This window comes from Thermodesulfobacteriota bacterium (assembly GCA_035325995.1).
Lineage (GTDB): Bacteria > Desulfobacterota_D > UBA1144 > Nemesobacterales > UBA2774 > JADLGH01.
The window spans coordinates 403,078-460,748 of record DAOKYU010000001.1 but is presented as its reverse complement, the minus strand read 5'-3'; the positions used below and the strand labels follow the sequence as shown (position 1 = coordinate 460,748).

General features: G+C 56.9%; 52 protein-coding genes and 1 tRNA gene (2 of these 53 only partly in view). 21 read left to right on the top strand and 32 right to left on the bottom strand.

The window, feature by feature from the left end; all coding sequences use genetic code 11:
• The 21 genes from PKC29_02135 to PKC29_02035 form a co-directional block, all read right to left on the bottom strand.
• On the bottom strand, positions 1-1,736 hold the 5' portion of the coding sequence (locus PKC29_02135; protein ID HML94208.1) for a nitrite/sulfite reductase. 436 nt of this gene lie to the left of the window's left edge; only the first 1,736 of its 2,172 coding nucleotides appear in the window; the start codon lies at positions 1,734-1,736; the stop codon falls past the left edge of the window.
• Positions 1,737-2,150: 414 nt separating this feature from the next.
• Positions 2,151-2,978 carry an ion transporter gene (locus tag PKC29_02130; protein HML94207.1) on the bottom strand — a complete coding sequence of 276 codons (828 nt, stop codon included), beginning with the start codon at positions 2,976-2,978 and terminating at the stop codon, positions 2,151-2,153.
• Between the two features lie 351 nt (positions 2,979-3,329).
• Positions 3,330-3,572: a hypothetical protein gene (locus tag PKC29_02125; protein HML94206.1), complete on the bottom strand. Its 243-nt coding sequence runs from the start codon at positions 3,570-3,572 to the stop codon at positions 3,330-3,332.
• An 80-nt stretch (positions 3,573-3,652) separates the two neighbouring features.
• Positions 3,653-4,888 carry an alanine racemase gene (locus PKC29_02120; GenBank protein HML94205.1) on the bottom strand — a complete coding sequence of 412 codons (1,236 nt, stop codon included), beginning with the start codon at positions 4,886-4,888 and terminating at the stop codon, positions 3,653-3,655.
• A gap of 22 nt (positions 4,889-4,910) precedes the next feature.
• Complete coding sequence (locus PKC29_02115) at positions 4,911-5,855, bottom strand: cysteine synthase family protein (protein ID HML94204.1); 945 nt, start codon at positions 5,853-5,855, stop codon at positions 4,911-4,913.
• Positions 5,852-7,240, bottom strand: coding sequence for a pyridoxal phosphate-dependent aminotransferase (locus tag PKC29_02110; GenBank protein HML94203.1), 1,389 nt, complete (start codon positions 7,238-7,240; stop codon positions 5,852-5,854). Before PKC29_02110 ends, PKC29_02115 begins: the two co-directional genes overlap by 4 nt.
• Before the next feature lie 34 nt (positions 7,241-7,274).
• The gene (locus PKC29_02105) at positions 7,275-8,123 is read right to left on the bottom strand and encodes a class I SAM-dependent methyltransferase family protein (GenBank protein HML94202.1); all 849 of its coding nucleotides are present in this window, start codon (positions 8,121-8,123) and stop codon (positions 7,275-7,277) included.
• Positions 8,113-8,679 (bottom strand): ferritin-like domain-containing protein, encoded by a 567-nt coding sequence (locus PKC29_02100; protein HML94201.1) that lies wholly within the window; start codon positions 8,677-8,679, stop codon positions 8,113-8,115. The genes PKC29_02105 and PKC29_02100 overlap by 11 nt, the downstream gene beginning before the upstream one ends.
• A gap of 19 nt (positions 8,680-8,698) precedes the next feature.
• Positions 8,699-9,148 (bottom strand): hypothetical protein, encoded by a 450-nt coding sequence (locus tag PKC29_02095; GenBank protein HML94200.1) that lies wholly within the window; start codon positions 9,146-9,148, stop codon positions 8,699-8,701.
• Positions 9,149-9,184: 36 nt separating this feature from the next.
• Complete coding sequence (locus PKC29_02090) at positions 9,185-9,586, bottom strand: OsmC family protein (protein HML94199.1); 402 nt, start codon at positions 9,584-9,586, stop codon at positions 9,185-9,187.
• A complete protein-coding gene (locus PKC29_02085) occupies positions 9,579-10,781 on the bottom strand; it encodes an MSMEG_0565 family glycosyltransferase (GenBank protein ID HML94198.1) in 1,203 nt (400 codons plus the stop codon). Before PKC29_02085 ends, PKC29_02090 begins: the two co-directional genes overlap by 8 nt.
• The gene (locus PKC29_02080; protein HML94197.1) at positions 10,768-11,718 is read right to left on the bottom strand and encodes a DUF2877 domain-containing protein; all 951 of its coding nucleotides are present in this window, start codon (positions 11,716-11,718) and stop codon (positions 10,768-10,770) included. Before PKC29_02080 ends, PKC29_02085 begins: the two co-directional genes overlap by 14 nt.
• A gap of 395 nt (positions 11,719-12,113) precedes the next feature.
• Positions 12,114-13,463 (bottom strand): FAD-dependent oxidoreductase, encoded by a 1,350-nt coding sequence (locus tag PKC29_02075; GenBank protein HML94196.1) that lies wholly within the window; start codon positions 13,461-13,463, stop codon positions 12,114-12,116.
• Positions 13,464-13,548: 85 nt separating this feature from the next.
• Entirely contained in the window at positions 13,549-14,676 is a 1,128-nt protein-coding gene (locus PKC29_02070; protein HML94195.1) for an MSMEG_0568 family radical SAM protein, read from the bottom strand.
• A 121-nt stretch (positions 14,677-14,797) separates the two neighbouring features.
• Positions 14,798-15,289 carry an MSMEG_0572 family nitrogen starvation response protein gene (locus PKC29_02065; GenBank protein ID HML94194.1) on the bottom strand — a complete coding sequence of 164 codons (492 nt, stop codon included), beginning with the start codon at positions 15,287-15,289 and terminating at the stop codon, positions 14,798-14,800.
• Between the two features lie 255 nt (positions 15,290-15,544).
• On the bottom strand, positions 15,545-16,483 hold the full coding sequence (gene arcC / locus PKC29_02060) for a carbamate kinase (GenBank protein ID HML94193.1): 939 nt from the start codon (positions 16,481-16,483) through the stop codon (positions 15,545-15,547).
• A complete protein-coding gene (gene fdrA, locus PKC29_02055) occupies positions 16,480-18,051 on the bottom strand; it encodes an acyl-CoA synthetase FdrA (GenBank protein HML94192.1) in 1,572 nt (523 codons plus the stop codon). Before fdrA ends, arcC begins: the two co-directional genes overlap by 4 nt.
• A 27-nt stretch (positions 18,052-18,078) precedes the next feature.
• Entirely contained in the window at positions 18,079-19,359 is a 1,281-nt protein-coding gene (locus PKC29_02050) for a DUF1116 domain-containing protein (protein HML94191.1), read from the bottom strand.
• A 39-nt stretch (positions 19,360-19,398) separates the two neighbouring features.
• Entirely contained in the window at positions 19,399-19,986 is a 588-nt protein-coding gene (locus PKC29_02045; protein HML94190.1) for an XRE family transcriptional regulator, read from the bottom strand.
• A 35-nt stretch (positions 19,987-20,021) separates the two neighbouring features.
• Positions 20,022-20,975 carry a sll0787 family AIR synthase-like protein gene (locus PKC29_02040; GenBank protein HML94189.1) on the bottom strand — a complete coding sequence of 318 codons (954 nt, stop codon included), beginning with the start codon at positions 20,973-20,975 and terminating at the stop codon, positions 20,022-20,024.
• Between the two features lie 10 nt (positions 20,976-20,985).
• A complete protein-coding gene (locus PKC29_02035) occupies positions 20,986-21,450 on the bottom strand; it encodes a GNAT family N-acetyltransferase (protein HML94188.1) in 465 nt (154 codons plus the stop codon).
• 248 nt (positions 21,451-21,698) lie between these two features.
• Here PKC29_02035 and PKC29_02030 point away from each other — a divergent pair, with 248 nt between their 5' ends.
• The 11 genes from PKC29_02030 to PKC29_01980 all read left to right on the top strand — a co-directional run bounded on the left by PKC29_02030 (position 21,699) and on the right by PKC29_01980 (position 31,211).
• Positions 21,699-22,079, top strand: a complete 381-nt coding sequence (locus tag PKC29_02030; protein HML94187.1) for a zinc ribbon domain-containing protein — start codon at positions 21,699-21,701, stop codon at positions 22,077-22,079.
• Between the two features lie 43 nt (positions 22,080-22,122).
• Positions 22,123-22,977, top strand: a complete 855-nt coding sequence (locus tag PKC29_02025; GenBank protein ID HML94186.1) for an amidohydrolase family protein — start codon at positions 22,123-22,125, stop codon at positions 22,975-22,977.
• Positions 22,978-23,765: 788 nt separating this feature from the next.
• Positions 23,766-24,524 (top strand): hypothetical protein, encoded by a 759-nt coding sequence (locus tag PKC29_02020; GenBank protein ID HML94185.1) that lies wholly within the window; start codon positions 23,766-23,768, stop codon positions 24,522-24,524.
• Between the two features lie 694 nt (positions 24,525-25,218).
• Positions 25,219-25,983: a hypothetical protein gene (locus PKC29_02015; protein ID HML94184.1), complete on the top strand. Its 765-nt coding sequence runs from the start codon at positions 25,219-25,221 to the stop codon at positions 25,981-25,983.
• Between the two features lie 120 nt (positions 25,984-26,103).
• Positions 26,104-26,385: a hypothetical protein gene (locus PKC29_02010; protein ID HML94183.1), complete on the top strand. Its 282-nt coding sequence runs from the start codon at positions 26,104-26,106 to the stop codon at positions 26,383-26,385.
• Entirely contained in the window at positions 26,382-26,807 is a 426-nt protein-coding gene (locus tag PKC29_02005) for a hypothetical protein (GenBank protein HML94182.1), read from the top strand. Before PKC29_02010 ends, PKC29_02005 begins: the two co-directional genes overlap by 4 nt.
• A 474-nt stretch (positions 26,808-27,281) precedes the next feature.
• The gene (locus tag PKC29_02000; protein ID HML94181.1) at positions 27,282-27,440 is read left to right on the top strand and encodes a hypothetical protein; all 159 of its coding nucleotides are present in this window, start codon (positions 27,282-27,284) and stop codon (positions 27,438-27,440) included.
• Positions 27,441-27,485: 45 nt separating this feature from the next.
• Positions 27,486-28,910, top strand: coding sequence for an AAA family ATPase (locus tag PKC29_01995; GenBank protein HML94180.1), 1,425 nt, complete (start codon positions 27,486-27,488; stop codon positions 28,908-28,910).
• A 193-nt stretch (positions 28,911-29,103) separates the two neighbouring features.
• A complete protein-coding gene (locus PKC29_01990; GenBank protein HML94179.1) occupies positions 29,104-29,424 on the top strand; it encodes a hypothetical protein in 321 nt (106 codons plus the stop codon).
• 413 nt (positions 29,425-29,837) lie between these two features.
• Positions 29,838-30,746 carry a type VI secretion system-associated protein TagO gene (locus PKC29_01985; GenBank protein HML94178.1) on the top strand — a complete coding sequence of 303 codons (909 nt, stop codon included), beginning with the start codon at positions 29,838-29,840 and terminating at the stop codon, positions 30,744-30,746.
• A gap of 15 nt (positions 30,747-30,761) precedes the next feature.
• The gene (locus PKC29_01980) at positions 30,762-31,211 is read left to right on the top strand and encodes a hypothetical protein (GenBank protein HML94177.1); all 450 of its coding nucleotides are present in this window, start codon (positions 30,762-30,764) and stop codon (positions 31,209-31,211) included.
• A 71-nt stretch (positions 31,212-31,282) separates the two neighbouring features.
• On the opposite strand, the gene PKC29_01975 is transcribed toward PKC29_01980, so the two are convergent.
• Entirely contained in the window at positions 31,283-31,765 is a 483-nt protein-coding gene (locus PKC29_01975) for a hypothetical protein (protein HML94176.1), read from the bottom strand.
• A gap of 261 nt (positions 31,766-32,026) precedes the next feature.
• Here PKC29_01975 and PKC29_01970 point away from each other — a divergent pair, with 261 nt between their 5' ends.
• The gene (locus tag PKC29_01970; protein ID HML94175.1) at positions 32,027-33,148 is read left to right on the top strand and encodes a site-specific integrase; all 1,122 of its coding nucleotides are present in this window, start codon (positions 32,027-32,029) and stop codon (positions 33,146-33,148) included.
• A gap of 33 nt (positions 33,149-33,181) precedes the next feature.
• Here the strand turns inward: PKC29_01970 and PKC29_01965 are convergent.
• From PKC29_01965 to PKC29_01955, 3 genes are all read right to left on the bottom strand, one after another.
• Positions 33,182-33,267, bottom strand: a tRNA-Leu gene (locus PKC29_01965).
• 162 nt (positions 33,268-33,429) lie between these two features.
• Entirely contained in the window at positions 33,430-34,653 is a 1,224-nt protein-coding gene (locus PKC29_01960) for a 2,3-bisphosphoglycerate-independent phosphoglycerate mutase (protein HML94174.1), read from the bottom strand.
• Between the two features lie 54 nt (positions 34,654-34,707).
• A complete protein-coding gene (locus tag PKC29_01955; protein ID HML94173.1) occupies positions 34,708-35,481 on the bottom strand; it encodes an MBL fold metallo-hydrolase in 774 nt (257 codons plus the stop codon).
• 140 nt (positions 35,482-35,621) lie between these two features.
• On the opposite strand from PKC29_01955, the gene PKC29_01950 reads away from it, so the two are divergent.
• The gene (locus PKC29_01950) at positions 35,622-37,352 is read left to right on the top strand and encodes an N-acetylmuramoyl-L-alanine amidase (GenBank protein ID HML94172.1); all 1,731 of its coding nucleotides are present in this window, start codon (positions 35,622-35,624) and stop codon (positions 37,350-37,352) included.
• A 28-nt stretch (positions 37,353-37,380) separates the two neighbouring features.
• Here PKC29_01950 and PKC29_01945 read toward each other — a convergent pair whose 3' ends face one another.
• On the bottom strand, positions 37,381-38,463 hold the full coding sequence (locus tag PKC29_01945) for an ArsA-related P-loop ATPase (protein ID HML94171.1): 1,083 nt from the start codon (positions 38,461-38,463) through the stop codon (positions 37,381-37,383).
• Entirely contained in the window at positions 38,460-39,386 is a 927-nt protein-coding gene (locus tag PKC29_01940) for an ArsA-related P-loop ATPase (GenBank protein ID HML94170.1), read from the bottom strand. Before PKC29_01940 ends, PKC29_01945 begins: the two co-directional genes overlap by 4 nt.
• Positions 39,387-39,605: 219 nt before the next feature.
• Between PKC29_01940 and polX the strand changes: the two genes are divergently transcribed.
• Both polX and ligA read left to right on the top strand, forming a co-directional pair.
• Positions 39,606-41,327 (top strand): DNA polymerase/3'-5' exonuclease PolX, encoded by a 1,722-nt coding sequence (gene polX, locus PKC29_01935; GenBank protein ID HML94169.1) that lies wholly within the window; start codon positions 39,606-39,608, stop codon positions 41,325-41,327.
• A 121-nt stretch (positions 41,328-41,448) separates the two neighbouring features.
• On the top strand, positions 41,449-43,461 hold the full coding sequence (ligA, locus tag PKC29_01930) for an NAD-dependent DNA ligase LigA (GenBank protein ID HML94168.1): 2,013 nt from the start codon (positions 41,449-41,451) through the stop codon (positions 43,459-43,461).
• Positions 43,462-43,463: 2 nt separating this feature from the next.
• Here the strand turns inward: ligA and rlmB are convergent, their stop codons facing one another.
• Genes rlmB through PKC29_01915 form a run of 3 tightly spaced genes read right to left on the bottom strand, consistent with a single transcriptional unit; the run spans position 43,464 to position 45,903 of the window.
• Positions 43,464-44,201, bottom strand: a complete 738-nt coding sequence (gene rlmB / locus PKC29_01925; GenBank protein ID HML94167.1) for a 23S rRNA (guanosine(2251)-2'-O)-methyltransferase RlmB — start codon at positions 44,199-44,201, stop codon at positions 43,464-43,466.
• Between the two features lie 15 nt (positions 44,202-44,216).
• Positions 44,217-45,566: a M23 family metallopeptidase gene (locus PKC29_01920; GenBank protein HML94166.1), complete on the bottom strand. Its 1,350-nt coding sequence runs from the start codon at positions 45,564-45,566 to the stop codon at positions 44,217-44,219.
• 52 nt (positions 45,567-45,618) lie between these two features.
• Complete coding sequence (locus tag PKC29_01915) at positions 45,619-45,903, bottom strand: hypothetical protein (protein HML94165.1); 285 nt, start codon at positions 45,901-45,903, stop codon at positions 45,619-45,621.
• An 88-nt stretch (positions 45,904-45,991) separates the two neighbouring features.
• Between PKC29_01915 and PKC29_01910 the strand changes: the two genes are divergently transcribed.
• From PKC29_01910 to PKC29_01900, 3 genes are all read left to right on the top strand, one after another.
• Positions 45,992-46,597 carry a GNAT family N-acetyltransferase gene (locus PKC29_01910; GenBank protein ID HML94164.1) on the top strand — a complete coding sequence of 202 codons (606 nt, stop codon included), beginning with the start codon at positions 45,992-45,994 and terminating at the stop codon, positions 46,595-46,597.
• A 6-nt stretch (positions 46,598-46,603) separates the two neighbouring features.
• Entirely contained in the window at positions 46,604-47,530 is a 927-nt protein-coding gene (locus PKC29_01905) for a PD-(D/E)XK nuclease family protein (GenBank protein HML94163.1), read from the top strand.
• Between the two features lie 109 nt (positions 47,531-47,639).
• Complete coding sequence (locus PKC29_01900; GenBank protein HML94162.1) at positions 47,640-49,019, top strand: YihY/virulence factor BrkB family protein; 1,380 nt, start codon at positions 47,640-47,642, stop codon at positions 49,017-49,019.
• Here PKC29_01900 and PKC29_01895 read toward each other — a convergent pair.
• On the bottom strand, positions 49,016-49,837 hold the full coding sequence (locus tag PKC29_01895) for a CVNH domain-containing protein (protein HML94161.1): 822 nt from the start codon (positions 49,835-49,837) through the stop codon (positions 49,016-49,018). The genes PKC29_01900 and PKC29_01895 overlap by 4 nt on opposite strands.
• A gap of 241 nt (positions 49,838-50,078) precedes the next feature.
• Here PKC29_01895 and PKC29_01890 point away from each other — a divergent pair, with 241 nt between their 5' ends.
• From PKC29_01890 to PKC29_01880, 3 genes are read left to right on the top strand one after another with little or no spacing between them, the layout of a single operon-like run.
• Positions 50,079-52,421: a TolC family protein gene (locus PKC29_01890; protein HML94160.1), complete on the top strand. Its 2,343-nt coding sequence runs from the start codon at positions 50,079-50,081 to the stop codon at positions 52,419-52,421.
• A gap of 44 nt (positions 52,422-52,465) precedes the next feature.
• The gene (locus PKC29_01885; protein ID HML94159.1) at positions 52,466-53,542 is read left to right on the top strand and encodes an efflux RND transporter periplasmic adaptor subunit; all 1,077 of its coding nucleotides are present in this window, start codon (positions 52,466-52,468) and stop codon (positions 53,540-53,542) included.
• Between the two features lie 24 nt (positions 53,543-53,566).
• The gene (locus PKC29_01880; GenBank protein HML94158.1) at positions 53,567-56,743 is read left to right on the top strand and encodes an efflux RND transporter permease subunit; all 3,177 of its coding nucleotides are present in this window, start codon (positions 53,567-53,569) and stop codon (positions 56,741-56,743) included.
• A gap of 39 nt (positions 56,744-56,782) precedes the next feature.
• Here the strand turns inward: PKC29_01880 and PKC29_01875 are convergent, their stop codons facing one another.
• A protein-coding gene (locus tag PKC29_01875) for an LLM class flavin-dependent oxidoreductase (GenBank protein HML94157.1) crosses the window boundary here: on the bottom strand, positions 56,783-57,671 show its 3' portion. It continues 71 nt past the right edge of the window; 889 of the gene's 960 nt are visible here — the last part of the coding sequence; its start codon lies off the right edge, out of view; its stop codon occupies positions 56,783-56,785.

The following is a 57,671-nucleotide window of genomic DNA, read 5'->3' as shown; positions in this document are numbered from 1 at the left end:
CCCCAGTCCTCGTAAAAGGTCGGGTCGTCCTCGAATGCCGGTATGTCCGTGAACTGCGTTATCTCGTCCTTTATCCTGTCGCGCCCGAGCCTTTCCATGACGACGTCGAAATGCTCGTCGCCGTTCTTTTCGTCCCTGTAAAGCTCTATGAGGTGCTTGACGACCTTCGGCGCGTTCCGCGTCGGAACCTTTATTATCGAAGTCGCAAGACGCGTCTCGTCGCCGTAAAGCCCGCCGCCGACGAACACCTGTTCCGCCGGGACGTTCCTCCCGTCCTTGCTCAGCGACGCCCCCTGGAATCCTATGCTCGCGACGACGTGCTGGGCGCAGGAGTTGGGGCAGCCCGATATCTTGATCCTGAGGTCTTTCGTGAGCTCCTTGTATTCCCCGAGACCGTTAGCCATCCGGCTCGTAAGCTCCCCGGCGAGCCCCTTGGCGGAGGTTATGCCGAGACGGCACGTATCCGCGCCCGGGCACGCGACGACATCCTTGAACGTGTCGGCGCCGGTTTCGGCAAGGTCCGCGTCCCTTAGCGCCGCGTAGAGCGCCGGGAGCGCGCTCTTCGGCACCCACCTTAAAATAAGGTTCTGGAGTATGGTCACCCTGACTTCCGAGGCCGAGAACACGTCGGCCAGGTCCGCGACTATTCTGGCCTTGTCGCTGAGTATATCGCCCAGGTGTATGCGTATGTTCACCATGGCGTAGTCGGGCAAAGCGTGCGGAAGCACGTTCGAATTCTTCCATTTTATATACTGCGGATCGTTCTCTATCCCCTCGGGCGCCCGCGGAATCAGCTCCGGGTCATAAGACGGAGGGGTTTCATTTTCCGGTATGTCTTTAAGGAAGTCGTTCCACGAAGGATCGACCTCCAGGATCTTCCTTTCCTCCTCGACCCTCCTCCTGAACTCGTCCCATCCGAGGGACCTTATGAGGAACTTCATTCGGGCCTTCATCCTGATCTTGCGCTCGCCGTACCTGTCGAAAACGCGTATCACTGCAGCCGAGAGCGGCAGCATCTCCTCTACGGGCATGAAGTCCGTCCAGAGCTCGCCCAGCTGCGGCGCTCCTCCGAGCCCGCCGCCCACGTAAACCTGAAAGCCGCGCTCCGGCTTCCCGTCCGCCTCCCTCACGCGGGCCCTGAAGCCGAGGTCGTGTATCCTGACGCCGGCGTGGTCGATGTCCTGGCAGCTCTCGAAGCAGACCTTGAACTTCCTGCCCATGTTCTGGCAGATCGGGTTTCTAAGCATGAAGTTTTTAAAGGCCTCGGCGTACGGCGTTACGTCGAACGTAGAGGTCGGGGAAACGCCCGCCTGGTGGCACGCGGTGACGTTCCTGACCGTATTGCCACAGGCTTCGCGCGTCGTTATGCCGACGTCGGCGAGCTCGCGCATCAGGTTCGGCACGTTTCTGATAGTTACGAAGTAAAGCTGCACGTCCTGGCGGGTGGTGAGGTGTATGAAGCCTCCGGCGTATTTATCCGCTACGTCCGCGAGGCGCCTGAACTGATCGGAGCTCAAGCCGCCGAACGGTATCTTTATGCGCTGCATCTGGACGCCCGCCTGGCGCTGGGCATAGGTGCCGAGCTGGAGGCGGTATTTCTGGAATTTAATTTCTCCGACAAGGCCCGCCAGGTAATCTTCTACCTTCCCCTCGTATTCGTCGAGCTCCTCCCTTACGACCCTGGGAAGCCCTTCCTTGATCTCCCGCATAGACTTCTTCTTTACCTTAACTTCCATAACTATCCCGTTACCTCCGTTACTTTATTCGACCTGGTATGAAATTACCGGATTGATGTCCCTGCCGGGATAATTCTATATTACCGCACGTACGTGAGCAAATTTATATCTATCCCGCACGAGCCTGAATATCCTTGTATCACCCGGGCACTATTCCGGATTACCCCGTCCGATTTTTGATATTACAACAATCCCCCGCACCATGTTCAGGGTGATGTTGAAAAGGAGTGCAAACGGCGTGCCAGAACCGGCAAGACTCACCTTGAGCCACATAACCCGCCGTCCTGACTCACATATCCATTTTACAGCCGATTTAGACCGAATGCTACGAGCTGCAATGATGAATAATAAATATACAATTCACTGTACGCAGAGTATCAAAAATAACCGGCTTGGGTACAGGGGTGAGAAAACCTAAAGCTTCTCCCCGCAGTATTTACAGTAAGACGCGTCGCTCTCGTGCCCTTCCCTCCCGCAGCCCGGACACGCCTTCGCCGTCATGGCGGCTGCATGTTTCCCGAAGGCCCTCGAGAACTCGACCCCGACGATCCCCGTCGGAACGGCGATTATGCTGTAGCCGACTATCATTATCACGACAGAAATGGCCTGACCGACAGGGGTTTGCGGCGACATGTCACCGTATCCCACGGTAGTCAGCGTGACTATCGCCCAGTAAACGCTCAGGGGGATGTTGTGGAACCCGTGCTCGGTGCCTTCGACTATATACATCATCGAGCCGAGTATGACGACTATCGTGAGTATTGCGAAGAGGAATACGGTTATTTTCTGGACGCTGGCCCTGAGCGCGGTGACTATGAACTCGGCCTCGCCGACATATCTCGTGAGCTTGAGCACCCTGAATATCCTTAGGACGCGGAGTATCCTGATGACGAGGAGAAAGCGCGCTCCGGGAAAGAGAATGTCGAGATAGGTGGGTATGACGGTCAGAAGGTCCACGACGCCGAAAAAGCTCGTCCCGTATTTCAGCGGACGGCTCACCGTAACGAGGCGCAGTATATATTCGATCGTGAAGATTATCGTGAAGACCCATTCGAGGACGTAAAGCAGGCGGCCGTACCTGGCCGCGATCGAGCTCACGCTGTCCAGCATCACGGCGATCACGCTCGCGAAAATGCAGACGATGAGAACTTCGTCGAACAGCCTCCCGGCACGCGTGTTCGATTCGAAAATTATCTTTCGGAGCTTTTCCCTCAAGCTCTCTTGTTTTCTGGAGGGATTCATCCTGTCTCCTGCCCGGCATTACTATCGTGAATTATAGTACCTTTGAAGGGGAGAGGAAAACGAAAGAGTAAAGTTACGGGCGGCGAAGAACGAATATATCCTTGTCCAAGCTACGCCGGTCTCCTGCAGGTGTGGCCCGGATACGTAGTGTCTTTTTCGGCGCAGCGCGGGAGGTGCCGTGATCTCCTGAAGCGCGGCGGGTGCTAACGGCAATATGCCGCTACTTCGGATTCCAACGGGCGTGGCCCGCAGTTTTCGAAGGAGCATGTCGGGAGATTCATTGCAGCGGACGCACGGAGAGAGAATCCCACCCTTCCCATGCTATGCCGGTTTCCAGCACGCGTGGCGTGCCTAGATGCTGTATTTCTGCCTGAACTTCTTTATGTCTTCGCTGACTTCTGTAGAAAGCGGCGTCTTTTCGGCCCGGGAGAATATAGTTTTTAGGATGCGCTTCTCGTCCTCGTCCACGACCTTGTCCTCGAGCGCGATCCTTTCGAGCATTTTAAGCTCTTCCTCGCTTACAGTGCCGTCGTTTGCGAATACGACGAGAAAGGAATAACCCATAAGCTGCTTTGCACCCGAATCTGAGCTCATCACGATATCCTCCTGCGGATAATTATAAATCCTCGGCACTATTATAGACAGGAATTATTAAGAAGATATTAAGGATAAAACTACTTGAAGAATGCGCTCTCGACCGTCTCCCGCTCCCTTACGACGCGCGCCGCGCCGTTGTCGAGGAGAATAATCGGCGGGCGCGGGAATATGAACGTTCCCGACTGCGGGATGTTGTAGGCCCCGACGTTCCTGATTACGATCCTGTCGCCCGGAGCGAGCGGTGGAAGGGCCGCCCTCGTTACGATGTCCGTCTGGAGACAGAGCGGCCCGTAAACTATCGTCTCTTTCGGCTCGCCTTCCGGATTTCCCGGGAGCTCCACCGTCTGGTGCCGCCAGAAAGACGTCGGAAGGAGGTTCACACCGGCGTCTATAACGACGGCTCGCCCGCCGCCTGAAAGGTCCTTCGACGAAACTACCGTCGCTATTAGATCGACGGCGTCGCCGACTACGGCGCGGCCGGGCTCCAGGATAAGAAGCGGCGGCTCGCTATCCTCGAACCCTGCCAGGAGCGGCGCTGTAACGGCATCGACGTACGGCCCGAGCGCGCCCACGGACGGGAATCCCCCGCCCATGTCTATGTATTCTATCTTTATGCCGTGACGCGATTCGAGGTCTTTCGCCAGGCGCGCGAGATTCTCCGCCGCCCTTCTGTAGGCGTCGGGATTTTTAGGCCATATGAGCTCTATGTCGCGCGCGGGAGAGCCCTCCTCTCCCCCGGGCCTTATGATATAGCTCGTCAGGTGTATGTGAAGCCCGGCGACCCTTATACCGGCGGCCGCGCATTCAAGGGCGGCTTTCTCGGCCTCCCCGGATTCGAAGTTAAAGCCGAACCTGTCGGGGAGCTGGTTTATGCCGACGTCCGTGCTTACCCTTATACCGGCGGCAATCCCGCCACCCCTCGCCGCTGCGATGTGCTTCAGCGTTTCGAGCTCGTCCCGGTTATCGACGTTCACGAGCGCACCTTCGTCGAGAGCCCTTTCGAGCTCTTCCCTCGTCTTGTAGGGGCCGTTGAATACGATGGAGGTTCCGGGGACGCCGAGCCTCCGCGCGAGCTCGTACTCGAACCCCGATGCGACTTCCGCCCACGTGCCGTCCCTGTGCACGACTTCGAGTATTCCCGGTATGGAGCCCACCTTGTACGAATAGGAGACCGCTAACCTGGGATAGCGCGACGAGAATTCACGTCTCAGGGCTTCGAGGTTGGCGGTTATCGCTTCGGCGGAGGCGACGAAGAGCGGCGAGCCGTATTCTTCTACGAGTGCGTCCGCATCATATACCGGGACTTTCTTCATATCGGTTTACAGGATACCGCGGTCACGACTCCCCGGTATACCTCGAAAGGTATTTGAGCCCCGTGTCGGGCAAGACGGCCACTATGCGCTCCCGGCCCTTCGTCCCGGCCGCATAGGCCAGCGCCGCCGCTACCACGGCGCCGCCCGATTCCCCGACGAGCAGGCCCTCGCGCCTTACGAGCTCGTGCACCATCCTCCGCGCGTCCCCCTCACCCACCTGGAGCACGTCGTCTATGCAGCTAAAATCGACCACGCTCGGTATGAAGTTCTTCCCTATGCCCTCTATGTCGAAGGCCGAGGCCTCGCCCACGACCCCGTCGCGGCTATAGCCCTTAAAAACGGACCCGACCGGCTCGACGCCGATTATCCTGACGCCCCGCTTCATCTCCTTGAGGTACGTCCCGATGCCGGTTATCGTGCCGCCCGTCCCCATCCCGCAGAGGACTGCGTCCACTTCGCCGCCGGTGTCGCGCCATATCTCGGGTCCGGTAGTTTTATAATGTGCTTCGGGGTTCAGCTTGTTGAAGTACTGGTTCACGTAAAACGCCCCGCGCTCGCGCGCGATCCTGTGGGCTACCTTGTAACAGCTCCTTTCGTCCGACGGCGGAAGGCCCCTCGGGGTGAGGACGACTTCGGCTCCGTAGAGCTTTAACGCCTGGATTTTTTCGGTGCTTATGGATTCGGGGAGCGTGAATACGCACTTGTATCCCTTCACGGCGCCGACGAGCGCAAGCGCGACGCCCATGTTCCCCGACGTCGCCTCGACTATCGTATCGCCCGGCTTGAGCGCGCCCCTTCGCTCGGCGTCCTCGACTATATACCTCGCAACCCTGTCCTTAACGCTCCCGCTCGGGTTATAGAACTCGAGCTTCGCGTATATCTCGCTTTCGAGCCCCTCCGCGACACTGTTCAGCCTCACGAGCGGCGTGTCGCCTATGAGATCGAGAATGCCGGTCCTGAGGCTCATGACCCGCCCTTTATCCGTTCGAGTATGGTTTTCGCGCGGGCCGTCTTCCTCCGGGAGAAGAAGTCGATGAGCGCCTCCCTGTAAGCGCCGCTCTTTGCCTCGGCTATAGCCTCCGGAAGTGCTTCGCGGAGCTTCGTGAACGCCCGGAGGTCCGGCCGCGAGATATTGAGCCTGACGAACCTTTCGGCCCCTACGTCGCCGAGCCCGTCTCCCGGGTAAACGGCCACCCGACGCTTGAAGAGCGATACCGTAAGCTCCTGCGCCGTAACGCCCGTCCCGGATACGTCTATAACCATCGAAAAGCCGTACCGGGGCTCGACGGGAATGGATACGCCGTCCGTCGCGGTGACTATTTCCTTAACGAGGGCGAAATTCCGCCTGATTATCTCCTGCGACCTTTGAACGTACGCGCGGTCTTCGAGCGCGGCCAGCGCGCCGTACTGCGCGACGAGGTTCGTGTTGAGCCGCGTGAGCGAGGTCTTGGTTATGAGGCAGGCGCGCACGAGCTCGGTGTTCCCGGCGAGAAACCCTATCCTCACGCCGGCCATGCCGTAGCCGTGCGAAAGGCTGAACGTGCAGAGGACGTTGTCCGTGTTCGTGTCCTTGTAAAGCGACGTCATCGGATGGTGCCGGGCCTCGGGGTCTATCCGCTGCGTGTCGTGCGTAATGTCGTTGACGACGATTATCCCGCGGCCCGCGGCGAGCTCCGTAATAGCGATAAGCTCGTCCTTTGTCTGGACCGTCCCGAAGGGATTCAGCGGATCGCATACTATTATCACTTTCGTCCGGGGCGTGATGCGGGACTCGACTTCCGAGGGATCGAGCCTGTAGCCGTTCCCCTTCCCGAGCGGGATTCTCACGGGGCGTCCCCCCGCCATGAGTATCGAGGATTCGAAATGAAAGTAGCCGGGGTCCGTGATTATCACCTCGTCCCCCGGGTTGAGCACTGTCTGGAGAGCGTACGATATGGCCGCCTGGCTGCCCTCGGTGCCTATCACCTCGAAATCTGCGCTACGCTCACGCCCGAATTTCATCTCGGCGCACGCGTTCCTGAGAGGCGTGATGAGGTCGGGCGAGTAAGGGTTTATATTCTCCGCCACCGTACGCTCACGCATCGCCTTGACCGCGCTTTCCGGCGGCCCAGCGTAGCACGTCATCCACCCGAAGTCGGCCCACTCCTCCTGGTCGAGATCGATGCGCCCTTCCCTGTATACTTCAACCGGGTCGAGGCCGAGTATGCCTATAGCGTCCCTGTAGGTCATGTAATTCCACATGCCGTGATGGCTGTCGATTACCGACCGCACCCTGTCCGACAAAACCTTCCCCACGAGAGGCGATTCGTCTTCGCCGCCCGCCCATCCGAGCACAAACCTTTCCTTTTTCATGAATTCCTCTTCGTTGTCATAGTGATAACCGAAACTAATTCCTCACGAGGACCACGGCGTAAATGCCGTAAGGGTCCATCCTTACGACGGGGTCCCTGAACCCGGCCTCCTCGGCCCAGCCTATGACGAGGTCCTTGTCGCGAAGGTGCCAGACGCAGGGCTCCCCGTCCTGGTTTACGAGCGTCCGCGCTATGAGCTCGATCTGCTCGTTATACGTCTGCACGTTAAAGAGGAGCGCCTCGGGAGCGACTATCTCGCGGAGGTCGGCGAGGTGTTTTTTCACGAGCCCGTCGTCGTGTATTATGCCGTAGAGGCCGGCCTCTATAGCGAGGCCCGGACGCCGGGGAATGCGGCGGAGGCTTTCCGTGTCGAGGGCGTCTCCCACTTCGAAGCTGACACTGCCCCCGAGGCCGAGGCCGAGCGCTGTCTCGCGGCTTTCGGCAAGGGCTTTTTCGCTTATGTCGCGGAGGAGGACTTTCACGTTCGCGCCCGTATCCCCGAGGACGTCGAATATATAATCGGCCTTCCCCGAGGCGAGGTCGACGATGAACGTTTCCCGCCCGGCCCTCTCGTTTATAAAACCGGATATCGCCTCTATCTGTATCTGCTTTACGGCGCGGAAGGCCTTGCACGTCGTCTGATCCAGGAAGGCGGCGTCGAGCGCCCTGCCGACGAACGATTTTCCGCGCGGAACGTTTTCGTATATGTAATTCATTATCATCCCCGAATCGAACCCGTGCCGGAACCCGGTATCTATACCGTCCGAGAGGCGTCCGACGGTCCTCAGGAAAAACCCGGCGGCGAGATAGAGATATTTCTTCGGATCGCTCCAGCCGAGGGGCCGCCTGAGCTCCTCGAAGGACGGTATGCTTTTACGAGACATACCATTTTATCTCCTCGTCTTCCCTGTCGGCGTAGATTTCGTCGGCGACCTTCTTCACCTCTTCGGCCCGTTTTTTGAGCTCCGGCGTTTTGGCGTTCTCGGCGAAATATTTTTCGAGGTAAGCGAGATGCTCTCTCACGTCCACGTGCACCTCTTCCACTATCTTTTTACTCTCCGGGTCCGCCGCGCTTTCGTACACGTCCAGGAGCGCCGAAAAGTGAATCAGCGACCCCCACGCGTAAGCCATGTCGTCGAACGTGTCGTCGTAACCTTCGAGTATGTCGTATATCCTCTGCCCTATTGCCGGCGGCGCATAGGTCTCGGGCGTCTCACCGAGCTCGCGGGCCCTGTCCGAAAAGAGCTTCGCATGCCGGGCGTTGTCCGCGATTATGCGGGCGGCGACGAGCTTCGTGTCGAGGTCTTTTATCGATTTCAGCTTCCCTCCGAAGAGGTCCACCCACGCCAGCATGCCGTACGTATGCCTGCTGAACGCGCGGGCGAGGCGCTTCGGATCGGAAAGGACTTCTCTCAACCTGTCGGGATTTCTTATGCTCATTCTTTATCCTTTTTCAGTATCAGTACATTTTCTTGAGTATTTCGAGGACCTTTTCGTCGCCCTTCGCCGGGACTTCCCAATCGACCTGTATCGTCTTCACGCCCTGCGCGTCGAGGGCCTCCTTGAATATGTCGAGCCCTATATTTATGACGCGCATTTCCTGCCCGAGAATATCGCTCCCTTTCCCGGTTTTCGAAGAAGACGCGGTGACGGCCGTTTCCATCTCCGAGAGCGCCGCGTCGGCCGCGTCTTCGGAGTCGGCCTCGACGACCATCACGAGGTCCGAGCCCGAGGCCGCGTTTATATCGTCCGTCACGAGGCCCGCGTCCCTGAGCGCGTACTTGGCCTTGTCCGTCGCCATCACGGCGACCGCCTTGTTGACGCCTTCCCTTCCGGACATGCTCTTCGATATGCGCATGAGCCTGAGTGCGTCCTGGAAGTAATTCTTCTTTATAATGAATTTCAGCACTAAAATACCTCTCCCGTTTTCATTTCTATTGCGTCCTTATTCACCCGGCCGCGCGGTTTCGTAATCTATCGGGCAGGACTGCGTTACCGCGTTACTGACGAAGCAGTATCTTTTCGCGAGCGGTACGATGGTTTCGAGGTCGGCCTCGGAAAGGGTGCTTATAACCCTCACGACTATACGCCTGAAGGTGAAGTTTTTCGGATCCGTATGGCCGAAAGCCCTGACTATCATGTCGCCGACGCTGATTTTCCTGTTCCTGGCTGCGTAAACGAGCGCCATGCAGAAGCACGACGCAATCGACGCCAGGAACAGCTCGGTCGGCATCATGCCCGTGTCGTCGCCGCTGTACTGCGGGGGCTCGTCCACCGGGACTTCGAACTGCCGCGCCGTCACTTCCACCCGGTACTTCTTTTTCCAGACCGCTTCCACCTCAAGCATGGCTTCCCGCCCGTTTTATATTTTTTCCACTCCTCTCCTCCAGTATCGAGCCGTAAAGCTCCGCGTGCCTCCGCGCCGCGCTCTCCCAGCTGTAAAACCGCGCCGTCTCGTCGCCCTTCGCCGCAAGGCGCGCCGCCAGCTCCGGGTCCTCCACAATTTCGAGTATGCCGCGCGCGAGCCCCTTGTAGTCCGCGGGATCGACGAGGACGGCGTTCTCTCCGTTTGTGAGGAATTCCGTCATCGGCGGAATGTTCGACGACACGACCGGCACGCCCCCCGACATAGCCTCCAGGAGCACGAGCCCCCAGCCCTCCTTCACCGACGGAAACGCGAACACGTCGGCCGAAGCATAAAGGAGCGGCATCTTCCCCGCCGGCACGCTTCCGAGCACTATCACGTCCGAATTTTCCCCGAGCCCGAGCCGCGAGAGCTCCGAGAAAAACTCGTGCCTGTAGGCCCTGTAATCGAAGAGCGTCTCGCCGCCGCCTATAAGCCATACGAGCCTCTCGCCCTGTGTTTTCAAATAGGCCCTTGCGGCATTGTACGCGTGGAGCACGGTTATCGTGTTCTTCCGGGGCTCGATGCCGCCGATGCTCAGCATCACCTTTGCCCCCCCGGCCCCGAATTCCTTCTTTGCGGCCTCTTTATCCCCGCCGCGAGCGGAGCTGTAGGTTCCGTAATCGACGCCGTTATTTATGACTACCGAATCGAGCGAATATTTCGCCTCGAGCTCCCGTTTCCAGTGCTCGCTCACGGCGATCAGGTAATCGGGCTCCCGGAGACTCTTGTCCTGACATTCGATGAGACACGTGGACGTAAAGTCGTCCACGTGATGCACGGTCCTCACGTAACTGTCGATGAGCCCTTTCTCGCGAAGGTTAAGGAGCGCGTTCGCGGATATGCAGTCCTCGGCGTGGAGTATGTCGTAATCGAGGCCCCCCGCCGCGAGGTAGGAGGTATACGTATCGATGTAGTCCGTAATCTTGTCGTCGATGCCCCGGTATTCCTTGACGGGACACTGTATCAGCGTATGCGGGAACGCCACCTCGGACGGAAAGCCCTTCCCCGTCGAAAGGGCGTATACGTGCACGTCGTGGCCGAGACGCGCGAGGCTTTCGGCCAGGTTTATCGTGTGTGTGACGCCCCCCCTGGGCTTCGTCGAATACGTGAGCAGCGCAATCCTAAACCGTTTCATTGAGCTCCTCCAGCTCGATGCGCGAAATCAGGAACCTCATGCCGTAATATATGCCGACGGCGGTATCCGAGCCCGACGTCTCGCCCATTTTCACGAGCGTCCTGGACACGGCCGCGACCTCGTCCGGGTTCTTCGAGACTATCGCGTAAACGAGCTCCCACGCCGGGGCCGGGGCTTCGCCGCGTGCGGCCTCGGCCAGGTAGCTTACGCTGTATATGGTGGTTTTATCCTTGGCCCTTTTTATTATTTCTTCGGAGAACTTATCTACGAACCCGGGGAGAGCGCGGTCCTTCTCGTTCAGCAGGAGACCTATGCCCCGTTTGAGTCCGAAGACGAGCCCCGCGAGAAAATCGTCGCACGAAGGCGTAAGCCCCGGGCCGAGCCCGAGTATCAGCCCCGCGTTTTCCGCCGCGCCGTTCAAGTCGCCGGAAAAGAGGCACCACATGAGCCTTTCTATATATGGCCGCGCCCTTTCGGATACGGACGGCTTCTGCTCCTTTAGGAACACCTCCATAGGCCCCCTGAGCTCGACGCTTTCCAGAAGAGGCACGAGCCCCTCGCGCGAGGGATGTGTATATATAACGTCGCGGAGCACCCTCATGTTGAGGTTCATCTCCTCGAGGCCGAGCCGCCCCTCGGGCGCCGGCGGCGCGTTCCATATCCTGGCTTCGGACAGGTCTACCGTGAAGCCGTCCGCGGCGGTGCGAAGCGCTTCCCCCGAGGCGGTTATCACATCTCCCTCTCCTATACCGGCAGATTTGAAATCCGTATGCGCGTCGCTGAAAACAGCTATAGAGGCGGGGCCGATGTAATCCTTTTCGGTAACAAGCTTCACGAGTGTATCTCCTTCGCCCTTCAAATAAACCGCGTGCTCGAAGACCCCCTCGACCACCGCTCTTTCACCCCGTTCCAGTATTTCCCCCGCTCTGTATCCCACTGTCTCTGCTTTAAATCTTGTTTCGCTCATAGCTTGTGCGGAAGGGTTCCGTCAGGCAGCGCGCACACGAGTGTCGGCCCGCGGCTAAGCCGTTTCCAGGCACCTGTCCGGTAAATCAATTATATTTCTTCCAATGGGGCCGCCTCCCCGGGTACGATGCAAGGAGAATAATCTTCCTCCGGATGCTCCACGGAACGGCGAGGTAAACCGGGACGAAAATATTCCTCCAGAAAAAGGGACCGGGCCCCCCTTCGCGGTAAGGTTTCGCGCACGCTTCCGGGTACCGCGAAATCATCCGGTCGTCCGCGGCTTCCATAAGATATTTTTCAGCGTTCTCTCTCAGCCAGCTTCCAAAAGCCATGACCTAACCTCCCGAAACGTTCAGTGAAATCCCTTCAGCCCTTCTGCTTAAGGTTTGCGAGCCCTGCCTGGGCCGCGAGCGCTATAGGTTCCATGAGAGCCCCTATCGGCGGCGAGTAGACGTTCTCCATCCACGCGAGCTCTTCGAGCTTGACCCCGCGCTTTATGACGAACGCGAGGAAGTCGGCGCGCTCCTTTATGCCCTCGCCGCCCGACATCTGCGCCCCGAGCACGCGGTGCGTATCCGGGTCGGCTATGAGCTTCACCCTCAGCCTGCCTACCCCGGGGTAGTACCTCGCCCGCGATATGCCCGTCGCGAAGGCGACTATGTGCGGTATGCCGAGCGCCTTGTGGAGAGTCTCGCCCATCGATACGCCGCCCACCTGCACCTGTCCGCCGACCATGCCCCAGGGTATGAAAACCGGGTCGTAGGCGCGGTCCTCCCCCACTGCGTTCGCGGCGGCGATGCGGCCCTGCGAATACGCGTGGCTGCCCGAGAGCCCCTGTATGGGGATGTCGGTCACGCCGTGCACGACCTCGGCGCAGTCCCCGGCCGCGTACACGTCCTTGGCCGACGTCCGCATGTGGTCGTCTACGAGTATCCCGCCGGTCGAGCCGATTTCGAGCCCGGCGGCGCGCGCGAGACGGTTGTTCGGCTTTTTCGGGAAGGCGACGACGACCGAGTCGCACTCTATCTCGCCCGTGGTCGTGACGACGGATTTAACCTTCCCGCCCTCGCCCCTGAATTCGAGGACCTTGGTCCCGAAGTGGAGCTTCGCCCCCATCTCTTCGAGCGATTCCTTGACGGGCTCCATGATGTCGGGGTCGGCGACCTCCGACATTATCCACGCCCCTTCTTCGACGAGGTGCGTTTCGAGCCCCCTGTGCGCGAGGTTCCCCGTCATCTCTATCCCGAGCGGCGTCGCGCACACGACGACCACCTTCTTTATCGTGTCGAGGAACTTGTCGTACTCCATCGCGCGCCTTATGTTCTTAACATAATGAACGCCTTCGAGGTCGATGCCGGGTATATCCTGGATGTCGTACTCGAAGCCGGTCGCGATTATGAGCCGGTCCCATCCGTAAGACTCCGTCCCCGCGCTTATGGTGCGGTTCTTGATGTCTATGCCGGTAACGGTAGTCCTGAGCTTTAGATCGATGCCTATCTTCGCGTAATGCTCCGACGTCTGGAGGAAGAGATTCTCGAAGCTCGGAATCTCCCGCCCGTGTACGAACGGTATGCCGCACGGGCTGTAGGCGACGTCCTCGAATTCCGAAAAGAGTGTCACGGAAGCGTCCGGCGCCAGGGATTTCGAAGTCGAAGCGGACGAAATCCCGCCGGCGCCCCCGCCTATTATCACTATTCGCAGTTTATCTTGAGCCATGTAATCTACCTTTTAAATTTTATATGCCCGGCCCACCGCCCCGGCTCCCGCCGGCCCCCCGAAACGAGGAGCCGGCCGACTGGGTTCAGCTAAGCCTGACTGGTTTTACCAACTTCTTGAACTTGACGTTCCGGGCAAGGGCCCTTTCGAAATCGGGCAGGACCGAGCACTCGCCGCAGCTCACGCATCCCGCGATACTGCTCTTGGACGCGCTGCCGTATTTGGCGAGTATCTTCGCCGCCTCGGTGTAAACGTAGGACATTATCTCCGGCTTCGGAGGCTTCACGTCCTCCATCGGCGTGCCCGCCACCGGCCTGAAAGGCACGATGAACGGATAGACGCCTATTTCGGCGCACAGCTCCGTGCCGTCGAGTATAGTCCTCAGCCTCTCGCCGAGGCCGACGAGCACGTACGTGCTCACCTGCCACCTGCCGAATACCCGGACGCCTTCCTTCCACGTCTCTGCATATTTATCGAGCCCTATCCTTGCCTTCCCCGGGGTCACTCTCTTGAAGACCTCGGGGTCGAAAGTCTCGATGTGAACGCCGAGAGAATCCACCCCGGCGTCCTTGAGGCGGCCGAGCCACGATAGATCCTCGGGCGGGATTATCTGGAGCTGTATCGGGACTCCGGTCGCCTTCTTCACCTCGGAGCATATCTCCGCGTACTTACGGAGCGCCTTCTCCTCGTCGGGCGCCACCCCTGAAGTGAAAACGACGTTCTTTATCCCGTCGAGCTCCTTCGCCAGCTTTATGGTCTCGACCAGGCTTTTCGCGTTCTTGAATCCGACCGTGCTCCTGTCCTTAAGGGTAAGCTCTATACCGCAGAACTGACACCTCCTGTCGTCGTTCCAGAAATCGCAGGTCTGGAGCAGGGTCGTCGCGAAAGTGGTCGGACAGTGAAGGAGCCCGATACGCTGCATTGGTATCCCCACCGACGTCTCGTGCCCGTGAAACTTCGCGCTGCCCATGAGCTCCACCTGGACGAGCGCGACGCCGTCCTTGAATATCCAGTACTCGTTGTTTATCTGATCGAGATGATAGGGGGACGATGCCACAAAGTCGCCGACTACGGGAACGTTGGCCTCCCCGTCGGGGAGTATTTTAAGGTGAATCCCTCCCGTCGGCCCGGCCCCTCCGCTCCTGACATCCTTCGTGTCGGGAATCCTGAGACCTAAACTCTGCAGCTCCACTTTTAGGGTCCTTGAATCCATTTCAGCCCCCTTGGTACTTGGTTTATACGACGATCCGCAGCTTATCCGCCGGATAAACTACGAAGCGGTCCCACTACCGACTGCCTCTCCTATACCCTTATAACTAAGGATACTAGGACTATTAGACAGTCCAAGTGTTAAAGATCATCGCTCCCGCCCTGTGGTGCTCGATCACGATGTCGAGGATGTCGGTCGGATGAATCGGCACGACCCCTTCGAGGAAGCTCGATTCATTCTGACCGAGGAGCGCCGCGGCCGAGAACCTGCAGGCGAGCACCTTGATGCCCTCGCTCATCATCCTGTTCACGAGATTCGGGTAGAGCTGAATCCCGGCGCCGTAACCGTCGTCGCCCACGTTCGGCCATCCCCTGTATACGGGTATGCCGGAAGCGGGTCCGTAGAAAAGTACGGTCGTGTCGTAACCCTTCTTCTTGGTCCTTATCGCGGTCAGCATGTTGATGCCCGCGACGGAGCCTTCGTAGGGTACCGAGTGGATGAGGAAAAGGGCCTTCTCTCCCTCTCTGGCCTTATGATCGGGGTAAAGCTTCTCCTCGTAATTGACTAATGCCTTGCCCTTCTCGGGCCTGTCCGCTTTAACTCTGTCTACAGCCATGACGAATTACCTCCTGAAGTTTATTTGGTTTCCCATACCCGGCGGATTCGCCGGATACTCTTTATTTTCGACGGAAACTAAAGCTAAATCCTCGTTTCGGTAAAGCCTGTTATGGTTGTTGCCGACAGCCGAAAGCCGGGCCCCGGACAGGTTAAAGATAGCCCGGTCCGGAAAACCCCTCACATTCCCCATGATATTACAATCGGCCTTTGAATTCAATGTAATAGACTCCTGTCCATTTCGTTCAGACGGGGCTCAGTGGACTATCTCCGTCCCCTCCTCTCCGTTTATCGCCCGCTCTATATTTTCGAGCGAGGTTATGATCGTTTTCTTTCCGCCGGCTCTGAGGAAATTTATAGAGGCCTCTATCTTCGGCCCCATGCTTCCCGGCGGGAAATGCCCCTCGGCGAAATAGCGCTCGGCCTCGGCCAGCGTCATGCGAGAGATCATCTTCTGATCCGGCTTGCCGAAGTTTATCGCCACCTTGTCTACGGGCGTTACGAGCATCAGTATCTCGGCATTCACGAGGCTCGCGAGCCTCTGGGCGGCAAAGTCCTTGTCTATGACGGCGGCCACGCCCTTAAGCCCGCCTCGTGCGTCCCTGACGACGGGGATGCCACCGCCCCCGCACGCTATGACGACGTAATTGTCGTTCGCCATTTTCGATATTTCGTTTTTCTCCACTATGTCTATCGGCCTCGGCGATGGGACGACTCTCCTGTACCCTCTCCCGGAATCCTCCCTCATCACCCAGCCTTCCTTTTCCTGGAGCTCCTTCATCTCCTCCTCGGTAAAGAACGGCCCGATGAACTTGGTCGGGTTCTTGAATGCCGGGTCGTCTTCCGAGACGACCACCTGCGTAATGAAGGCCGCGACGGACCTGTCCATCTTCTTCTGGACGAATATGTTCCTGAGCCGCTGCGCTATCATGTATCCTATCTGCCCCTGCGTCATGGCGTTACACACGTCAAGCGGCATGGGGGGAATCTCGCTTGAAAGAGATTCCTGCTGCATCAGGAAGTTCCCCACCTGGGGGCCGTTCCCGTGCGTTATGATTATCTTGTACCCCATGTCGAAGAGGCCGATTATCCTTCTGCACATCTCGTCGGTTTTGAGTATCTGCTCGGCGTAAGTGCTCTTTCCGGTGTGACTCATGAGAGCATTGCCTCCGAACGCAACTACAGCCGCTTTCATATATTCTCTCCCTTGTTTCTTTTCACTGCGGGCGCTTTGCCGCGGGAGGCGATGTATCCCGCCGCCCTCGACGCGAGGGCGTTCGTCGGGAATACGAGGACGCCTTCCGATTCCAGCTTCTCTTCCTGCTCGCGGAGCCCCTGTGGGTCCCGGGCCGTCCCGCACACGTGGGCGACGAAAGCGAGCTTCCGCCCCTTCTTCGCGGCGGCCTTCTTCGCTTCCTTTATGGCGGGCAGCATGTCGCCTGCCGGGTCGGGGCTCGCCACGTAGCCGAGTACTATGTCGAGCAGTACGACGCCGACCTCTGCGCGCGACGCCTCGCTGACGAGCCTTTCGTTCCTTAGCTGGGCGTCTATCATCGGATGGGGACGCCCGACCGTGAACTCCTCTTCCCCGAGGTCGAGGCACGTGTGGCGTACGCTCTTCCCCGAATCCTCGAGCTTATATTTTTTATTCAGCGGGGCGTTCGAATAAACGCCGCCTAGTATCGGTTCGAGCACCTTCTGCGCCTCGTAGCAGAGCGTCCCGCCGGAGAATAATCCCCGCAGGTACTTCTGCCCCGGGGCGAGGGATTTCATCAGCCTGTCCGCGCCCTTCTTCCAGCCGTCTCCGCCGCTGATGCTTTCGAGGTCGCCGCCCGCGAGCTTTATAGCGGCAATAGCGGCGTCTTCCAGAGTAGACGAGAAAACAGTCTTGCCGTTTCCGTGGCCGACGTCGCTTCCGAGGAAGCATATGACCGCCGGTTTATTCGAACTCTCTATCGCACCGATTATTTTTTCGGCGACGTTCTTCGAGGGCGGCTTCGAAACGAGAACGAGAAACTCCGTCGCCCCATCCCTTTCGAGGAGCTTAAGTGCCTCGAGGGTCATTATCCCGCTCACGTCTTCGGAGAGGTCGCGGCCCCCGACGCCTATGGCGTGCGATATGCCGACGCCGGAATTGTTAATGAGGCAGGAGACCTCCTGGAGCCCTGTACCGGATGCGGCTACCATGCCGACCGGCCCCCTGTCGAGCACGTTCGCAAACCCGAGCCCGACGCCGTTCAGTATGGCCGTGCCGCACCCCGGCCCCATTACGAGAAGTCCCCTCTCTCTCGCCCTCTCCTTTAACTCTATCTCTTCGTCTATGGTCAGGTTGTCGCTGAAGAGGAACGTATGAAGCCCGGCGTCTATCGCCTTCCCGACCTCGAGCTTGGCGAACTTGCCCGGGAGCGACACGGAGACGAGGTTAGCGCCCGGGAGCGCGCCGTACGCCGAGCCCAGGCTCTTGTACTTCTTCGCGAGCTCCGCCCCCGCGTCGGGCGGCGCGAGGAGCGAATCCAGCATGCCTACCGCCTCTTCGGCCTTCTCCTTCGAATCGGCCTTCACGGCCACTATAAGGTCGTTCGCCGTCGCCTCGGGCATGCCGTCCAGGAGACCCGCGTCCTTAAGCATCCCGAGATTGGCCTCGGTCGCCATCATGGCGGCGGCGTCCTTAACGCCCGGGGCCCCCGAAAGCTTCTGGCTTATCTGCATCAGCTTCATCGAATCCTGGTAATGATTCTTTTTAATAACGTGTAAAATCGCCATTCCGTATAAATCCTTTTATTCGCTATCTTATGCGGCCAGCCTGTACCGCTCCCCGAACGCCATTATCGCCTTGGCAAAGCATTCGTAGGGTGCGTGAACGATTCCCGCACCTATCTGCCCCGCGCCCGAGCTCTTGTGAACGACGGCGCTGTTTATGCTGGGCAATATCCCCGTCTCGACCACTTTTCTGAGGTCTATACCCGTGGGCGTCCCCTCGAAATCGAGCGAAGGGATTCCGAACTTCGGATTTTTGACCGTCGTAATCTCTCCCATCGCCTTCGTGATGGCGACCGACTCCTGAAAGCCGCCGCCCGCGAACGACGCCATCGACGGCGCGGCCGCAATGGCGAACCCGCCAAGGCCCATAGTCTCGATTATCGCGCTGTCGCCTATGTCCGGCGCTCCGTCCTCGGCCGAATAGCCGGGGTTGTAAAGCGCGTCCAGGAGGTACGGCGAAGGGGCGATGAACCATTCGTCCCCCAGCCCGCTTATTCTTATTCCGAACTCCGTCCCGTTCCGGGACATCGCCGTGACTATAGTGGAATTTTCTATGTCCCTCGCCGCATCCATCGCCAGCTTGGCGGCCGTCATCGTTATATTCAGGAAAAAGTGGCTGTTGCCAGCGACGAACTTGAACGCGCGGATCGCCCGATCCACGGGGAGCCCGAGAGAGAACAGCGGCTCCGTGATATTTTTAAGGAATAGATTGGTGGAAGCTGCGTGCCGGTTGTGGCACTCGTCCCCCATCTGTATACCCTGTGCGAGTACGCTCCACACGGGGATGCCGCCCATCTTCGCGACGACCTTCTTCATCACGGGCGCGAATTCGTCCCTCATGAATCTGAGGCGAGTGATCGTCTCTTCCTCGACCGCGCCGAACCAGAGCACCTTCCCGCCGCCCTCGTTGAAGGTCGAATACGCGAGCCTGCCGCTCGCCGTATCCTTCGTAACGATGACGGGCATCGAGGCCGAGATTATCCCCGTCATCGGCCCGACCGAGCCGTGCGTATGGTTCGAGGAAAGCTTTATCTTCTTCGACCTGACGAGCTTGTCCACGGCCTTCATGTCGGGCGCGAGCCCCTCGAAAACGGCGGCACCCCTCACAGCCCTCTGCATGGCGTCGCACATCGCGCCCCACTCTATCGGCGGCCCTGCGTGGAGTATGGTGTCCGGCGTCATGCCGGGCACCGCGTCGAGCGCCGTGGCCACGTCAACGACGACAGGCTCGACGGACAGGATCTTCTCCACGGCCAGGGCGTTCGCCTCGTTTATCAGCTCGGCAATGTATCTTTTCGGTTTCGTTTCCATCGCTGTCTTTTTCTATCCCGTTCTTCTTACGACTAATTCTTATGATGGGGGCACGGCCAGTATCCACAGCAGCTTCGCCTGCCTTTTGCCCACGTTCTTCCACTTGTGGTTCAGGTGCGTCCTGAAGTGAAGGCTGTCGCCCTGCTTAAGGACGTACACCTTGTCGAGCACCCTGAACTCGACAGTCCCGCCGAGGCAGTAAACGAGCTCCTCGCCCGCGTGCTTCATCGGCGTTCTGCCGCTCGTCGCCCCGACGTCTACCGTCGCATACGCCGCCGTCATGATGAAATCGCCGTATTTCTGCGCCGATATCGCCTTCAGGTCGAGCCCCTTCTTAAACGTCAGGATGGGCTCCCTCTCCCCGGCGGGAACGAGGACGACGTCCTTCTCCTCCTCCACTTCCTCGATGAAGTGGCTCACCTTCTTTCCGAGGGCGTCCGATATCTTCATCATCGTCGTTATGGTCGGTATGATGCCGTTCGACTCTATCTTGTGTATAGCGGCGGCGGAGATGCCCGACCTCTCCGAAAGATCTTTTAACGACAAGTTCTTTTCGACTCTAAGCTTTTTTATTCTCTCCCCGAGTTTTGAAACTATGTGGTCAATCTGATTTTTTTCCTTGTTCATTCCTCACCCTTAAAGATATAAAGCGTATGGCTCAATTAGATCCCGGTCAGGGCTTCGTTCTCGAAATCCCAGAGGAGCCACTTCCGGGATTCCCCGTCCACGAAATAAACCTTGCCGCCGCTTGTCACGGTGCCTATCGCCTCGCACGTGAGCCCCAGCGCCCGGAACCTCTCCGCGACCTCGCCGGTTTTACCGGGCCTTAACGACAGGACGAACCCGTAGCTCGGGAACGCCAGGAGCCATTCGCCGAGAGGCGCCTCGAAGGGCCTCGGTATGGCTTCGACGTTGATGTCGGCCCCCTTGCCCGAGCTTTCGAGAAGCATGAGCACAGAGCCTATGAGCCCGGCCATGCTTACGTCCTTTGCCGTGTCCGCCGCGCCGTCGTCGGCGAGCGACGAAATCTCCTCCAGGTGCCTTACGGCCTCCCTGCCCTCGAGCGCGCTGGAGGAATCCCAGAAGTTAAAACCCGACACGAATTTCCCGTTCCGATTGTATATAAAGACGAGGTCGTCGCCCTCGCGAGCGCCGAAGCTCGTGAGGAGATTCCTCGCCTTTCCCAGTATGAATACGGCAAGCGAAGGGTGCTCGGCGTCCGTCGTTATGTGCCCGCCGACGACGGGAACGCCGTAACGCTCCGCGTTGTCACTTATTCCGCGCAGTATTTCGGAAGCGTTTTCCGTGGAGTTCGAGAAGACGACGTCCACGACGGCCACGGGCCTTCCGCCCATTGCGTATATGTCGCTTACGTTCGTAAGGACCGACGTGCGGCCCGCGAGGTAGGGATTCTCCGCCACGAGAGGCGGGTAGACGCCCTCGCCCGCGAGAAGGAGGTAGCCGTCTTCGGTCTTTATCGCCGCCGCGTCGTCTCCGAGGAGAACCTCGCTGCCGCCGACTACGGAAGAGGAAGGCAGGTGGGTCCAGACGTCGCCTATCGCCCGCTTCTGAAACAGCCTCGACGAAGACCGTATGCTTTGAATGAGCTCCTGCATAATCTCCCTTTCAGCCGGAGGCGAGGTCCGCCTCCATGAGTTGGTGAGGAATACCGTGATATTCCTCGGGGTCGCCAATCGGAGTCCATCCCAGTCTTTGGAAAAATCTCACATTCTGCGGCTGTACGTAGGCAAGGAACCTTCTGCACTCGTCCGTAGACTTCATCGTCTGCACGGCGAACTTCACGAGCCCCATGCCGACGCGTCCGTTCCTGTACCCGGGAGCGGCGCTCAGCCGTCCCCCCACCCACGTATCACCCTCTATCCTGTAACACCTGACCGCTCCTACCACCTCGCCCCCGGGGAGCTTCACCGAGACTATATGAATGACTTTATGGAACGGATCGGTGTCGAATTCGTCCACGTCCGTTTCGCCGAAAATGCCCTGTTCCGATACGAAGACGTCGCGTCGCAGACGAAAGTAATCCTCAAGCTCCTTCTCATCCCCGGCAATTTTGAAAATAAACCTTTCCAAAAGACTATCACTCGGGACCGTCTACTATACTTGATACCTTATCAACTTTAGTAAATTAAGTCAAGGCATTTTTGGATACCGGAACGGCCCGAAAAACGCCCTTCTGCATTGACGAAGAGAAAAAGGCAATAACCCCGGAAGATTCGGTAAACACTGCCCCGCAGTGCGAAGACGGCGGCAAAAAATTACGGTTGACTATAAAGCGTGAATTTCCTAGAATATATAAAATATAAACTTTAGGAAATCCTATGCCTGTCTATGAATACGAGTGCCACGATTGTGAAAAAGAAGTAAGCATATTTTTCCCGAGTTTCGCCGACTCCCGGAACGAAGAAGCCGTCTGCCCCGAATGCGGCTCGAAGAGGCTCGAGAGAATCATCTCGGGCGTGGCGGTCCTTAAAGAGAAAAAGCCGGTTGCCCCGGCCGCGTCATCCGGCGGGGCCACACACAAAGAAGAAGACCCCCGGGGCCTCGCCCGCACGATGGACGACGCGGCGCGGAAATCATCGGCCGACTACGGGGACGATTTCAAGGAGGTAAAAGGCCGCCTCGAAAAGGGCGAGTCGGCCACTTCGGTCGAAAAACGCATGCGTAAACGCGTCGGGGAAAGCATGGATACGCCACATTGACAAAATCACTTCAATAACGAAACGCGTCCAAGGAGGCAATATCATGAGCGTAGTAAAGAGAAAAAAGGTTTTCGACAATCATTCGCATATAGGCCCTGTGCCGGGATTCGCGTACTACGGGCTGCCCCAGGCTGTAAAACCCACCACCGACTACGACACGACGGATGCATACCTGAAGGGCATGGACGGCCACGGCGTCGATCGTGCGCTCGTCATGGCGAACTACGGCTACCCCGATTCGGCCCAGCCGTTCTCGCTGAACCCGCTCGTCGGCGAAAGCGTCCAGTCGACGGACAGGCTCCTCGGGCTCATATGGGTGTCGGCGCTTCCTAAAGATAAGGAGCGCACGACCGAAGCCCTCAAGCACATCGGCGAAAAGGGTCTCGTCGGCCTCAAGACGACGTGCCTCCTCGGCGGGACGTTCGATCCCGGGCAGTGGGAGCCCGAGGCTGCCGAGCTCTGGAAGATGATCCTCGACGCGGCGGCGGATAACGACATGCCGCTCCATATCCACACGAGCCCCGGCGGCGGCTCCGACATAGACAACGCCCTCGCACTCATAAAGGAATACGGGAAGAAGGTGAAGATCCACGTCGTCCACATGGGCGGCGGCGTCAGCGGCCACATAAAATTCGTCCCGCGCTTCTTCGACCTCGTCCAGGAAGGCTACAAGGTCTACACCGACTCGTCCTGGGCAGTCGGCTTCGGCTCGTCGTGGCTCTTAAAAGAGATAGAAGAAAGGGGCATCGGCGGCGACCGCTTCCTCTTCGGCTCGGATATACCCTGGAGCGACTTCGCCTCCGAGTACTGGAAGATTGAAGGCGCCGAGATTTCAGAGCAGCTCAAGAACGACATCTTCTGGAACAACGCCGAGAAGCTATACGGCAAGTTCTGGTAAGTAGTTGCCCGGGCAGGTCTAAGTATCACGTGCTTAGCAACAACAAGGTATTATAAGTACACCACATTAAAAATGTAAAAAGGGTGACCCCGCGTCACCCTTTTTTATTGGGGCTATTCCATTTAAGGGTTAGTGTCTGGCCAGTATTTATGCCGCTTAAAAGCTGTTGGCGGCTGCCTCCATCGAAGCCTCATTCGCACTCCATAGTCTGTCATTCCCCAACGATTCCGAGCGTGCGAGGAATCCCCACTCTTCTGTCATTCCCTAATGCTTGTAGATGCCGCGGCGAGGCCCATAGGGCGAAGCCGGGTAGGGAATCCATTTCCACCGGCAACCCACCAAGAATTCCTTAATATTGCAAGCAGCACAGCAATACATTCCCGGGCCGTGCGGACCGTCGCTCCCGCAACAAAATGCTCTATCAGTTTGCCTTGCCGGCGCGGGGTTAAATGGCTTCTTCCAGCGTACATAATTACGGCTTGGGTGGAATAGCCCCTTTTTTATTTGTGTTCCGGTTTCCGCCAGACTAAATTTTCATCCATATTCGAAATACAAATGTTGTTCGGATTTACAACAGGAGGTGTCAGGGAAGGGATTAGAAAAATGGTGCCGAAGGCGGGAGTCGAACCCGCACGCCCGGAGGGCACCACCCCCTCAAGATAAAAGAACGGTAATCCCATAACTACCCATAATCATACAACATATGCGAAAGAATTGAAAAATTTGGCCTGATCGGATAGCCTTGGAAATATACAATCTGTGCAATATGTACACTGAGTGCAACGAACGTGGACACCTCTTTGGACACCTTTAGATTCCCCCCGGAGTATCAAGAAATAATTGAATCGCAAATAGAGCAAGCTCTGGTGTTTTACACCAACTTCAAAGCGGGCAAGCCCGCCTTGGAATTGCATCACGCATACCTAAGCATATTGCAAGGCCACATAGAGAATTATCGTAAAGAATTAACATATCCAGATATAGTGATAGTTGATTTATTCTTGGATGGGTGGACCATAGAAGAAATCGGCGAGTATGAAAAACTTCAAGTTCTTGTGACCTCTGATGAGATATACGGGCTAATATTTGGAAGTAAACAATTTGCCGGTCTAATTAATACATTGGCCGAAATTTGTCTGGAGCAGTTTAAAACTATTCGATTCGATCACGATTCTGAGTTTTACCACGAATATATGAAGATCAATCGGGCGATCGAGAAAGAAATTCACACGTTGTATCCAAGACGTTTTCCGAGAGTTTTTGCTAATGCAAAGAATTTCGAGTTGAGAATGATTGGTGGTGATTCGGGAAAATCCCGAACGGAGATATTTGAAAAGGAAGCTCAGAAAATATTTCCAACCTTGAGCGATAGAGATCAATTGATAATTAAATTAAGGTTTGGTTTTGAAGGACAAGAGAAATTGTCATACAGTAAAATTGGCGAAATTGTTGGCATGACGAAGCTGGGTGTTATGAAAGCAGTAAGGAGAATTCTAAACAAATCGGGACGTGTAGTGAAAAAAAACTTGCATCCTTCCGAAAAATAGTATACCATTTTGTTGTGGCAGAGTTGCGCCCGGAATCAAGCGAAGCGAGCCAGATAAGCGAAGATATATAGCATCTGAGCGAGCAACACAACAGAAGACTTAACACAACTTAGCGAGTTTTAGAAGCCGGACAGGGATTCGTTCCTTGCCCGGCTTTTTTTTGCCCAAATTCAGGCCGCCCTGCCCCTTCGGGGGTTTGGCGGCTTTTTTGTTTCTGAAGGAGCTTGATATGAGTCGATCCTTATCCGTCAAAGAGGCTTCGGCAAAGTTTGGTTTCCCAAAGCGCACTCTTTATTACTGGCTAGCCAATAGGATGTTGCCACACACCAGAGTCGGGACGCGTGTATTTATCGATCCCGAGGACTTGGAAGAGCTCAAAAGGAAAAACAGAATCGAGGCAATAAATGAGAAGTGAAAAAAACCGGAGGTGTGAAATGAAAGAATTACCTAATTTTTACAGGGCTGTGAAGTTGTTAACAATGGCCTATGAAAATCGCAAGCGGGGTTATTTGTTGCGCCGGGAATCCGGCGAGATTGACAGGGATAAGGAGTTTCGCTTGGTACAAGAGTTAGATTGCAATTTGAAACAAGAGATTGACGACCTCGCCAGCAAGATCGACTCGGGCGAGCTCGACGGCGAAGTCGAAGCGGACGTAGAGACTGACGATACGGGAACGGGCGAGGAGGTGGAAATATGAGCCAGAACAGGTCAACTGCATTCACACAAATTAACACCGCTGAGATAGTGGGTATCGGAAAGGAGCTGGAAGCGCGGTTGAGGGAGATTGACGAGGACGTAACTCTGAGCCCGCAAGGGAAGGCTCAAGAGAGCCAGGCGGCGCGGAGCGAAGCGGATAAGAAACTGACCGAGGCCAAACAGAAGCACCGGGACGGGGTTGCCAGGCTGAGCGCGGACTTACAGCGGACCCTCGCTGGGGAAGAGCCGAAGCGCAGCTTCGTCGACCGTATCCGGAACAAGGGCATGTCTGAAGATACAAGTAACAGGGAAGTCGCTTTAACGAACTACGAAGGGCTTGAGACGGTCGTAAAAGCAATTCGAGATATGACACAAATGAACCTCGCGGCTACGCTAGACCAGAAGGGGCTCCTGGCCGCAGCGGATCGTTTTATGGAACAAGGCAACTTAGGTGCTCTGGAATCACTCGCCAAAGTTGCGGCATTCCGGGGCGACACTCTCGCAGGGGACAAAATATCCGCGTCCGTCCAGGCCGTAAAAGAGGCGAGCCTTACAATCCCTCAGAAGATCGCCAGGAAGGAGCTCGAAAGACTCACTGTACACGAGGCCATGATCGACCAAGCTATTGAGTACGCGCGTAGGGGCGGTAAGGCCCTCGACTTACTAGAGAACGGGCAGGGCCTCAGAGACGCTGACGAGCGGATCGACTTCGAGATTAAGGCGATCCAGCTGGGCGCTAAGCCGGAAGGTGGAAGTGATTGAAGTTGTTACGCCAGGCGAGCCCGGCGCGGGTGCACTCATTCTTAACCCTCTTTTTCAGCCCGCGTCGGCTCGTTTTTGTACTTATGATTTTGACGTAACTTGCCTAAAGGACGGTGAATAATGGGCCGAAAAAATTATGTAAATCTGAACAGTTTTCGAGACGTTCGATTGTTTTTATCTCGGTTGATAAACGCGAGGAACAACGGCGAGATAGCAAGCGTAAAATACAGGGATTTAATTGTTGGCTGCAAAGCGATACAAAGTTGCCTGGAGAGCATATTTATCAGCGAAGAGATCGAAGAGCGCCTCTCGCGGCTTGAGGGCGGCGGTAAGAGGCCGTCCTTCGGCACGTATCCGCAATCCGTCGACAACGAATCTAAAGAACGCGAGGACATGATATGAGCAACCTAAAAGGAATTGCGAACCGGCTAAAGGGCCTTGAGAAAGCCTCAGGCGTCAATGAGCGAGAGAACTTGATACGGGAGGTATGCGAGATTATCAAGGCGCACCAAGTCATTAATCCGGCCTTCTATCAGCGGCAAGTTTGGCCGCTTTGCGAGTTGAGCCTTGCCGAAGTCCGCAGCCTGGGAAAGGGTGAAAAGGTTTTAGAAGACTTTAAGCCCCGGTGGAAAATTACCCTTGAGGACTTTTGGAACCGCCGGCAAGAGTGGCGCGAGGCCAACTATCTACGCGAGATTGCCGAATTTAATCGAACGAACGGCGATCCTTACCAGGAATGGGAATTGAATTACGGCAAGTCCAACTTGTCCAGCCCTTTAAAAGGCGACGGCGAAGCGGAAAACGGCAATGGAAAACTACAGTAGGCATGACAATTCTGTCATGGGTTGCGGCCATTCTGATATAGCCTTTCATTTAAGAATGCATTGTAAGTGCCCGAAATTATTGGATGCGATTTTTACTGAACGCCGGTCATGTGCAAAAAGCGGTGAAAAATGTTCAGCAAATTTATAAGTGACTGTAAATATTAGAGAAATTAGGCCAATGTCCGATAATATTCAATTATGTAAACTCGCAACTGGATTTGGACAATTTGGTCATGGGGTAATACATGTTCATAAGAAGACAGATTGTTAATGGCCGAGCTTATTTTTTCATTGAAGAGCGGTATAGGCGCAAGGATAAACGTAATCCAGCCACGCGGCTTATTGTGAGTCTCGGGCGGGAAAAGAGCCTAATAACAGCTTACGAAAAAGAGCTCACGGCCTTTCTAAAGTGCGCGGACAAGCTCGAAAGGCTTGAATACGTCATGAATATTTTGGGTACGGAGGCGGCATACTATGACAACCGATAAGACCATAAGAGAAACAGCCCGGGTTGTTTACGGTGTCGACGGCTTACCGGCTTTATACATCGAGCTTGTGCTGTCAAAGAAAATGCGGCTTAGCGAGGCCATACGGGAATTTTTAGCCGAGCCCTACCCTGAAGAGAAGCATTAGAAAAAAGGCCCGGATATGCGGTCCGGGCCGGGAGAATACATGGGAATGAGCTATGAAAATTCTAACCCGGAAAAAGAAACTGAGCAATCCTTGCTAAACGAAATCACACTCGGCCACGTAGACTTCGCCGAGGTCAAAGGGTTAGGCCTTAGCGCCAAGGATTTCAGCACCGAGACCCATAGGCTCATTTACAGGGCCCTGGAGTCCCTATACGACCGAGGCGCGGCGATAGATGCTCTAAGTGTATACAATGAGCTTCAGTGCACCGAGAGGCCCGACGGAGGCTCTTGGGGCTCATGTATTGCGAACACCCTGGGTGTATCAATACCACTAGGAGACGTTGCTTACCACGTTCAGCAAATCAAAGAAGCGGCGCGGCTTAGAGACTTATCAGAAGCGAGCTACCGGCTTTACGAGGCAGCCCAAAGAGGTGATAGCGAGCGTATAAGAAAACTCACAGAGAAGATCACCGAGCTTCAAACTCTGGATACGGGGACCGGGGGCCGGTTAAAGCCCGTAAGCGCGGCGGACCTTCCCGATATTGAAATACCGGACCCTCTTTGGGCCGGGCTCATTTATCCGGGCTGCGTCATTCAGCTGAACGGCGAACCCGGAGCGGGAAAATCCACCATTGCTTATAACCTCGCAGCCCTCGGAGCGCAGGGAAAGGACTTCGCGGGTGAGTCTTTCGCTAAGCCAATAAAAACCCTTTACGTCGACTTAGAGACGCCCTCATGGCTTCGGCGGCCAAAAATCGAGGCTATCTGCGAGGAACCGCCAGAAGACTTTAAGATATTACCGGACATGGAGTTATCCCGAGACATTGACGAGCTTATCAGGCTATGCAAAGCGGAAAAGTACGACCTGATTATCATGGATACGCAGAGCAAGGTTTTAAATATGGAACAGGAGAATGATAACTCGGAGGCCAATAGAAAAGGAAGGCTACTGGACAGAATAAAGGCGGAGACGGACGCGGCAGTCCTTCTGGTTCACCATACGAGTAAGGGCAGTGAGGGTAAGGACGCTTACAGAGGGCGCGGAGCTTCGGCTATCGCGGGCTCAGTCGACATTGTATGCAACCTCGAAGCCCTTGACCAGGACACGGTCAAACTCTCTGTGGCTAAAACCCGAGTGCCTAATAAGTTTAGATCGCTTACCTTGCGGAAGGCCGGTAACGATAGGTTTATGCGGGTGGAATCCGAGGCCGGGAACACCGGAATTGAGCTATTCCGGATTCAGGATTTTTTAATAGACCTCTTATCGAGCGCGAGGGAACGGCGAAGGCCCGAGATTTTAGAGCTCGCCAAAGAGGCGGGATTCACCGAGAGGACAACGGAACGCGCCCTAAAGCGACTAAGAGAGGCCGGAAGGATTGCCCAGGTGAGCCGAGGAATATATACCCTCGGAGGAACCCTGATAGACGAGATCGAGGAGCCGGAAGACTACCCGGAAGTGTTGAATTTGTGACTTTCCGCCAAACCGCCTAACCCTATAGGGGGTGGCGGAAGTGGCGGAAAGTCAAACGCCATGAATATTATTCAATATCTACAACACATTACAAGCGTAAAAGTTTCCGCCAAGGGCCTTAAAATGTATATGCAACTATTGGGTGTTGTCGGTTTTGAATTAACGAACAATCTAACCTATTCAGGAGGCGTAAATGGACCAACTCTGGACTGAGAAAGAGGACATTCTCAACAAAGTCCTGGACGCTTTAGAAGAGAAATATCCGAGCGGCTTATACGACTGGCTCTATCTTCGAGATCGTGGCGCGTATGACGAGATTAACCGCCTTGAGGACGCCATAAACGAGAGTTTTAGGAATGGCGGCTCAGTCGACGAGTTTAAGGCCGTCCTTCGACAATTCTGGACCGTTCATATGCGAGCCATTTTGGCATTTAGGAGATTCGGCGGGCCGGGAGCTCAGTTAACCGAGGCAAGAGACGAGCGAATACGGGAGCTCGAATCGGCGCACGTGTAAGGTCCGAGGGAAGGATTGTGCATTGAGGGGCTGGGAAATAGCTTCTGGATTTTTTGTGAGTTTAACACCTGGATTTCCTTCATGGATAATTGCGGTAAATTCATTATAAAATCGTCTATTTTAACGAAGAGCGCGTTTACATTTTTCTTTATCAAAATGGGAAACTCGATAGTCCTCGTAGACACCACACCGCAAGACGATATTAACGAAGGGAAAATCTATTTTTTCCGCATATCTTACAGGGGCTTCATCATATGCAAGGTTGAAAAATCCCCCGTAGGGTTATATCTTGTGCCATATAACACGAGTTTCGAGACGCGCCGGATTCCGTGGGAAGAATTCAATCCCGAGTAGGTAATAGGCCGCGTCATGTGGAATATAATAAACCCGGTGGGGTTTTAAGGAGGCGCTATATGGGCTTCGGGGGCTTTTCCTGGAAACGGGCCGTCGGCTTAACCAAACTCAAGGGGAAGATTTCTCGTAAAACAGGAATTCCTCTCACGAAATCCGGACGGCAAAGAAAAATCGGCAAGATGATTACAGGCGGACGCGGTGGCTGTCTGGTTACGCTGCTTCTGGCTACGTTTATATGCACGGCTGGTTATGTCGCCTTTGGCGAGACAGAGGATACCGGAAAGTGGCAGATTTCCCGTGACCATTCCTCAATGGATGATAGTAAGCGTGTTGTTTTGGGATTGCCTGCGGAGAATATCATCAGCGGATACCTGCAAACATACCAACCTACGCTGATTATACGGTGCCAAGAGAACAAAACCGATCTTTATGTCAATATCGGAGTATCGCCCAACCCGGAATTGGGGCTGTACAATCAACATACTGTTAGAATCAGGCTTGATGACGGGAAGCCTTTTTCGGAGAGATGGAGCCAATCCACAAGCGGGGATACTTTGTTCGCCCCGCAGCCAATAGCTCTTGCCCGTAAAATGGTATCCGCGAATAAAATGCTCTTTGAGTTTGTTCCGTACAACTCTAATGCTCAGATCGCCGAATTCGATATTTGGGGCTTAAAACCGTATTTGACCGAATTGTCCGAAACCTGCAATTGGAAGATAAGTGGTTCAACCAAGGCCGGTTCTTCAAAATCCAAGACGAGTAGGAGGTATCTCTCCTTCGATGAAGCCAAGAAAGTTGGCCAGGAAATCGGAAGTGAAATCTCGGGACAATACACAGACAAGTCCGATGTTGAGTTATACAGCATCTGCGTGGAAAAACTCACCTCGCGCAATATATACACAGAGTACGCAGCGATATTCATGGGCGAATGCGTGGATACCTACAAAAAGAATACTCCCAAGCAGTAACAAGGAGGGGTCCCTATGTCCGGCTGCGGCACGCGCATTTTAATCAGCTTGATCGCCATATTGGCGCTATGGTATCTGTTTGCTGGTTCAAGTAAAACCGTCAAAACCCCAAAGAAAATAACCGTTTATAGTACAAAACAGTCAAGCCCCGCCCCCTCCGCGCCTCCGCAAACCCCTAAGCCAACGAAAGACGACACCGCTGCCAAGGAGGCATTCAAAAAGAGGCAAGAAGCGTTTGCGGCGTATATTCTGGATACCCCCGGCGTGATTGCCGCAGAGTGGCAATCGCCTATATCCCTTTGGGTAAAAGTAGACCTTTACACACTCGGTAATCCACCCAAAGAAAGGGCGAAAGAAGTGGCTGACATAATTGCAGATGCGGGTGTTGGGGTACTAAATCAACCCCTATGCATCAGGGTGTGCTATGGGAACTGGAACGAATTGGCAAAATCCTGTAGGCAGTAAGCCGCATCGCATAGATATTCGTGACGAGAAAGCCGCTGAAAAAGGGGGAGGGGAAGTCAAAGGCGGTGTGATTATTTGAGCCAATAAGGCGCGGCGGCAGCGAATATTCCCAGAATCAGGGTGCCGAGAATAAGATAAACCAGCCAGTACCCGGACGAAGCCTTAGCTTCCGGGATCGTGAGGTTGCTAGCCGCGATTATCTCTTGCGCTTTGGGCGTATGTACGGGAATCATACTGTTCTGGCCGCATTCGGGACAAGATTTTATCTTTTTATAGCGGTTTATTGAATACCGGACAGCCAAAAGGAAGAAAACGAAGGCGAATAACCACATAAAGAAGAACCCGAAGCCAATAACAAAGAATACCCCGGCGAGCATCCAGAGTATGAATTCATATACTATGCTGCCCGATATTTCAGCCTTTTCCGGGCCTATATAGTGGCAATTCGTACATAGTTTCGACATAAACAAAATATAAACATCGGAATTACAAAAATCAAAGAGACAGCATCTAGCATGGAGTATCTCATTTCCCTTTCCCGCCGTACTTGTCAAGAAGATAGTCTATCGCCTCCAAATAGAGCTCATGAAGGGATTTATCTTGTTGAACTGAGATCATTTTAAGCCGCTTATGTTTGTCTTTTGGCATTCGGAGCGCAGTTTGCATAAGCTCAGTTTTAGGTTCGCTTTTTGGTGCTTTACTCATGGCTCTAATATGCCACAAATTTACAAGTGAAACAAGTTTTCATAATACAATTGTTGACAATACAATTGTATATTTGTATCATTGTATCATAAACCAACCGAGGTGAGCAAGTGGCAATCTACAAAAAAAATAACCGCTGGTATATCGATTTTTACGCCGACGGCAAGCGGCGGCGCGAGGTTGTAAAGATTGAGGGCATACCACCTCAGCATATAAGCCGCCAGGACGCCCTTACATTCCTTCGCATAAAACAGGCCGAGGCGGCGAAAGGCGAATACGTGGCCAAGAAAGAGAAGCCCCTACCCTTCGAGCTGCTGGCTTCAATGTACCTGGAATGGGCCGAGAATAATCACGCACCGAGTACATACGAAAATGAAAAGGCAATAGTAAAAACCTTGGTGTCATTCTTTAAGGACAAAAATACAAATTCGATAAAGCTATGGGACGTGGAAAGGTTTAAATCCAAGAGAAAAGCAAATGGGATTGAGTTTGTCACGATCAACAAGGACCTCGCGGTGCTCAGGCTTATGTTTAATGTTGCCGCCAAGGGGCAGTTGAAACGGAAGATAAACAGAAACCCAATCACGGGAATTAAGCGCTTTAAAGAGCCCTACAAGCCAATACGTATTTTGAGGGACTCGGAATTTCAGAGGCTTTATGAAGCGTGCTCCGAGCGTTTAAAGCCCATTGTCCTTTGTGCCTTCACAACTGGCATGAGACGGTCAGAGATCGCAGGCCTTAAATGGGAAAACATAGATTTCGACACCGGCTATATTCACCTAGAAAAGACAAAGACGAATGAGCCGCGAAGCATTCCTATCAACAAATTACTCTTTGACGACCTGAAAAGGTTAAAGAGGGAGTCCAAGTCGGATTACGTATTCCCGCGCCCGGATGGCAAGCCCTACACCTCAAAGACTACTTGGCGGACGCCCTGGTTAAGGGCTTTACGCGCGTCGGGAATTGGGAGGGTGCGTTTCCACAGCCTCAGACATAGCTTTGTTAGTGCCCTTATAGTCGACGAGAGGGAAGACATTGCCACTGTAATGAGTCTAAGCGGTCACAAGGATATTCGGATGTTGAAACACTACGCCCATACGAATGAACGGGCCAAAAAAGCGGCTGTAGATAGGCTCTCGGAAAGGATAAAAAGGGCTGCTATAGACACCTATATGGACACCACGGCGGTTACACCTATCAGCGCAGCCGAGAAGGGAAAGAGGAAAAAGTGAAGCAATACACCGTAAATATTGGGATATTAAAAATGGTGCCGAAGGCGGGAGTCGAACCCGCACGCCCGGAGGGCACCACCCCCTCAAGATGGCGCGTCTGCCAGTTCCGCCACTTCGGCACTCGTTGGCGTAGTTAAATCACACGAGGGAAAAGATAAATTAGCATAACGTGAGAGGATTTCAAGAGCCGGCAGAGCGTCCCGAAAAATATTCCCGCAAGTCTCTCGGGCAACTCGCCGTTATGAAAGTAAAAAACCGCGCGGCACCCAAGATGAGCCGAATCACGCCCCATATTTCTGGAGACGCCCCGCGTGCGCCAGGACGAGCGTCATGAGGTCGGCCGCCCTGAACGTGCCGAGCTCCCCTCGCCTGCACGCGCCCTCGCCGAAGCCGCCCTCTCCGCCGCCCTGCGTATACTTCGAGCTTATCAGTATCGGCACGGGATGCCAGCTGTGGGACTTCATCCTTGCCGGCGTCGAATGGTCGCCCGTCACTACCAGCACGTCGGGCTTGAGCGCCACGATCTCCGGCACGAGCGAATCGAACTCCTCTATAACCCCCGCCTTCGCGCCGAAGTTCCCGTCCTCGCCGTAGCTGTCGGTCTTCTTCACGTGGAGGAAAAAGAAGTCGTGCTTGTCGAAGTCCCTCTTAAGCGTCTCGACCTCGCTCTTTATCGTCATGTCCTCGACTTCGAGCACCTCCATCCCCACCAGCTTCGCGACGCCCCTGTACATCGGGTACGTGGCGATGCATGCGGCGTTAAGGCCGTACGCCTCTGAATACGGCGTAAGGTTCGGGTGTACGGCGAAACCCCGGAGGAGCATGTAATTCGCCCTCTCCTCGTCCCTTATGACCTTCGCCGCCTCGTCGATGAACTTCGCCACGACGGCCGCTACCTTCTCCGCCTCGGGGTTGTTGCCGTGCGGCCTGACCGGGCTCTTCCCTTCGAGCTGCGGGTCCGTGTCGTCTATGTCGTCCCCACCCGCGGGCACCGGTTCGGGAAACGTCAGTATCACTGCCACCCTGTGCTCCATGCCGGACGTCACGTTCACCTTGACCCCGTCTATCTCCTTTATCTTTTCCGTTATCCTGCGAACGATGCGTATATTCTCCTGCGTCGGTATCCTGCCCGCGCGGCGGTCGGTGACTATCGGCGTATCGCCCTCGTATTTCACCGTGGCGAAGTTTCCCCTTATGGCGATGTCGTTAGGGCCGACTACGAGCCCGAGCCCGAGCGCTTCGAGCACCCCTCGCCCTATCTCGTACTTGAGCGGGTCGTATCCGAAGAGCCCCAGGTGCGCGGCCCCGCTTCCCGGGGTTATGCCGACGGCCACGGGCATGTGAAGCCCGGTAGCCCCCTCCCCGGCCAGCGCGTCGAGGTTCGGCGTGGACGCCGTTTCGAGCTCCGTCTTCCCGTCTTTCGTAAGCCCTCCCAGGCCGTCGAGAACGCAAAAGACTATCTTCGTATCGTTCTTCTGGATTATTTTCTTTATGACTTCCTGCATGCATGCACCTCTTTATAAAAGGTTACAGAATTTTTCCAGCCTATTGGCCGGCAATCAAGTGGCGGGCTCTTCGAGCCGAAGCTCCATCCCGTCGTACGCGGGCGTTATGCCCTCGGGGAGCTCGGCCGAAAGGGCGTCGTAGTCTATCTCGTGGCCCATGTGTGTAAGCACCGTCAGCCGGGGTTTCAGCTTCTCCGCCGTCTCGATAGCCTGCTCCACGTTGAAATGCGCCGGATGAGGCCTGTACCTGAGTGCGCTTATCACGAGAGCCTCCAGGCCCGAAAGCTTCTCCATCGTCTCCTCCGGTATCCCGCTGCAATCGGTGAGATACGCCAGCCCCCCTATCCTGTACCCGAGGATGGTCCAGTCGGCGTGGAATATAGGCAGCGGCGTCACCTTCACCCCGTCCGCCTCGAAATCCCCGGACACGGTGTTCAGCACCAGCTTGGGCTTCCCCCCGGCCGAAACGCCGCCGTCGAATATATAGCTGAAATTTTTCTTTATATTACCGATGGTTCTGGCGTCCCCGAAACACGGAATCACCCTCCCGTTCATGAAATTATAGACCCTGAGCTCGTCGATGCCGTGCGTGTGGTCCGCGTGGGAATGGGTATAAAGGACGGCGTCGAGCGTCGTGATATCGTGCCTGAGGGCCTGGAACCTGAGGTCGGTCGAGGTATCGATGAGTATATTCCTCCCCCCGGTGTTGACGAAAATGGAGCATCTCGTCCTGTTATTTCTGGGATTGCCGGAGGTGCAAACGGGGCAGGTACATCCGACTATCGGAACGCCCGTGGAGGTGGCGCACCCGAGAATAATAACCTTCATTGTTATGAATTTAGCATTAAGCGCGGGTTATTTCAAAAAAACACCCTTTAAAACTGGGGATCGTCCGGTAAAATGTTAAAGTAGTTTATAAAATACCATTTACAAAAGGCCAGCAAACTAATATAATAAAGACTAATGTGATGAAAAGAACGGCTCTTTACTTCACAATCGTTGCTCTCATCGCCATGTTTTCATCATACGGGGATGTACATGCCCAGGACAGGGGCGAAAAACTGTATTCTCAAACCTTGGAGCTCTACAAATCCCTCGCGGCCGACCCATCCAAGGTCAACAACAAGGAAATCTGGAACACGATAGCCCGCGCTTTTTACAGTATTTACAGTAACTACGGCGGGAGCGAAAAGGCCCCTAACTCCCTTTTCCTGTCCGGGAAGATGTACGAGGAGATGGGCGACCGCTTCAAATCACAGGACGACCTCGACACCGCGGTCGAGTACTCGCGGCTCTTCGTAAGGCGCTACCCCGACAGCAACCTCGCCGACGACGCCCAGCTAAGGGTCGCGCGTATAGTGGAAAAGGAAAGTAAGCCCGAGGCCTATCTCGAATACCAGAAGCTTATAGACGAATACCCCAACGGCGACATGGTCACGGCGGCAAAGAACAAGACCATGGACCTCGCGCCGTTCAAGCCGAAAACCCCAGTCAAATCGGACGATTCCCCGGCGTCCGGCACGGCGAAATACGAGCCCGAAGCGGCCGGGAGCGGGCTGGTGAAGGTCAGCCAGATAAGGCACTGGTCTACGGAAGACTACACACGCGTCGTCATACAGCTCGACAAGGAGATGCCGTTCAAGCCCATATTCCTCAAGGAAGACCCGGCAAACGGCATGCCGCCCCGCCTCTTCGTGGACATATACGGCACGCGCGTCGATAAAGACCTCTACGTCGAGCCCATTACGTCCGGGCTCCTCGAAGAGATCAAATTCGCAAGGAACACGAAGGACAGCGTAAGGGTCGTCCTTTATATAAAAAGCTTCGACGACTACAAGGTTTTCGCGCTCCAGGACCCGTTCAGGATAGTCATGGACATCAAGGGCTCCGGCAAGACGCCCGAGGATTACAACATCGCCAAAAAGGAGCCCGAACAGTATAGGTACGAAACCACCCTGCCCCGGGACAAGGTGTCGTCCCTTTCGCAGGCCCTCGGCCTCAAGATAAGGACGGTCGTAATCGACGCCGGTCACGGCGGGCACGACCCCGGGGCTATAGGCCCGTCCGGCCTCAAGGAGAAGGACGTCAACCTCAAAATAGCCAAGGCCCTCAAGGAGAAGCTCGACCGGGAGGGCAGGAAATTCGGCATCACGAACGTCTACCTCACGAGGAGCGACGACAGGTTCATCCCCCTCGAGGAAAGGACCGGTATAGCCAAGAAGATGGGGGCCGACCTCTTCATATCGATTCACTGTAACGCAGCACGGAGCAAGGACGCCTACGGTATAGAGACGTTCATACTGAGCTTTACCAACGACCAGAGGTCCCTTGCCGTCGCCGCGCGTGAAAACGCGAGCTCGAATATGTCCCGGAGCCAGATGTCGAGCGTCCTCAAGCAGTATCTCCTTAGCGCGAAGATAGAAGAATCCGAGCGCTTCGCGACGCACGTCCAGAGCTCCGTCGTCGGGAAGCTCTCGGCCAGGTACCAACCCGTAAAGGACAAGGGCGTAAAGAAGGCGCCATTCGTCGTCCTCATCGGGGCCGATATCCCGAGCATACTCGTAGAAACCGCGTTCATCACGAACCCGAGGGACGAAAAGAGGCTCAAGGACAGCAGCTACATAGATCAGATCGCCGACGGGATAATGGCGGGCGTAAAGCGCTTCTCCTCAGAAATGCAGACGGCGTCCCTTCAGTAATCCCTGCATCCGTTCACAGGTAAAATTTTTAAAAGAGATACTTGCGCAGGCCGTGAAGGTCCGAAAGCGCGGCAATGTCCGAGCCGGCATCCGGCACCGCCGCGAAATCGAATTCCCGCCGGAGGCGGCCGAGCGCATCCCTCTCGGCGTCCGCGATCCCCTCGTATAGCCTGTAATTGGCTTCGAGCTTTTGCGCAAGCTCTTTACGCCCCGAAAAGCCCCCGGGGAGCCTGCCCGCGGGCCGCCTCTTCTCCGGAAATAGCACCCTGTTCACGACCACGCCCCCGACGTCGTATCCGCCCTCCGCCAGCTCCCCGCGCCACGAGGCCGCGTTCCGGATCGAAGCCTCCCTAAGGCTCGTCACTATAACGAAGGCCGCATCGGGCGATTTTAAAAGCTCGTCCGTCTTCCGCGCCCTCGCCTTCATCCCCTCGCCCACGCACTCGAACCCCGAGAAGAACTCCCACATGTCGTGCAGCACGTCTATGCCTACTATCTTCTCGACGAACCTGAGAGAAACGGACGTGAAGAGCTTCGTGAACCCGAAGCTCAAGCGGTCCATCATGACGAACGATTTGAAGCCCGACGAATCCAGGATAGCGCCGAGCCTCGAAGGGGCCGAAAGGAACCCGGAAAGGTGCTCGGCGGGCGGCGTGTCGAGTATCACGAGGTCATACGTCCCCTCCTCGAACGACGTCAGCAGCGCCTCCCCGGCCATGTATTCGTGCACCCCGGCTAGCGACGAGGCGACGCTTTTGTAGTAGTTGTTCGAGAGGATTGTCCGGGTGGCATCTTCTGACGGTGCCGTCTTCATGACGAGGGCGTCGAACGTCGCCCGCGAATCGAGGAGCCGTACCGTAAGCTCCGCCTCCGGGGCGAATCCGGCCTCCCGCATCCGCCTTTCCGTGACGCGGCCGAACTCGGCGTCCGGGCGCACGCCGAGCGACTGGGCGAGCCTCCGCGACGGGTCCATCGTAAGCGCGAGGGTACGCCTGCCGCGCGACGCCGCTTCGAGCGCCAGCAGCGACGATATCGTCGTCTTTCCGACGCCGCCCGGGCCGATCGAGACGACGATCCTTTTATCCGTCAGGAGCCGCGCGAGGTCCGTCATGGCCGCGCCGCCTGGTTTTCGATTTCCCTCGAGAGCTCGCTCAAGTCTTCGAGCGAGAGCTCCTTTTTCAGGATGCGCGGCGCGGTAAGAACTGCCCCCGAAAGACTCCGGCCAAGCACCTTCCCGTATTTCGCCGTGGCGCGGGCCCGCGATATCGTGAGGCGGGCGAGCCTGATTGCCTCCAACTCTCGACTGCTCCCTTCCGCGGCTTCGAGAACGGCCTCCTCCTCGGCGAGCGTGAACGGGCTTTCGACGGCGTAGTTGAGCACCGCGCCGAGGACGTTTATCCCCGCCTCGCGGACGGAGCCCGCGAGCTCCAGGGTCTCCCCGACGGCCATGTCCTCAGGGGCCGAGACAGCAAGCACAGCCGTCTTCCCGGGGTCCTTCAGGAACCCCTCCACCCATTCGATGTGGCTCCTGAAAGCCCCTCCCCTCACCATGTCGAGGACGCGGGACGGGAGGTCGAGTATCGGCACCGCGTGTCCCGTCGAGGGGGCGTCGAATATAACCTGGTCGTATCCCCCGGGCCTGTTGCCGAGGTGCCAGACCTTGCCGATGGTTATCAGCTCCTTCAGGCCCGGGGCCGCATCGAAGAAGCCGCTTATGGCCTTCGACTTCAGTATGGCGGCGTAGAGCGGATAGAGCCTCACGAAGCGCTCCTTAACGTATTCGTCGAGCGCGGCCGAGGGGTCGATGTAATGAGCGCGGATTCCCGGGGCGAGCTCGGTCTCGCCGCTCCCGACGCCGCCCGTGAAACCGAAAAACGGGTATCCGGGCCTTACCTCCTTCAGCGTGACGTACACGGGCCTCCTGCCGAGACGGGCGTTGAGGAATGCGAGCGCGAGGGAGACCGTCGTCTTCCCCACGCCGCCCTTCCCCGTTATCACGATGAGCTTTTTTCCGAGAATGTCGGTGATCGTCATGGCTCTTCGGCGTCCGGCGAAGCGGCGGGGATTTCCGAGCCGGGCCGGACAGTGGTTACGGGGTAATTGTACCATCCCGCGCGGGCTCCGCCTCCGACCCCCTCGCAACCGGGAACCCCCCAGCCGGCGGGAAATCATTTTTCATCCATGTTATTATCATATTCCGAAGCGGAATCACTGGAAAAGAACTACACGGGAAAATACTTCGAACAGGAAAAAATGAGCAAGAACAGAGAGATAGCGGAAATATTCGAAAATATGGCCGACATGCTGAGCATCACCGACGAGAACCCTTTCAAGATACGCGCTTACAAAAAAGCCGCCGTTAACATACTGGAGCTGCGGGAAGCCATCGAGGACGCATCGGCCCGAGGCGAGCTCACGGAGATACCCGGCGTCGGGAAGGATCTCGCAGACAAGATCAGGGAATACGTCGAGACGGGGCGCATGAAAGAGTACGAAAGGCTCCAGGAGAACATACCGCTCGATACGGTAGAGCTTCTCCGGATTCCCGGCCTCGGGCCGAAGACACTCTCTCTTCTCTTTAAAGGGCTCGGCATAAGGAACGCCGCCGACCTCGAAAAGGCGCTCGACGGACCGGAGATACTTAAATTCAAGGGTATGGGCCTGAAGAAGATCGAGGACATAAGGAGGGGGATCGCCCTCCTCCGCGAAAGTAAAGAGAGGTCGCGGCTCGGCGTCGTGCTCCCGATAGGCGAGAGCCTCGTCGAGGCGGTTTCGAGGATCCCCCGGACGGAGGGCGCAATACTCGCAGGCTCGCTCAGGAGGATGAGGGAGACCGTGAAGGACATAGACGTGCTCACGATCTCGGACAACCCGCCCGAGGTGGTCGAGGCGTTCACGTCCCTCCGGCCCGAAAAGGACGTCCTCGCCTCGGGCAGCACGAAAGGCAGCGTGATACTACAGGAGGGCATCCAGGCCGACCTCCGGGTGGTCGGCCCCGAATCGTACGGAGCGGCGCTTCTTTATTTCACCGGCTCCAAGGCCCACAACGTCCGGCTCCGGGGGCTCGCCCAGAAGAAAGGGCTCAAGATAAACGAGTACGGCGTATTCAGGGGCGAAGAGATGATCGCCGGAGAAACCGAAAGGGAAATCTACGAGACCCTCGGGCTCCCGTTCATCCCCCCCGAGCTCAGGGAAGACAGGGGTGAGATAGAGGCCGCGATGGAGGGGAGGCTCCCCGACCTCATCGACCTTGCCGACATAAGGGGCGATCTCCACACCCACACGACCTGGAGCGACGGCAAGGCGACCATTGCCCAAATGGCCGACGCCGCCGAGGGGCTGGGGTACGAGTATATCGCCATAACCGACCATTCCCCCTCGCAGACGATAGCGAAGGGGCTGCCGATCGAAAGACTCCTCGAAAAGAAAAAGGAGCTTGCGGAGGAAGCGGGGAAAAGGAAAAAGATAAAGGTGCTCATGGGCACGGAAGTCGATATCAAAATGGACGGGACGCTCGATTACCCCGACGAGATACTGAAAGACCTCGACGTCGTCGTGGCCTCCGTTCACAGCGGCTTCAAGATGGACCGCGAGACGATGACGAGCCGCATCATAAGCGCGATAAGGAACCCGTACGTCCACGCTATAGGCCACCCGACCGGGAGGCTCATAAACGAAAGGGAGCCCTACGACGTGGACATAGACCTCGTCATCGGGGCGGCCGCCGAATACGGGAAGGCGCTCGAGGTGAACGGCTCGCATCCCCGGCTCGACCTGAACGACCTTCACGTAAGAAAGGCCGTGGACGCCGGGGTGAAGATAATCATATCGACGGACGCGCACTCGACGGCCCAGCTCCTCTTCATGCGCTACGGCGTCGGAACGGCGCGGCGGGGATGGGTGGAAAAAAAAGACGTCCTCAACGCTCTTCCCTTCGGAGAGCTCTACGAATGGCTGAAGTCAGGGAGAGGATAAGATGAAAAATGCTAAATCTCGCCCCGCCCCTTTTACGTCTAACAAAGAAACGAAAGCGGGACTGCCGCCGCTCCGGCGTGCGTTGGCAATCGTGAATAAAAACCGGTAAGCCAGGGCCTCGATGAACATGAAACTCACGGAAAAAGAAGCGGCCGAGCAGATAGAGAGGCTTTCGAGGGAAATCGACAGGCACAACGATCTTTACTACGTCCGGAACAGCCCGGAGATTTCCGACTCCGAGTTCGACGCGATGCTGAACGAGCTCAAGGAGCTCGAATCGCGCTACCCCGGGCTAGTCAGGCCCGATTCCCCGACGCAGAGGGTGGGAGGATTGGTAGCGGAGGGGTTCGCTTCCGTAAGCCACATCGTCCCCATGATGAGCATCGACAACGTATCGACGGCCGAGGGGGCGCGGGACTTCGACAAACGCGTGAAGAGGCTCCTCGGAACCGAGGACGTCGAATACGTCGCCGAGCCGAAATTCGACGGCGTCTCGGCCTCGCTCACCTATCAGGACGGAATCCTCTTGCGCGGCGCGACGCGCGGGAACGGGCTTACGGGCGAGGACGTCACGGCGAACCTCAAGACCATAAACACTATCCCGCTCAGGCTCGGCGGCGGGAAGATCCCCGCGCTCATAGAAATAAGGGGCGAAGTGCTCTACCCCATCGAGGCGTTCCGGAAGCTCAACAGGGAGCTCGCCGAGGCGGGAGAGCCCCTCTTCGCCAACCCGCGCAACGCCGCGTCGGGAGCGATAAGGCAGCTCGACTCGTCCATAACGGCGTCGAGGCCGCTGACATTTTACTGCTGGGGCGTGGGCGAGGTCAGGGGCGTCGAAATCGCGACGGAATGGGAGCTCGTCGAGAGCCTCGGCGAGTGGGGGTTCAAGGTAGACGAGCACATGCGGCGCTGCGCCGACATCGACGAGGCCCTCGATTACCAGCGCGGGCTCGAAGAGATAAGGGACTCCCTCCCCTACGAGGCCGACGGCATCGTCGTCAAGGTGAACAGGAGGGACTATCAAAAAGAACTGGGCGCGACTGCCAAGCACCCGAGGTGGAACATCGCCTACAAGTTCAAGCCGAGGCAGGGGACGACGGTCGTGAACGACATCACCGTCCAGGTCGGGCGCGTCGGCCTCCTCACGCCCGTGGCCGAGCTCGAGCCCGTCGGCATAGGCGGCATAACGGTCAAGCGCGCGTCCCTCCACACGGACGACATCATAAAGGCCAAGGACATCAGGATAGGCGATACGGTCCTCGTCGAGAGGGCCGGCGACGTCATCCCCGACATCGTCATGCCGATCATCGAGAAGCGGACGGGAAAGGAGAGGGAATTCGTCATGCCCTCAGGGTGCCCCGTCTGCGGAACGTCGGTCGAAAGGGAGGGGGCCTATTTTTACTGCCCCAACCTCTCCTGCCCTGCCCAGCTCAAGGGAAGGATACGGCACATGGCCGGCCGCCGCGCGTTCGACATAGAAGGCCTCGGCGAGAAGATAGTTGAGCAGCTTCTGGACGTGGGGCTCATAAAGGACCCGGCGGACGTGTTCTATCTGAAGAAGGACGAGCTGACCCCCCTCGAAAGGTTCGCCGAAAAGTCCGCCGCGAACCTCATAGCACAGATTGAGAAGAGCAGGAACGTCCCGTTCGACAGGTTCATAAACGCCCTCAGCATACCCCACGTCGGCGAGCGCGTCGCGCAGATACTGGCCGAGAACTTCTCCAGCGTGGACGCGCTCATGAACGCTACTCCCGAGGAGCTTACGGAGATTCATACTATAGGCATTGAGATCGCCGAGAGCGTTGTCCATTTCTTCCAGTACGAGCAGCATAGAGAGCTCATTCGAAAAATGCTCGCAGCCGGTGTCGAGATAAAATACGAAACGAAAGCGCCGGTCAGCGACAAGCTTAAGGGTATGGTCTTCGTATTCACCGGCGGGCTCGATACCATGACGAGGGACGAGGCCGAAAAGCTCGTGGCGTCCCACGGCGGACGCGCGACTTCATCCGTAACCAAGAAAACGAGCTACGTCGTCGCCGGAAAAGACCCGGGCTCCAAGCTCGAAAAGGCCGAATCTTTAGGGATAGAGATTTTGACCGAGGAAGAATTCAGGAAGATGGTGAGTGAAGCATGAAGTTACGCACGCCCCCTCTGCCTCATAATCTCGTATATAAGCACCCCCGCCGATACAGAAGCGTTTAGGGACGTAACGGTGCCCGACTGCGGTATCGACACGAGGAAGTCGCACTTCTCCCTCACCTTGGCCGAAAGTCCCTTCCCCTCGTTCCCTATGACGAGCCCGAGGTCCACCTTCGACAAATCCTCCTCGTAAACCGCCTTCGGCGCTTTCGCGTCGGCCCCTGCTATCCACACACCCTCACGCTTGAGCTCCTCTATGACGTTCGAGATGTTCGTGACGCGCGCTACCGGCACGTGGTTCACGGCCCCCGCCGAGGCCTTGATGACGGCTGGCGTTATCGACGCCGCACGGTCCTTCGGTATCACGACGCCGTGCGCGCCGAGGACGTCCACAGTCCGTATGATAGCCCCCAGGTTCTGCGGGTCTTCAAGATGGTCGAGTATGACTACGAGCAGCTTTTCGAGCTTCCCTTGGGCACGCCCGATTATGTCGCCGACGGACGAGTATTCCCACTCGGGCACGCGCGCCGCCACGCCCTGGTGCGACGCCGTCCTCGTAAGCCGCGTGACGGCTTCCCGGGGCAGGAGCTGAACCCTCACGCCCCTCTTCTTTGCGAGCGCGAGTATTTCGTGATCCCCCTCCTTCCGGGAATCCTTCGCGGCGATAACCTCGTCGATCCTCGACCGCGGGTCCGCGAGCAGCTCCTTTACAGGGTTCTTACCGTAGATTATCAAGCCGGGACCACCGCGTCAGTTCTGCGCGGCGCCGCTTCCGCCTTCGCCGAACTCGTCCTTCGCCTGCCGGATTTTAAGAAGGATGTTGTCGTTTAGCCACTTCGGGTCCCACCACTCTATGGGCCTTACGGCTACGCCGTTAACGTAGACGCCGTAATGAAGATGGTCTCCGGCGGCGAGCCCCGTCTGCCCCGTCTTGCCGATAATCTGCTTCTTTTTGACCTCGTCGCCGACGTTCACGTCTATTGAGCTCATGTGGCCGTAAAGCGTCGAAACCCCCATCCCGTGGTCTATGATGACGGCATTGCCGTAGATACCGAGCGGCCCGGAGTAGACCACGACGCCGTTATTCGCGGCCTCTATCGGATAGCGCTTAGTTACGGCGAGGTCGTATCCGAGGTGATACTGCTTGTCTATCGGCTCACCGTTATAGATGTAGGTCCTCTCGTCAGCGAAGTTGGCTTCGACCTTCGAATTCGAAAGCTGGTGGAACGGGCCGTTCCAGAGTATCGCGCTATCGGACTTCGAGGTTGCGTTGCGTATCGTCTCGTCGTTCTCCTTCCTGAGCTTGCTGTTTACGCTGAGGAAGGCAGTCTTGGCGTCCGCATTCGCGGAGTCGCCCGCGAGCGGGGTTATGACGTCCCTTATGAAGTTATCGCTTATGTTAATGTTGCTCTTCCTGTAGGGGATGCTTTTAAGCCTGTACGGTACCGAGGCGGTCTTCTGGTTCCCGGCGGCGTCCTCGGCCACGAGCGTTATAGTCTCGCCCGCCGGGACGTTATAGGGATAGGCGAAGAATGCGAAATACACGTTATCCTCGAGGAAATCGCTCTTGTAGCCGGGGAAGAAATACTCCCCCACCTGAACGCCGCTCTTTACAGCGTCGGGCGAGGTCTTATAGATTACGAGATGCGACCCGCCGTGGTTGATGTTGTGATCCGTCGTGATCAGATTTGCCGCAGGGGGCTCGAGATCGACGCTAACCTTCTTTTTGACCTCCGTCTTGTTCCCCGAGAAGAATTTCAGCTTCGAGCCGTCCCTGGCCGTTACCTTGAGCTCGGCAGGGCCTTCCTTTATGCCGAGCCTCGCCGGGTCGGCCGTGACGGTTATTCTGTCGGCCATTACGCCGTCAGGATAGGTCTTCTCGAAAAGCGTCGTCTCGCCGCTTTCGTCGGAGAGCTTGACGGTCACGCTCTTAAGCCCCTTCCCCTTGTCGCTCACCTCTACGTCGAAGGGCTTCGTGCCGAGGTAGTCCGTGTCGAGCTTTAGATTCACCTCGGGCGAGTGCCATTCTATATTGGGGTAGATGTATACGAAGCCGCCGACTATCAGCGCGAGAATAAGAAGCGTAAAAATTTTGCTCATGTGCTATAACCTCATGCTCTCCTGGAATTATTATTAACGATATACCTGGCGGTCAAAAGCGTTTTTTTATCACGCCGGGATACCCGGGGAAGTACCGCTCGATCACGGAAAGGTCGAAGCTCCCGAGTATCGATTCCTTGGGCTCGTTCTCCAGCAGGAACTCGAAGGACTTTTTTACCAGCTCGTCCGGGGGCGTCCGCCCCTCAGTCAGCCTGTCGTAATACTCCCTTCCGAGCCTTACCTTATGAGACGTTTGCAAGCCGCCCTCTTCGACCACGACTTCGTATTCGAAGCCCCCGGCGCCGGATTTTGTCTCCGTAACAGTTATGTCTGCCACCCGAGCCGCCTTTTGCTTGTCAAAGTGAAATATTATAACCTAGTCTCCGAAAGGCATAAAACGCAGCCGGCGGACAAGGGTTTTTGTAATGGACATCGCGAGCTTCGACGAGAGCGCGCACGATATAGACAGGGTGGCCGGGCTGATACTCTCGGCCGATGGCGCGAACGCGGCCCCGGGCTCACCCCGCGGATCGCTCGGGGTAATAAAGAATCTCATACGCGCGGGGAATAACTTCCTCGGCCGCGAGCATATAAGCCTCGCGCTCGACGATGGGGGGATCGCGGGCCTCGTCATAGGGTACACCGGGCGGGGGCACGACGAGCTAGGGACGCTGTTAAGGCTCCTCCTGTCCCTCAGGCTGGGCGAGCTCGCGAGCTACCTCACGGTCGTCTCGAAGACGCTGCACGGGGAATACACCCCCGACGTCGCGCCCGACGAATATTACATTAGCCTTATAGTCGTAGACGAAAACATGCGCGGAAGGGGCGTCGGGTCGTTTCTCCTGAACCACGCTATAGAGTCGGCCAGGGCCGGGGGATGCAGGACGGTGCTCCTCGACGTAGACAGGGAGAACGGCGCGGCCCGTGAGCTATACGAAAAATTCGGCTTCGAGCCTTCCGGACGGAGCACCTTCCCCGGCCTCCGGCCAGGCCCGCCGAGGACAGTTACGCTGGAGCTAAGGCTCGCTTGAGAGAAAATGGGAGATTTCAAAAACGAATTCAGCTGGTCGGTATCGCGCGACGCGGCGTTTAAGGAATGCAGGCGGAAGTACTACTACGCCTACTACGGATACTGGGCCGGGTGGGACAGGAACAACGCCGACTACGTCACGCGGACGCTTTACGTCCTGAAGCAGCTCCAGAACAGGTGGCTCTGGAAGGGCTCGGTCGTCCACCACGAGATAGAGCGCGTGCTGAGGGAGCTCGTCACGACGGGCAGGCTCGTGCCCTTCGAGAAATCCGTCGAGAGGGCCAGATACATGATGAGGGAAGGCTTCAGGTATTCCCGCGACAGGCTCTACTGGGACCACGACGGCAGCATGAAGAACAAGACCGCACTCTTCGAGCACGAGTACGAAACCGGCACCCCCGACGAAGTGTGGAAGAAGAACTACGACGAGGCGGTCGAATGCCTTAAGGCGTTTTACGAATCGCCGGTGCTCGAGGAAATTAAGAACACCCCGCACGACAAAATAATCTCCATCGAGAGCATGAACGGAGCCTACTTTTCGTTTTCGGGAGATAAGTATTTCGTTAAGCTCGACCTCGCGTACGAAAAGGACGGAGGCATCGAGATAGTAGACTGGAAGACCGGCTCGGGCGAGGCCGACGACTTTCAGTTCAGGCTCTACACGCTCTATGCCGCCGAGGAGCTCGACGCCCCGCACGAGTCGATATCCCTTACCGAATACAAGCTCCAGTCCGGCGAGTCCGCCGTGCACAAATTCTCGAAAGAAGACCTCGCGGCCACAGTGGAATACATAAAGAACAGCATCCGGGAGATGAAGGACTCCCTTTCGGACCCCGTGGAGAACGCAGCCGTCATGAAAGACTTCCCAAGGACGGAAAACGAAAAGGCGTGCTCGTACTGTAATTTCAGGAAGATCTGCTTCGAGCTCGACTAGGTCGGACGACGCCCTCCCCCGCCCTCTCCGGGCCCCCGGTCTCTCATCCGCCCTTAACAATAAATTCTGATTAAAGGTGTAAAATGATAGAATAGGAAATGGGAGAGCCGTGTCCGAGCTGATAAGAAAAATTAACTATTTCTTCTCGCGCCAGCTATGGCGGATAGATACGAGCGCCCTTACACGGCCGAGGTCCATACTCGTAAACACCGTAAGGCTCGTATATATAACGTTCCGCGAATACAGGCAGAACGAGCTCGCGCTCCGGGCGATGAGCCTCGTCTATACGACGCTCCTGTCTATAATCCCTCTCCTCGCGTTCAGCATATCCATTCTCAAAGGCTTCGGCGTCGTCGATAATCAGCTCGAGCCGCTCCTCCTGAAATTCCTGTCCCCCCTCGGCGAAAAGGGGCCCGAGATCACCGGGCGCATAATGGAGTTCATCGGAAAGATAAACTTCGGCGTCCTCGGCGCGGCAGGGCTCGTCATGCTGATCTATACCTCCATATCCGTCATACAGAAAATCGAGGATTCGATGAACGTCATATGGAAGGTCACCAGGGGCAGGAGCTTCGCCCGAAGGTTCAGCGACTACGCTGCCGCGCTCCTGATAGGCCCCGTGCTCCTCTTCGCCATGTTCGTCGTCACGGCGACGCTTTCGAGCAACACCATCGTCGCGAAGCTCGCCGAGATAGAGCCCTTAGGGACGCTCATAGTCGCCTCGGGGAAGGTCATCCCGTTTATATTCGTCATACTCGTCTTCGGTTTCATCTACTACGTAATCCCCAATACGAAAGTGAAGTCCTTCTCCGCACTCGTCGGGGGAGCAGTCGCCGGCATAGCCTGGCACATCACGGGCTGGATTTTCACGGTGGCCGTCGCCTCCTCGACCAAATACGCGGCGATATATTCCGGACTCGCCGTCCTCATCATATTCATGATATGGCTCTACATCAACTGGCTCATAGTGCTGGTCGGGGCGCAGGTCGCGTTCTGCCACCAGAATTTGAAATTCCTTACGCTCAGGAGAGAGGTCTTTAACCTGGGCCCCAAGCTCATGGAAAAGCTCTCGATAATCGTCATGTACCGCGTGGCGTATAACTTCTACAACGAGCTCGATGGATGGACGCTCGCCTCCCTCATCGCCGAAACGGGCCTTCCGAGGGAGCCCGTGGCGGACACCGTAAACGAGCTCATGCGGAAAAATCTCCTCGTCGAGACGAGAGACAATCCCCCCCGCCTCGTACCGCCGCGGAGTATCGAGAAAATAAGGCTGAGGGAAATCATGGCCGCCGTCAGGACGAACGACCGGACGGACTTCGTGGAGAGGAAATACCTTTCAGTGCCCGCCGTCGACGAAATCACCGACAGGGTGGAAAACGCAGTGAACGAGGCGCTCGGCGACCTTACGCTCAAAGACCTCGTAACAAGGGGCGGAAAAGAAGAAAGGAGGGAGCATGCCGCCCCCTCCCCCGACGTTTTCGGCTAATTACACCTGAGCTGGCCCCTGTCGTTGTAGACGCCCTTTTTGCAGTTCTTGTACTTTATGCTGGTGTGCGAGTATTTTCCGTTCCGGTTGAGGCAGTCCGCTTCGAGGACGTTGCCCTCGACGTACATGTTCCTGCAGGTCTCCTTGTAGCTTCCCTTCGGGAGAGACCCGCTTCCGCCCCCGCCGCCTCCGCACGCGAGCTCACCGTTATCGTTCCATATGTCCTTGTTGCAGTTCCTGTAGTTGATCGAGGTGTTCCGCCAGCCCCCGCCCTTTTTCTTGCAGCTCGCGTACAGGCGGTTTCCCTCGGTGTAATAGTCGGTGCAGCTGTTCTTGTAGCTCCCGCGCGGGACGCTTCCGCCCGAGCCCGATCCCTTGCAGGAAAGGTCGCCGTTGTCGTTCCATATGTCCCCCGAGCAGTTCCTGTAATTGATGCTCGTATTGTTCCAGACCCCGTTCGTCTTCTTGCACTGGGCCTTCAGCTTGTTGCCGTCGGTGCGTATGTCGCGGCACGAGTTCTTGTAGGTGCCGGAAGGCACCTTGCCGGGACTTATCGACGAGTGCTTGCACTTGAGGGTCCCGTTGTCGTTCCGGATATCACCCGAGCAGTCGTGATAATTGAGCGTGGAATTGTGCCAGCTTCCGTCCGCCCTCTGACACTGGGCGACGAGATTCCCGCCTACGACGGATATCTGCCGGCATGTGTCCTTATAGGTCCCGCCCGGGACGTTCTGGGCGCGGGAGTCGGTCCCCTGCATTGACGCGGCCACGGATAAGGCAAAAAACAGGAACAGCGTACGGATTATAATTGCAGTCATCTCTATCTCCTCCTGTATATGGGATTCAACTACTTGAATTATACACCATTAAAACCCCGAAGAGAACGTACAATACTCAGTGTTTACGGACAATTCCGATACATACCGGGGCTACTTTTTTTAAAACCTGCGGTCATGTATAATGAGGAACCGGATTGTATAAAACGGACAACTCATGACGCTAAGGTGTATAAGACTGCTTGGATTCACCCTCATGCTATCGATATGCACGGCGGCAACCATGGCCCCGAAAGCACTTGGGGCCGGCATAGGCGTCGTGTTCGACGGCCCCTCCGAAATAAACCGGAGAACGCTTTCCACGTACGAGAAGGAAATTAAAGACCTTACGGCCGGCGAATTCACCGTAACCTTCCCCCCGGACAAGATAATAACCGCGGACTGGACAGCCGGGGGCGTAAGGGCAGCGCTCGAAAGGCAGCTCTCGGACCCCTCCGTCGATATAGTGATCGCTCTCGGCATAATCAGCTCGACCGAGCTCTCCGGATGGAGCAGCTTTCCCAAACCCGTCATAGCCCCGTGGGTAATCGACACGAACCTCCTCGGCCTCACGCCCGGCGAAGACGGCGGGAGCGGCATAAGGAACTTCTACTACATATCCCGCACGGCGAGCTTCGACAGGGACCTCACCGCGTTCAAGGAAGCCGTGGGATTCGAAAAGCTCGCCGTGATATACATGCCCATAGTAATGCAGCTCGCGCCCGGTATCGAGACAGCCCTCAGGAGGAGCGCCGCGGCAAACGGCATCGAGATAGAGCTCGTCCCCGCCTCGGGCTCCGCCGCTGCGACTGCGGCCGCTATCCCCGCCGGCGCCGAGGCCGTATTCGTAACGCCTCTCCTCAACTACGGTCAGGCCGAAATGAAGCGGCTTTACGAGGATATCGCGCAAAGAAAGCTGCCGAGCTTTTCCGTGGCCGGCAAGAACGGCGTCAACGAAGGGGCCCTCATGGGGCTCGCCCCGGCGTTCAACCCGACGCGCGAGGCAAGGCGCGTGGCCCTCGTGGTACAGAGCATCCTCCTGGGGCAGGACCCGGGCGATTTCCCCGTGGCGTTCGACGCCGGCTCCTCGCTGTCTATCAACATGGCTACCGCCCGCGCGATAGGCTTCAACCCCACGTGGGACCTCCTGACCGAGGCCGTGCTCGTAGACGACCGGGTGGCCGAAACCGGCAGGAAGCTCACCCTCGAGCAGGCCGCGAGCGAGTCGGTCGAGGTCAATCTCGACCTCCTGGCAGCCGGCGAGTTCGTGGCGGCCGGGGCCCAGGACGTCAGGCTCGCGCTGGCGCAGCTTCTGCCACAGTCCGACATATTCGTCGACAACACCTACATAGACAAGGACAGGGCCGAGGCCAGCCTCGGAACGCAGCCGCAGAGGGACATAAGCGTCGGCGGCAACCTGCGTCAGCTCATATACTCCGAAAAAGCGTGGTCCAATCTCACGGTGCAAAAGAGGATCCAGGAATCGAGGGAGTTCACGAGGGACGAAATCGAGCTCGACATAATCGCCGCGACGTCCATCGGATACCTGAACGTCCTCAGGGCTAAAACGATCGAGAACATACAGAAGGAAAACCTGAAGCTCTCCAAATCGAACCTCGGCATCGCCAGGATAAGGCGCGACATCGGCGTCGCGAGCCCGGCCGAGGTATACAGGTGGGAGAGCCGGATTTCGTCCGACAGGATAGAGGTCGTAAACGCCGAGGCGCAGAGAAAGAACACCGAAATACTGGTCAACAGGCTCCTCCACAGGCCGCAGGGCGAGGCGTTCACGACAGTCGAGACGGGGCTCGACGACCCGTCCCTCCTCGTGAGCGACCCCCGGCTCCGGAAATACCTGAACACGCCTGAAACCTTCCGCATATTCATGGACTTCGTCGTCTCCAGGGGGCTCGTCCGGTCCCCGGCCATACAGGCGATAAACTCGCAGATGGAAGCGCAGAACAGGATTCTGACCTCCACGAGGCGGGCATTCTGGTCGCCCACGATAGTCGCCTTCGGCGAGCTCCGGCAGTTCGTCTACGAGGGCGGGGCCGGAAGCAGCATCGACCTCCCCCCGGGGTTCCCGCTCGACCTGCCCAGAACGGACGATACCGACTGGGTAATCCAGCTCCAGGCCTCGTTTCCCCTGTTCACCGGGGGGGCGAAGATAGCCGACTACAGGAAGGCGAGGAGCGAGCTGTCGAAGCTCACCTACGAAAAAGAGTCCACGTCCGAAAGGGTCGAAGAGAGTATAAGAACGTCCCTCAACAATGCGGGGGCTTCGTATCCGAGCATAGGGTTCGCGCTCGACGCTGTCGACGCGGCGAAGAAGAACCTCGACATAGTCACCGACTCCTACTCCCGGGGCGTCGCGTCCATAATCGACCTCCTCGACGCGCAGAACGCCGCCCTCTCTGCCGAGCTTAACGCGGCCAACGCCGTTTACAACTTCCTCATAGACCTGATGAACGTCCAGAGGGCTTCGGGGAAGTTCGATTTCTTCACCACGGTCGAGGACAGGGAGGAGTTTTTCAGGAACCTGGAGCAGTATTACGAGACGGCCGGGGTAGACGTCAGGGGGGAATGAGCCGGGCGCGGGGATAACCATGAAGGACGTTACGAGGATAAAATATGAGAGCCGCTAAAAATCTTACCGGAATGTGCACAGTCCTGTTCATTGCCGCCCTCGCGGCGCTTTCGGCCTGCGGGGGCGAAGAGGAATCCACGCCGGAAGTCCCCGTCGTAAGACCCGTAAAGACGATAACACTCGGCGGCGATCAGGGTACGGGCAGGAGCTTTCCGGGCAAGGTGCAGGGCTCCCAAAGGGTAAACCTTTCCTTCAGGGTCCAGGGGCCGCTCGTCGAGCTTCCCGTAAACGAGGGCGACCAGGTGAAAAAAGGCCAGCTCCTCGCCAGGCTCGACCCCAGGGATTACCAGATAGCCTACGACGAGGCGTACGCCCAGTACGTCGAAGCGGTAGCCGACTACAACAGGTACAGGGACCTTTACGAAAGGGACGCCGTGGCGGTAGCCGACCTCGACGTCAGGCGAGCGAAGAGGGACACCGCCAAAGCCAGGCTCGACTACGCCGGGGCCAACCTCGACTACACTACCCTCAAAGCCCCCTACAGCGGCTACATCGGCGCCAAGTACGTGCAAAACTACCAGGAGGTGAGGCCGTTCGAGAACATCCTCAGCCTCCAGGACCTTACGACGGTCGAAATAGTAATAGACCTCCCCGAAAACATACTTTCTTCGGTCAAGGTCGGAGACCTCGTCAGGCTCTACGCGACGTTCAGGTCCGCGCCGGGCGAAGAATTCCCGCTCACCGTAAAAGAGGTGAGCGCACAGGCCGACCCGCGCACGCAAACCTACAGGGCGACCCTCAGCATGGACCAGCCGGATACGATAAGGGTGCTCCCGGGCATGACCGCACAGGTGCACGCCGAGGCGAAGACAAACGGAAACAATAACGGCGGATATTTCATTATCCCGGCCATAGCGGTCGTTCCCGGCGACGGGCCGGATCAATACGTCTGGGTGGTGGATCAGAACGACCGGACCGTACGGAAAAGAAAGGTCAAGGTCGGCTCTGTCACGGGGGAGGGGGACATAGAAATACTCGGCGGACTGAAGGCGGGCGATATGGTCGTCGTATCCGGAACCGCGCAGCTAAGGGAAGGAATGCAGGTAACACTGATGGACTGACGCCTTCGCAAGAAGGTCCTCGATATGAACATAGCCGAATATTCTATCAAAAAAAGCGTAATTACGATTACGCTCACGATCGTATGCATCTATCTCGGGATTCAATCCTTCCGCGGCCTGCCCCGCCTGGAAGACCCCGAGTTCACGATCAAGGAAGCGATAATCCTTACCCCCTACCCCGGGGCCACCGCGGCCGAGGTCGAGGAAGAGGTCACGAACGTCATAGAGAAGGCGGTCCAGGAAATGGGGCAGCTTAAACGCGTCGAATCGACTTCATCACGCGGCCTCTCGACCGTGAAGGCCGTAATAAAGGACGAGTACGACAAGAACAGCCTGCCCCAGGTATGGGACGAGCTCAGGCGCAAGGTTAACGACTACCAGTCGCAGCTCCCCCCCGGCGCGGGACCGTCTATAGTAAACGACGATTACGGCGACGTGTACGGGGTTTATCTGGCGATCACCGGCGAGGGATACACATACGCCGAGTTAAAGGATTACGCCGACCTTCTAAAGCGCGAGCTCCTCCTCGTGGACGACGTGAAGAAGATAGTCCTTTACGGCGAGCAGCCCGAGGCCGTCTACGTCGAGATGTCGCGCTCCAAGATGGCCGCCCTCGAAATATCGCAGTTCGATATATACAACGCCCTCCGTGCGAAGAATCTCCCGGCCGACGCGGGCACTATAGACGTCGGCAAGGAATATTTCCCGATAAACCCGACGGGCGAGTTCACGTCCGTGGACCAGTTCGGAGACCTCCTCATAAGCAGCCGCGGGGGCGACAGCCTCGTCTACCTGAGGGACGTCGCCGATGTAAGAAGAGGCTACAAGGACCCGCCCAGGAACATGCTCAGGTACAACGGCAAGCCCGCCATAGGGCTCGCCATATCCACGGTGCTCGGCGGTAACGTCGTCACGATGGGCGAGCAGATAGACGAGAAGATAAAGGAGCTCGAGCCGCTGGTCCCGCTCGGAATGGAGCTCGAAGTGATATCGCTCCAGTCCGAATCCGTGACCCAGGCCATAAACGGCTTCGTCGTAAACCTCGTAGAGGCGATTATCATAGTCGTGGTAGTGCTTCTTTTCGCAATGGGACTCAGGAGCGGCCTTATCATCGGCGCCGTCCTCTTCATCACTATTTGCGGCACATTCGTCTTCATGGGCATGTGGAGCATCACGCTCGAAAGGATATCTCTCGGGGCCCTCATCATAGCCCTCGGGATGCTCGTCGATAACGCCATAGTGGTCGTCGACGGCATGAAAATAAAAATGGAGCAGGGGGAAGACGCCGTAAAGGCGGCCCGCGAGATAGTCGGCCAGACGGCCATGCCCCTTCTGGGCGCTACCGTCGTAGCCGTCCTGGCCTTCGCCGCCATAGGGACTTCCAAGGACAGCACCGGCGAGTACTGCAGGAGCCTGTTTCAGGTCATCCTCATATCGCTCATGTTTAGCTGGGTGACGGCCGTCACCATAACGCCGCTCATGTGCAAGTACTTCCTCAAGGGCAAGGACACGAAGGGCGACGAGCCCGCCAGGGACCCCTACGCCGGCGGCTTCTTCCAGGCCTACAAGAAGCTGCTCGTCGCCGCGATAAGGTTCCGCTACATAACGATCGGTGCGGTCGTCGGGATCTTCATACTGTCGCTTATAGGGTTCGGATTCGTAAAGACGATGTTTTTCCCGACCGCTACGAGGCCCCAGTTCTTCGTCGAAGTCTACTTCCCCGAAGGATACAGGATACAGGACACCGCCAAAGAGCTCGAAAAGGCCGAAGAGTATCTCAGGGGCATCGAAGGAGTGACAGACGTAACGAGCGAGATAGGGGGCGGCGATCCGAGGTTCCTTCTCACTTACGTCCCTGGCAAGGCCTCGCCGAGCTTCGCCGTGATCCTTGCCTCAGTCGAGGAATATGGCGTCATAGACAATATATACAACAAGGCCCAGACGGACCTCGAGAACCTTCTGCCAAACGCCGTCGTGAACGTAAGGAAGTTCCTTCTCGGGCCGGGAGAAGGCGGAAAGATACAGCTCAGGATTTACGGCCCCGACAGGACCGTACTGCGAGAGCTTGCCGGGGCCGCCAAGGAAATACTGAAATCCGACCCCCAGGCCAAGGCCGTCAGGGACGAATGGAAGGAGAAGCTCAAGGTCGTGAGGCCCCGGCTCGAAGAGGCGCAGGCGAGCCAGCTCGGCATTTCGAGGCCCGACGTGGCGAAGGTGTTCCAGGAATCCTTCTCCGGGACGACTACCGGCGTCTACAGGGACAAGGCCGCGTTCGAGGGCCAGCTCCTCCCGATAATCGCGAGGGCGCCCGAGGACGAAAGGCTCGACCTCGACACCATACAGAGCCTCCAGGTCTGGAGCCCGGCGGCCGGGAGGATGATTCCAATAGGACAGGTGGTTTCCGGCTTCGACACCGAAACCGAAGACGCCAACATCGGGCGGCGCGACCGCATGACGATGATCAAGATCCACGCCGACCCGAGGACGGAGCTCCCGAGCGAGCTCATGGCGCGCGTAAAGCCCGAGATCGAAAAGGCGCTTAACGTGGACGTGGGAAAGGTCACCGGGAAGGACTTCGGCCCCGAAGACGACCCGTTCAAGGATTTCACACACGACGTCATACCGGTAAGGGACGCCGACATGCTTCCCCTCAGGGGAATGCCCGGCTACTACATCGCATGGGGGGGCGAAGCCGAAGACTCCGCCCGCGCGAACGCGGGGCTCGCGACGAAGCTGCCCATATTCTTCGGGATGATGGTGCTGGTAGTGGTTTTCCTCTTTAACTCCGTACGGCAGCCTCTCATTATATGGCTCACGGTCCCGCTTTCGATAATCGGCGTTACGGCCGGGCTCCTCATATTCAAGCAGCCGTTCGGGTTCATGGCGCTTCTCGGCCTTTTGAGCCTGTCGGGCATGCTCATCAAGAACGCCATCGTGCTCATAGACCAGATAGACAGCGAGATCAAAAGCGGGAAGGACAAATACCTGTCCGTAGTCGACTCCGGGGTCAGCAGGCTTAACCCCGTGATGATGGCCGCCGCGACGACCATACTCGGCATGATACCCCTTCTCCAGGACGCCTTCTTCGTGTCCATGGCCGTCACGATAATGTTCGGCCTTCTTATTGCGACTGTGCTTACGCTCGTCGTGGTCCCCGTCCTCTACACGATGTTCTTCAAGATACCGAGCCCGTCGAAGTGATGGGAGCAGCCGCACTTCGATTGAGAACCATAAGCAAGACTACCCCAATGCATCGACCATATTGCACATAACCTCGACGTCCGACTGATTTCCGACCGCGTACGGAACTATGACAGGCAGGCTGACCCCGATATCCCGCCACTCTTCCAGCTTTTCGCGGCATCTTTCGGCGGGGCCGACGAGGGCGACGGCGTCCAGGAATTCATCCGACACAGCCCGGGCGAGGTCGACCCCGGCGTCTATGTTTTCGGTGACCTCCCCGAAGCCGCTGTTCTTCACGACACGCCTGTAAGCCGGGAACCTCGACGCATAGACGGAGAGCGTCCGCCTCGCGGCACTGCGCGCGGCTTCAATATCGTCCGAAATAAAGCAGGAGATACCGTGCGTAATGTCTATTTCAGAAGGGAAGCGCCCTGCCCTTTCGGCCCCTCTCCCCGCGGCGGCTATGAGCTTTTTCACGTGCTCTTTTGTCGCGAGGTAGGGGAAAATGCCGTCGGCTACCTCCCCCGCGAGCTCGGCCGCCTTCTCGGTAAGGACAGCCGTGTACACAGGCAGGTATGGAAGCTCCCTCTTTACCGTGAGCACGGGGGATTTCAAATCGGCGTAGGACCTGACTTCCGTCACGTACCTTCGCATGTCGTCGAGCGGGTCCCCGGTTTCTATACCGAAGCGGCCGGTGACGACCGGCTTGTGGCTCACGCCGAGGCCGAGCACCATCCTCCCCCCGGAGACTTCCTGGACCGTGAGCGCTTCGGCCGTGCACATTATGGACTGGCGCATGTAGATGCTCGTAATCCATGTGCCGACCTTTATTCTGGAAGTCGCCTCGGCGAATACCTGTGCGCTGGCTATCGCGCTGAAGAGCGGCACCTCCGGCGAGAAAATAGCTTCGAATCCCCCGGCCTCGGCCTCGCGGGCGAGGACGCGC

Coding starts and splice junctions, on each gene's coding strand:
- PKC29_02130 (HML94207.1), bottom strand. CDS start 2,978: ATGAATCCCTCCAGAAAACAAGAGAGCTTGAGGGAAAAGCTCCGAAAG.
- PKC29_02125 (HML94206.1), bottom strand. CDS start 3,572: ATGAGCTCAGATTCGGGTGCAAAGCAGCTTATGGGTTATTCCTTTCTC.
- PKC29_02120 (HML94205.1), bottom strand. CDS start 4,888: ATGAAGAAAGTCCCGGTATATGATGCGGACGCACTCGTAGAAGAATAC.
- PKC29_02115 (HML94204.1), bottom strand. CDS start 5,855: ATGAGCCTCAGGACCGGCATTCTCGATCTCATAGGCGACACGCCGCTC.
- PKC29_02110 (HML94203.1), bottom strand. CDS start 7,240: ATGAAAAAGGAAAGGTTTGTGCTCGGATGGGCGGGCGGCGAAGACGAA.
- PKC29_02105 (HML94202.1), bottom strand. CDS start 8,123: ATGTCTCGTAAAAGCATACCGTCCTTCGAGGAGCTCAGGCGGCCCCTC.
- PKC29_02100 (HML94201.1), bottom strand. CDS start 8,679: ATGAGCATAAGAAATCCCGACAGGTTGAGAGAAGTCCTTTCCGATCCG.
- PKC29_02090 (HML94199.1), bottom strand. CDS start 9,586: ATGCTTGAGGTGGAAGCGGTCTGGAAAAAGAAGTACCGGGTGGAAGTG.
- PKC29_02085 (HML94198.1), bottom strand. CDS start 10,781: ATGAAACGGTTTAGGATTGCGCTGCTCACGTATTCGACGAAGCCCAGG.
- PKC29_02075 (HML94196.1), bottom strand. CDS start 13,463: ATGGCTCAAGATAAACTGCGAATAGTGATAATAGGCGGGGGCGCCGGC.
- PKC29_02070 (HML94195.1), bottom strand. CDS start 14,676: ATGGATTCAAGGACCCTAAAAGTGGAGCTGCAGAGTTTAGGTCTCAGG.
- PKC29_02065 (HML94194.1), bottom strand. CDS start 15,289: ATGGCTGTAGACAGAGTTAAAGCGGACAGGCCCGAGAAGGGCAAGGCA.
- arcC (HML94193.1), bottom strand. CDS start 16,483: ATGAAAGCGGCTGTAGTTGCGTTCGGAGGCAATGCTCTCATGAGTCAC.
- fdrA (HML94192.1), bottom strand. CDS start 18,051: ATGGCGATTTTACACGTTATTAAAAAGAATCATTACCAGGATTCGATG.
- PKC29_02050 (HML94191.1), bottom strand. CDS start 19,359: ATGGAAACGAAACCGAAAAGATACATTGCCGAGCTGATAAACGAGGCG.
- PKC29_02045 (HML94190.1), bottom strand. CDS start 19,986: ATGAACAAGGAAAAAAATCAGATTGACCACATAGTTTCAAAACTCGGG.
- PKC29_02040 (HML94189.1), bottom strand. CDS start 20,975: ATGCAGGAGCTCATTCAAAGCATACGGTCTTCGTCGAGGCTGTTTCAG.
- PKC29_02030 (HML94187.1), top strand. CDS start 21,699: ATGCCTGTCTATGAATACGAGTGCCACGATTGTGAAAAAGAAGTAAGC.
- PKC29_02025 (HML94186.1), top strand. CDS start 22,123: ATGAGCGTAGTAAAGAGAAAAAAGGTTTTCGACAATCATTCGCATATA.
- PKC29_02015 (HML94184.1), top strand. CDS start 25,219: ATGAGCCAGAACAGGTCAACTGCATTCACACAAATTAACACCGCTGAG.
- PKC29_02010 (HML94183.1), top strand. CDS start 26,104: ATGGGCCGAAAAAATTATGTAAATCTGAACAGTTTTCGAGACGTTCGA.
- PKC29_02005 (HML94182.1), top strand. CDS start 26,382: ATGAGCAACCTAAAAGGAATTGCGAACCGGCTAAAGGGCCTTGAGAAA.
- PKC29_02000 (HML94181.1), top strand. CDS start 27,282: ATGACAACCGATAAGACCATAAGAGAAACAGCCCGGGTTGTTTACGGT.
- PKC29_01995 (HML94180.1), top strand. CDS start 27,486: ATGAGCTATGAAAATTCTAACCCGGAAAAAGAAACTGAGCAATCCTTG.
- PKC29_01990 (HML94179.1), top strand. CDS start 29,104: ATGGACCAACTCTGGACTGAGAAAGAGGACATTCTCAACAAAGTCCTG.
- PKC29_01985 (HML94178.1), top strand. CDS start 29,838: ATGGGCTTCGGGGGCTTTTCCTGGAAACGGGCCGTCGGCTTAACCAAA.
- PKC29_01980 (HML94177.1), top strand. CDS start 30,762: ATGTCCGGCTGCGGCACGCGCATTTTAATCAGCTTGATCGCCATATTG.
- PKC29_01960 (HML94174.1), bottom strand. CDS start 34,653: ATGCAGGAAGTCATAAAGAAAATAATCCAGAAGAACGATACGAAGATA.
- PKC29_01955 (HML94173.1), bottom strand. CDS start 35,481: ATGAAGGTTATTATTCTCGGGTGCGCCACCTCCACGGGCGTTCCGATA.
- PKC29_01950 (HML94172.1), top strand. CDS start 35,622: ATGAAAAGAACGGCTCTTTACTTCACAATCGTTGCTCTCATCGCCATG.
- PKC29_01945 (HML94171.1), bottom strand. CDS start 38,463: ATGACGGACCTCGCGCGGCTCCTGACGGATAAAAGGATCGTCGTCTCG.
- PKC29_01940 (HML94170.1), bottom strand. CDS start 39,386: ATGACGATCACCGACATTCTCGGAAAAAAGCTCATCGTGATAACGGGG.
- polX (HML94169.1), top strand. CDS start 39,606: ATGAGCAAGAACAGAGAGATAGCGGAAATATTCGAAAATATGGCCGAC.
- ligA (HML94168.1), top strand. CDS start 41,449: ATGAACATGAAACTCACGGAAAAAGAAGCGGCCGAGCAGATAGAGAGG.
- PKC29_01920 (HML94166.1), bottom strand. CDS start 45,566: ATGAGCAAAATTTTTACGCTTCTTATTCTCGCGCTGATAGTCGGCGGC.
- PKC29_01910 (HML94164.1), top strand. CDS start 45,992: ATGGACATCGCGAGCTTCGACGAGAGCGCGCACGATATAGACAGGGTG.
- PKC29_01905 (HML94163.1), top strand. CDS start 46,604: ATGGGAGATTTCAAAAACGAATTCAGCTGGTCGGTATCGCGCGACGCG.
- PKC29_01895 (HML94161.1), bottom strand. CDS start 49,837: ATGACTGCAATTATAATCCGTACGCTGTTCCTGTTTTTTGCCTTATCC.
- PKC29_01890 (HML94160.1), top strand. CDS start 50,079: ATGGCCCCGAAAGCACTTGGGGCCGGCATAGGCGTCGTGTTCGACGGC.
- PKC29_01885 (HML94159.1), top strand. CDS start 52,466: ATGAGAGCCGCTAAAAATCTTACCGGAATGTGCACAGTCCTGTTCATT.
- PKC29_01880 (HML94158.1), top strand. CDS start 53,567: ATGAACATAGCCGAATATTCTATCAAAAAAAGCGTAATTACGATTACG.